Below are 54,461 nucleotides of genomic sequence, written 5' to 3'. Positions count from 1 at the left end.
CAGGGTTATGAAGAAGAAAATTCAACGTTTGCGTCGTGCGGCTAAAAGCCGTGCCAAAATGCATGAACTAGGCGTTAATCGTCTAGTTATTAACAGAACCCCTCGCCACATTTACGCACAAGTAATCAGCGGTGAGAACGGTAATGTGATCGCTAGCGCTTCGACTGTCGAGAAGACAGTTCGCGGTGACGTTAAGTCTACGGGCAATGTCGATGCTGCAAAGCATATCGGTACCTTAGTAGCTGAGCGTGCCTTGGAAGCGGGTGTAAAGCAGGTTGCTTTCGACCGTAGTGGTTTTAAATATCATGGTCGCGTTCAAGCTTTGGCTGATGCGGCTCGTGAGAAAGGCTTACAATTCTAAGGTGTGAAGCATGGCAAAAGATATGAATAACCAAGAAGGTTTAGTTGAGAAATTGGTCAACGTAAACCGCGTTGCCAAGGTGGTTAAAGGTGGTCGTATTTTCGGCTTCACAGCTTTGACTGTTGTTGGTGATGGTAAAGGTAAAGTTGGCTTTGGTCGTGGTAAAGCAAAAGAAGTCCCCGTTGCTATTCAAAAAGCAATGGAGCAGGCTCGTCGTAATATGATTCAAGTTGAATTGAAAGACGGCCATACTTTGCAACACGCAGTAAAAGCAGCGCATGGTGCATCAAAAGTGTACATGCAACCAGCCTCTGAAGGTACTGGTATTATCGCAGGTGGTGCAATGCGTGCGGTATTTGAAGTGCTAGGTATCCAAAATATCTTGGCAAAAAGCATTGGCTCTACAAACCCAATTAATATCGTTCGTGCAACGATTAATGGTTTGAAGCAAATGACTTCTCCAGAAGATATGGCTGCCAAGCGTGGTAAAACTGTAGAAGAGATTTTGGACTAAGACCATGGCAAAGAAAATGATGAAAGTAACGCAGACGCGTTCAAGCATCGGCCGCTTGGAAAGCCATAAGGCTAGCTTGCGTGGCCTAGGTTTGCGTCGTATCGGTCATACTGTAGAAGTTGAAGACACTGTTTCAACTCGCGGTATGGTAAATAAAGTTTACTACATGGTTAGTGTAGAGGAGTAATATCATGCGTTTAAATACATTGATGCCAGCTCCTGGTAGTAAAAAAGATCGCAAACGTGTAGGTCGCGGTATCGGTTCTACTGATGGTAAAACTGCTGGTCGTGGTCACAAAGGTCAGAAATCACGTTCTGGTGGTTTCAATAAGATCGGTTTTGAAGGCGGTCAGATGCCTTTGAAACAACGTTTGCCTAAGTTTGGTTTTAAATCGCGTAAGGCTTTAGTTAGCGCAGAAATTCGTTTAGACGAGCTAGCAAAGGTTGAAGGTGAAGTAGTTGATATGTTGAGCTTGAAAAAAGCCGGACTTATCACAAACAACATCGAGAACGTTAAAATCATGCTATCAGGTAACATCGATCGCGCAGTAACAGTTGCTGGTGGCGTTCGTGTTAGCAAAGGCGCTAAAGCTGCTATTGAAGCAGCTGGTGGAAAGGTTGAAGAATAATGGCATTATCACCACAGCAGTCAGCTAAAAGCGGTGGTTTAGGTGAGCTCAAACAGCGTTTGCTGTTTGTGCTCATGGCTATTATTGTTTTCCGGATTGGCTCTTTTATCCCAGTTCCGGGCGTTGACGGCTCTGTTTTGCAAGCTTTCTTGGAAAATCAGGGTGGAACAATCTTTACGATGTTCAACGTATTCTCGGGAGGTGCGCTTGAGCGTGCTTCCGTATTTGCATTAGGTATTATGCCGTATATTTCGGCCTCTATTATCATGCAAATATTGAGTTATGTTGATCCACGCCTGAAAGAGATCAAGAAGGAAGGCGAAAGCGGCCGCCGTAAGATTAATCAATATACTCGTTACTTGACTGTTGCTTTGGCAACTATTCAAGCAGTCGGTATGTCTACACAGCTACCTGGGTTAATTCCTGGCTTAGTTGCTAACCCCGATTTCTCGTTCTATTTCATCGCGGTAGTAACTTTGGTTACGGGAACTATGTTCTTGATGTGGTTGGGTGAACAAATTACTGAGCGTGGTATTGGTAATGGTATCTCTATCATTATTTTGGTAGGTATCGTTGCAGGTTTCCCTCAAGCGATTGCTCAGGTTTTCTCTGATGCATATGACGGTGACCGTAATATTCTAGGCGTTCTTGTCTTTGGTGTTTTCGCATTAGCGGTAGTTTACTTTATCGTATGGTTTGAGCGCGCTCAGCGTCGTATCACCATTAATTATGCAAAACGTCAGCAAGGCAACAAAGTTTTTGCAGCGCAAAGTAGTTTCTTGCCAATGAAGCTTAATATGGCAGGTGTTATCCCCGCAATCTTTGCATCGAGCATCGTACTATTCCCGGGTACTTTATTATCCTGGTTTGGTAGCGGCTCGGGTGAAGTTACCTGGTTAACCACCATGGCTCAGAACTTGCAGCCGGGTAAGCCTGTATACATTATGCTGTATGCTGTTGGTATTATCTTCTTTGCATTCTTTTATACTGCATTGACGCAGAACCCAAGAGATACTGCAGACAACTTAAAGAAGTCAGGTGCATTTATTCCAGGTATTCGTCCTGGTCAGCAAACCGCACAATACCTCGACAAAGTCACAACACGTTTGACTTTCTGGGGTGCTCTCTATATGACAGCTGTGTGTTTGATGCCAGAATTCCTGATCCTGATCTTTAATTATCCGTTCTACTTCGGTGGAACTTCACTGCTGATCATTGTTGTTGTTGCCATTGATTTTATGGCTCAGGTGCAAGCCCACCTTATGTCGCAACAATATGATTCAGTACTTAAGAAAGCGAATCTTAAGAAACAGGGCCCGTCGGGTCGTGTTCGTCGCTAAAGCATGTTGGAGTAGCAAATGAAAGTTCGTGCTTCTGTAAAAAAAATGTGCCGTAACTGCAAAGTGATTCGTCGTCACGGCAGTGTTCGCGTTATCTGTACTGACCCGCGCCATAAACAGCGTCAAGGTTAGTCATTTAATTGGTTGATTTTCAGGCGTGATGTGGCTAGAATACGCGGCCTTTCACGCCTGCTTATTTAATTTAGGAGAAATTGTTAAATGGCTCGTATAGCTGGTATTAACATTCCGGTACATAAGCATGCTGATGTCGCCTTGACCGCTATCTATGGTATCGGTCGTCCTCGTGCACAAAAAATTTGTGCTGCTGCAGGAGTTGAAACTACTGCAAAGATCAAAGATTTGAACGATGACCAAATTGAGAATCTACGTAACGAGGTGAGCAAATTTACCGTTGAAGGTGATTTGCGTCGCGAAATCAACATGAATATTAAACGTTTGATGGACTTGGGTTGTTTCCGTGGTATCCGTCATCGTCGTAACCTGCCATTGCGCGGTCAACGTACGAAGACAAATGCCCGTACCCGTAAAGGTCCTCGTAAACCAATCAAGAAATAATGGTTATGGTGGAATAACACATGGCGAAATCACCTCGTACTACCAAGAAGAAAGTTAAAAAGCACGTTGTTGATGGTATGGCGCATATTCACGCGTCGTTTAATAATACCATCGTAACGATCACAGACCGCCAAGGTAATGCTCTTGCATGGGCAACTTCGGGTGGTTCTGGCTTCCGTGGTTCACGTAAATCGACACCATTTGCTGCACAGGTAGCCGCTGATCGCGCTGCTCAAGTAGTAAAAGAAATGGGTATGAAGAACGTTGAAGTTTTTGTTAAAGGTCCTGGACCAGGTCGTGAATCAGCGGTACGTGCATTAAATGCAGCTGGCTTCAAGATCACTAACATTACTGACGTGACACCTATTCCTCACAATGGTTGTCGTCCGCCTAAAAAGCGTCGTGTATAAGAGATTAACGGGAGTTTGAAATGGCTAGATATCTAGGTCCAAAGCTCAAATTGTCGCGTCGTGAAGGTGTCGATTTAGGACACAAGTCTGGCGTACGTGCAATTGAGACTAAATGTAAAATTGAAGTAGCCCCTGGTCAACATGGCGCGCGTCGTAGCCGTCTTTCTGACTATGGTTTACAGTTACGTGAAAAACAGAAAGTACGTCGTATCTATGGCGTTCTTGAGCGTCAATTCCGCAACTACTACAAAGAAGCTGATCGTCTAAAAGGAGCTACAGGTGTTAACTTGTTACAACTTTTAGAATCTCGCTTGGATAATGTTGTTTATCGTATGGGTTATGCTGCTACTCGTGGCGAAGCTCGTCAATTAGTTAGCCACAAAGCTATCTTGATAAACGGCGAAACAGTCAATATTCCTTCTTACACAGTTAAAGCAGAAGATGTTGTTTCTGTTCGTGAGAAATCTCAGAAGCAGGCACGTATTGTTGCTGCTCTGGAATTGGCTGCGCAGCGTGACAAGCCAGAATGGATTGAAGTTGATGGTAAGAAAATGGAAGGTCAGTTTAAGCGTGTTCCAGAGCGCTCTGAGCTAGACGCCAGCATCAATGAAAACCTAATCGTAGAGTTGTACTCTAAGTAATTTTAATCCTTGAGAGGGATCATATGTCAGCGACTGAATTTCTGACTCCGCGCCAAATTAAGGTTGAATCAAGCGAAGGCACAAAAGCCCGAGTAGTACTTGAACCTTTTGAGCGTGGTTTTGGACACACTTTGGGTAACTCACTACGTCGCATCTTGCTATCTTCTATGCCAGGTGCCGCAGTGACAGAAGTAGAAATCGACGGTGTTCTTCATGAGTACTCAGCTATTGAGGGCGTTCAAGAAGACGTTATCGATATCCTTTTGAACTTAAAAGGGTTGGCTGTTCGCCTTGAAGATAAAGAAGTAGCTACTTTAACTCTTCAGAAAAAAGGTGAAGGCGTCGTGACTGCTGCTGACATTGAAGAAGTATCAGGTACTGAAGTGGTCAACAAAGATCACTACATCGCTACCTTAAATAAAGGTGGTGCATTAAATATGCGCATCAAAATTCGCCTAGGACGTGGTTACGAGGCTTCAAATACTCGTAAGCAACCTGAAGGTGAAGATAAAGCGATTGGTGTATTGCAAGTTGATGCTTCTTTCAGCCCAATGAAAAAAGTTTCCTACACAGTCGAATCGGCTCGTGTTGAGCAGCGTACAGATTTGGACAAGCTTGTTCTTGATCTTGAAACCAATGGTACAATTGACCCAGAAGAAGCGATTCGCCGAAGCGCAACGATTCTTCAGGAACAATTAGCAGCATTCGTTGATTTGAAAGATGAAAAGCAAGCTGAGCCAGAAAAAGAAGAGCCAGAAATCGACCCAATTCTATTGCGTCCGGTTGATGACTTGGAGCTGACTGTTCGTTCTGCAAACTGTCTTAAAACTGAGAATATCCATTATATTGGTGACTTGGTACAACGCACCGAAGTTGAGTTACTGAAGACTCCAAACCTTGGTAAGAAGTCGTTAACTGAAATTAAAGACGTTCTTGCTTCACGTGGTTTGTCTTTGGGTATGCGTTTAGAGAATTGGCCACCATCAAGTATTCTTGGTGACTAAATCTCAGTAGTAAGAATTAGGCGCAAGTATGTCTTGCGCCTTTTTATTCATAGCTTGCTATGAATCTATTGGTAATTTTTTGAATTCATTCAGACAGTTACCTGATTATCAGATTAGATTATTCTAATCACAGTTGTGTAAATTATATAAACCTTATTTAACAACGAAATTGTAAGGTTTAGACTTTTACAGAAGCTTTTGTAGTACTACAGCAGGCTACAATTAAATAGAGTGAGGAACTCAATATGCGTCATCAAAAATCAGGTCGTAAATTAAATCGTAACAGTTCACACCGTAAAGCTATGTTCCGTAACATGACATCGTCATTAATCGAGCATGAGCTTATCCGTACTACTTTGCCAAAAGCAAAGGAGTTACGTCGTGTAGCTGAGCCTTTGATTACTCTTGCTAAAACAGACTCAGTGGCAAATCGTCGACTAGCTTTTGCTCGTCTTCGTAACAATGCTATCGTAGCTAAGCTTTTCGCTGAGCTAGGTCCACGTTACCAAGAGCGTCCAGGCGGTTACTTGCGTATTCTTAAGTGTGGCAATCGTCCAGGCGATAACGCACCAATGGCTTACGTTGAATTAGTTGATCGTCCAGTGGTTGAAGACGATGTCGATTTAGACGAAGTAGTTACTGAAGAGTAATCCTTTGTTGTGACATTTAAAAAGCCCGCTCACGCGGGCTTTTTTGTGCTTATAGGAAGTAAGCTTTAAGCCTAGAGCGCCTAATGCCAGCTGCCGAGTATTAAGCCAAACATGGTGAACTGTACAATATGGTAGCCTCCATCAATTAGTAAATGGCGAAGGGTTCTATTGCTAAATTGATAGGTGATTCCAAGTCCAAGAAATACAAGGACTCCGATTAAACCAGAAATCGCCAGTGCATTAACAAGCTCCGGGTTAGGGCCGAGTAAATCTGCAACAATGAAAACGGCTATCACTGAGAATGTAAAGCTAAGGATGAAGACGCTCGGCTTTTGCTTGATCTCTTCAGCTTTTAATTTTATTTCCTCGAGCCACATCTTTCCAAATAGTAACGGGGAGTACCAAAGCCCTCCTATGGCAAAAGATAGCAATGCCGCTACGATAACTGCAAAATAATTAATCTCTGGCATCACTTGCTCCCCGCTTAGTTAGCCTTCATTGGTTCAGCTTAGCATAATAATTATCTATAGGACCTTTCATAATTTAATGTGCAATATATAGCCTTCGAAATATTCTGGTTCATGACAATACCAATCAAGTAATTCAACTTCGTGTTTTTCAATGACTCGCTCGGCAAGATCAAAGAACGGCTGTCTGCCGGGATCAGCAAGTAGAATATGCTTTACTCCGGACCGCTTTGCTCGATTCACGAGGTTGTAATGGATATCTGCCAGATTATCCCAGAAGCAGATATCTGTACCAAATATCAGGTCATAATCGGTTAGCATTTTCTTGGTGAGCTTTTCAAAACTAATGACTTTGGTGTCTACTTCAACTTGATTTAGGGCTGCTTGCAGCTCAAGAAACGGTATGACTTCTTCATCAAGGTCCGTTCCTGTTACTCGACAGCCTGCATGATGAGCACAAAATATGCTGGTAGGCCCCCATCCGCAGCCAAGCTCTAACACTTTTTGTTTACTATGCAGTAGCTGGGTGTGCAAAAAGTAGTCCATCAATAAAAAACTACTATTCCAGGTTTTATGGCCATGAATGGAGGGGGTGTAGTGTTTTTTGAGCTTTTTAACCAGACGGTGTTTATTTTCCAACAATAAAATACCGTAGGCTTGAAAAATATGGTCTTCAGGTAGTTCTTGTAGTTCTGGCATAGTTAAACTGTGTCGATTGCAATATTTGCTAAGTGTAAGCAGTTTATAGTCAATTGTTAAGTTTTGGTGGCGTTAAACTGGTAACAGATTAATGCGCATGATTATTGTATTTCTTCACTTTGGTAATCTTTGTTACACTCAACCTATCATAGATCAAACTATTAACCTATGGGCGCCCATCACGGTCACAGTCATATTAATGATGACGAGTCGCATGGTAGAAATGTAGCAAGCAAAAAGAATCTTCTTTGGGCTTTATCATTAACCGGCACCTTTATGGTGGTTGAGGTAATTGGCGGTATTGTTTCTGGTTCGTTGGCCTTATTAGCTGATGCTGGCCACATGCTGACGGATACCGCTGCTTTGTTACTCGCCTATTCGGCACTCTATTTCGCCAGTAAGCCTGCGGATAGCAAGCGGACTTTTGGTTATGGACGCTTGCAGGTATTAGCGGCTTATACTAACGGTATTTTTCTAATTATGCTTACCGGCTGGATTGTCTGGGAAGCCATTCATCGCTTTATTGAACCCAATCCGATTGAAAGCATCAGTATGTTTACGGTGGCGGTGATTGGTCTTCTTGTGAATTTACTAGTGTTTAAAATATTGCACAGCGCAGGCGAGTCCAACATTAATATCCGCAGTGCCCTGCTGCATGTGTTGGGTGATTTGCTCGGCTCGGTGGGGGCAATCATTGCGGCAGTAATTATCTGGATATGGGGGTTGCTGTGGATTGACCCTTTACTGTCTATTTTTGTCTCACTGCTCATTTTGCGTAGTGCTTACTATGTTATCAAGGATGCATCGCATATCTTACTGGAAGGCGCACCGCTTAGTATCAGCATGAATATTATACGGAAGGATTTAATGAGTATTCAAGGCGTAGAGGATGTTCATCATATGCATGCCTGGAGTCTTAGCGAAGAAGAAAAAATGATGACTTTCCATGCATTAATTAATCGCGGTGCAAATAGCGATCATTTGTTAGAGCAAATGCTTGAGCTGTTAGAACAAAAGCATGGTGTTGGGCACGCGACGATTCAGATTGAAGTGAATAATTGTCAGTTTGGAGATGAGGCTTGTAGGGGAGACTAGGCTTACTGCTTTTGTGCTTCTAATAAGAAGCCTCGCTGGTTTTCGATGCCTTCCAAGCGTCTTGCCAGTTTGTGCTGTAACTCCTGTAGGCTTTTAGACTGTGGCGCGGTCTCTTTGACCATCTTTTCGGCATCCATGGTGTACTTAGCCAGAGTGCTGGTGAGTTCTTTTAATTGTTGGCTGGTAAAAAACATGCCCTTTTGGAACAAACTGCGCTTAATTCGGTTAAATAAATCAATTTCCTGACGGTTGTGCTCATAAAATAGCTCAATCCCGAGTTTTTTTACCCAACTTCCAATAGTCTGGTCTTTATTTTCTGAATAGACAATAATAGTAGCGCGATCAGACATGCTACTTTTGATTTTACGTAGCGATGGGTAACCTAGAGCATTGTTGAGTGCAACGACTACGATCCGGATCTGTGGACGATTAAGACGAATATAGTTCAATGCGTCTTTGTAGTCCGTGACATAGTGGTAGTCGTGACCGGCAGCCGTTAACTGTTGCGCAGTATTTGATAGTATTTCGCGGCTGTCATCAACGAGAAGAATCGCGCTCATAAATTAATTAATCTAGGTAAAGGAAAGTTAAGGTAACTGTTTGATTTATTTTATCATTGATTTTTGATGGGTATATTTATTTTTACAAAAAAAGACCAAATTGTGAGAGGAAACAGGTTTGCCTGATAAGTTGTTAATTTTGCTGACAAGCTGTGTCTTGTTATTGATGGTGGAAGGTTGTGCATCTTTCAAGCCCAATAATGTTAATGATGCATGTAGCGTCTTAGAGGATGAAGACTGGTATGAAGCCGCTCTGGACTCTCAGGAACGCTGGGGAACACCCATCCATGTTCAACTTGCCATTATGCATCAGGAGTCGAAGTTTCAGGCGAATATTCGCCCTGCCAGAAAGTGGTATCTAGGTTTTATTCCGGGCTTCAGGCCATCTAATGCCTATGGTTATGCGCAAGCACTTGAAGGCACCTGGGATGCTTATCGCGACTCGACCGGTAATCATGGTGCGAAGCGGGATAATTTTGATGATGCGATTGATTTTATCGGTTGGTACACCTACCACAGCCATAAAAATGTGGGGGTTTCAAAATGGGATGCTCGAGCACAATACCTTGCCTACCACGAAGGCTGGGGCGGCTTTAAGCGCAAAACGTATAATTCCAAAGGGTGGCTACTTAAGGTGGCGGATAAGGTTAAAGCCCAGTCGTTGAATTATGCTGCTCAATATAAAAAATGCCAAGCCGAACTGGAGTCAAATCGAGGTTGGTTTTAAACATAGCTGTTATAACCATTAATTATCTATTTTGTAAGACATTTAAGTATCGTATAGGTTAAAATAGCGCCACTTTCTAAATGCCGAATGGCATTAAATTTGATTAATAAAATTGAGGTTTGACACATGTTGGGCAACACCACGCCATTAAAAGAGTTTGATCCTGAACTTTTCGCATCGATGGAAGCTGAAAAAAAGCGCCAAGAAGAACACATTGAGTTGATTGCGTCTGAAAACTATACCAGTCAGCGCGTGATGGAAGCCCAGGGTTCTGTGTTAACCAACAAGTATGCCGAAGGTTATCCAGACAAGCGCTATTATGGTGGTTGTGAGTATGTGGATGTTGCTGAAAAGCTAGCTATTGAGCGCCTGAAAGAATTGTTTGGCGCTGATTACGCCAATGTGCAGCCTCACTCTGGCTCGCAAGCTAACGCGGCCGTTTATATGGCTTTAGTCAAACCAGGCGATACCATTTTAGGTATGAGCTTGTCGGACGGTGGGCACTTAACCCATGGTTCAAAAGTTAATTTTTCAGGCAAAATTTACCATTCGATTGAATACGGCGTTGATGAAAACGGCTACATTGATTATGCGCAAGTCGAAGCTTTGGCGCTTGAGCATAAACCTAAAATGATCGTGGCTGGCTTCTCGGCTTATTCACGCGTGGTTGATTGGGCCAAGTTCCGTGAAATCGCTGATAAAGTGGGTGCTTTCCTGTTTGTGGATATGGCGCACGTTGCAGGTCTAATTGCTGCGGGTGAATATCCTAATCCGGTTCCTTACGCGGATGTTGTCACTTCAACGACCCACAAAACATTGGCGGGTCCTCGTGGCGGTATTATTATTGCTCGTTCAAATCCTGATCTTGAGAAGAAGTTAAACTCAGCAGTGTTCCCCGGTGGTCAGGGCGGACCTTTGATGCACGTTATTGCAGCAAAAGCAGTGGCCTTCAAAGAAGCCTTGAGCGATGAGTTCAAAGCCATCCAAAAGCAGGTTAAAGTGAATGCCCAGGCAATGACTAAAGTGTTAATGGAGCGTGGCTATAAAATCGTTTCCGGTGGCACCGACAACCACTTATTCCTGATTGATTTAATCGATAAAGAGATTACTGGTAAAGACGCTGAAGCAGCGCTTGGTCAGGCCAATATCACAGTAAACAAAAACACCGTACCGAATGAGCCGCGCTCACCTTTTGTGACCAGCGGTTTGCGTATGGGTACGCCAGCGATCACCACGCGTGGATTTAAGGAAGCTGAGGCGACTGAGCTTGCAGGCTGGATTTGTGATATTCTTGACGACATTGCGAATGAGCAGACGATTGCCGATGTGAAAGCAAAGGCCCTTGAAATGGCTGGTCGCTTTCCAGTGTATCGCAGTTAATTGACAAGAACGCTATTGGCAACATAAGGAGTTGTTATGCATTGCCCGTTTTGCGCCCATCCAGATACGAAAGTTATCGACTCGCGTTTAGTGGCTGACGGTAGTCAGGTTCGCCGTCGCAGAGAATGTCTTGCTTGTGGCGAGCGGTACACAACATTCGAAAGTGCCGAACTGGTGATGCCCAAGGTCATTAAAACCGATGGTACACGTGAGCCCTTTAACGAAGCCAAGCTTAGAACCGGCTTAGCTAAAGCGGTGGAAAAACGTCCGGTTAGCGTTGAAGATTTGGAAGCGGCTATCAATAAAATTCTGTCGCAGATTCGCGCTCTTGGCGAGCGCGAAGTTCAGTCTACGGTGGTAGGCGAGCTGATCATTGAGGCGCTGCGCGGTTTGGATGAAGTGGCTTATGTACGATTTGCATCAGTTTATCGTCGATTCAAGGATGTTAATGCATTCCGCGAAGAAATTGATAAATTGCAAAGTGACAGTAAAGAGTGACGCTAACGGGTTACCGTCACTAAACTTTCTTTTCTAAGGGTAATTCATACCTGATATGTCTTTTACAGCGCAAGATTCCAGCTACATGGCACGGGCCATTCAATTGGCACGTAAAGGCTGGTTTACGACTCGAACCAATCCGCGAGTGGGTTGTGTTTTGGTAAAAGATAAGCAGATCATTGGTGAAGGCTGGCATGAAAAGCCAGGCTTTGTCCATGCTGAAATTAATGCGCTCAATCTTGCTACCGAGTCTGCAAAAGGTGCTACCGCCTATGTGACGCTAGAGCCTTGTGCTCATCATGGCAAAACAGGTCCTTGCGCCGAGGCATTAGTTAAGGCTGGGGTCGTGCGAGTGGTGGCGGCCATGTTGGATCCGAATCCGCTGGTTGCGGGCAAAGGCATGCAGATTCTGGTCGATGCTGGAATCAAGGTTGAGCATGGTCTGATGCAAAGCGAAGCGGAAGCGTTAAATCCAGGCTTTATCAAACGCATGACGAAAGGTTTGCCTAGAGTCGTTGCTAAAATTGCCATGAGTCTTGACGGGCGAACCGCAATGGCCAGCGGTGAAAGCCAATGGATTACTGGTTCGGCTGCACGTAGCAATGTCCAGCGTATGCGAGCTGAGTCTGGAGCCATTATTACCGGTTCCGGTACGGTGGTGATTGATAATCCTTCTATGGACGTTCGCGAGCAGGCATACACCTCTAATCCTCACTTTATTCAGTCCATCAGGGTTATCATAGATTCACAAAACCTTGTTGAACCCGATGCGAAGATTTTCAATCATGAAAGTGCTTGCTGGTTGGTCAGTGGTCACTTATCCGCAAAAGACTACCCAGCCAATGTTGAGCAAAAGTTAGTTCCATTGTTGCAGGCTGGTGACAATGTTAGCCATCATAAAATTGATTTAACGGCTCTGTTGCAAGAGTTAGCGAAGACTGGTGTCAATGATGCGTTAGTCGAAGCCGGTAGCGGTCTTGTAGGTGCTTTTGTTGAGCAAGGTTTGCTTGATGAACTGGTGGTGTTTGTGGCGCCAAAGCTGATGGGCAGTTCGGCAAGACCATTGATGACGCTGCCAATAGATACCATGCAAAGTAATATTCAGCTCAAACTGGTCGATTCGCGCAGTGTCGGGGATGACCTGAAATTAACGTATCAAGTGATTAAATAGGCGCTGCAAGCAGTTTTATAAAACTGTTTATCAAAAGTGCTCGTATAGTAAAGGGTAAAAAATGTTTACTGGAATTATTGAAGCAACAGGTTATATCGCAGCCATTGAGCCGAAAGGAGAGGATGCACGTTACCGTTTTCAAACCGGCAAGCTGGATTTGTCCGATGTTGAATTGGGTGACAGCATTGCCTGTAATGGCGTTTGCCTGACAGTGATTGAACAATATGACGATGGCTTTGCTGCCGACGTGTCGGTAGAAACCATTAAGGTGACTTGTTTTAAACATTATAAAGAGCATCAACCAATTAATTTTGAAAAGGCGATGCTACCAACTACCCGATTCGGTGGTCATATGGTCAGTGGCCATGTGGATGGCATTGGCGAAGTTTTGGCCATAGAAGACGCTGGCCGCTCGATACAATATACGATTAGAGCCCCGCGTGACGTGTTACACTATATCGCCATTAAAGGCTCGATTACGGTTGATGGTACCAGCTTGACCGTCAATCAAATAAAAGAGGATTGTTTTTTCCTCAATCTGGTCCCACATACACTGCTAGAAACCATTGCAGACAGTTATCAAGTGGGCACCAAGGTCAATTTGGAAATTGACCTCATTGCTCGTTATTTAGAGCGCTTGATGCAGACTGGAGCTGTTAAACCTCAATAAATGTGTGAGAACTATGCAATTAAATAGCATCGAAGAAATTATTGAAGATATCCGTCAAGGCAAAATGGTCATTCTGATGGATGATGAAGATCGCGAGAATGAAGGTGATCTAGTGATGGCGGCCACTCAGGTGCGCCCAGAAGATATTAACTTTATGGCACGTTATGGCCGTGGACTCATCTGTTTGCCGATGACGCGCGAGCGTTGCGAGCAATTGAATCTGCCGTTGATGTCGCAACAAAATGGTGCTCGCTTTAGCACTAATTTCACCGTGTCTATCGAAGCATCAGAAGGCGTGTCGACCGGTATTTCAGCGGCAGATCGCGCGCGTACCGTACAAATGGCGGTAGCGCCGAATGCAAAGCCTTCGGATATTGTACAGCCTGGTCATATTTTCCCGATTATGGCGAAACCCGGTGGTGTCTTAAATCGTGCCGGTCACACTGAGGCGAGTTGTGATTTAGCGCGTTTGGCAGGTTTTGAACCAGCTGCCGTGATCGTTGAGATTCTAAATGAAGACGGCACCATGGCGCGTCGTCCTGACCTGGAAAAGTTTGCTCAGGAGCATGGTTTGAAAATGGGAACCATTGCTGACTTGATCGAATACCGCTCGACCAAAGAGAAAACCGTTGAGAAAGTCAGCGAGTGTCATTGGCCAACCGAGCATGGTGAGTTCCGTTTGCACACCTACCGCGACACCATTGATGGTCAGGTGCACTTTGCTTTGGTGAAAGGCAATCCAAAGAATGATACATCGACGTTAGTACGTGTTCACTTAACCGATAGCTTAGGGGATTTATTGGAAGCGCAACGTGGCAGAAAGCCAGGCTGGGGCTTAAGTAAAGCGATTGAGCGCATCGGTAAAGAAGGCGAGGGCGTTGTGGTGGTGCTGGCCAATAAAGAATCCAGCGAAGAAGTCCTCAATCGAATTCGTCGCTTTGAACAGGAAGACAAAGGCGAACCATTAACTCAGGAACAAAAGCGTCAGAAAAAACGTACCGTCGGCATCGGCTCGCAAATTCTGGCTGAGTTGGGCGTGCATAAAATGCGCTTATTAAGTTCAGGCAGCCAATATACTGGCTTAGCAGGTTACGGCCTGGAAATTGTTGAGAATATCGCGCCAGAGCAGTAACTCAGAACCTGTAATAGGATGACCGCTGTTGTCAGTTTCTTTGCGGGAGCTTGGCATAAGATAGCCTTAGCCAACTGTTTCGTATTACAATAGCGACACTAATTAAAACGTGGCTTCTGCCACGTTTTGCATACAGATTTAAGCCAAAATTCAGGTAATCCATACCAATGAGTGATTTCAAGCTAGACTTTTCTGCAACAGAGTATAAAGGTGGTCGCATCGCCATCGTCCATGCGCGTTTCAATTTGCCGATTATTAATCAAATGATTTCGGGTGCTCAGGAACGCTTGCAAGAACTCAAAGTTCCAGCTGAGAATATTGAGCTGTTTGATGTGGCAGGTGCATATGAATTACCCTACGCAGTACAGCAAGTTGCCAAAACCAGGCAGTTTGATGCAGTGATTGCGGTCGGAGTAGTCATTCGTGGTGACACACCGCATTTTGATTATGTGTGTGCTGAGTCCAGCACTGGCTTGATGCGCACCTCTTTAGACAATGACATTCCAGTCATTTTTGGTATCTTGACGGTCAATAGCGAAGAACAGGCAGAAGAGCGAGCCAATCCTGCTAAAATGAACAAGGGTGGTGAAGCCGCTGCAACTGCTGTTGAAATGATCAATCTAACTCGCGCACTAAAAGAGAAACGCTCATGAGTACAACTTTTAAACCTGCTACCCGTCGTCGTGCAAGAGAATATGCGATGCAGGCAATCTATCAGTGGCAAATGTCCGACAATCCGCTGAATGAAATCGAAGCTCAATATTTGACGACCATGAATCCTAAGAAAGTGGATATCGTTTACTTTCAGGAATTGTTCTCGGGTGTGTTAACGAGCCTGGATGAAATTGACGCTGCGCTGACTCCTGCTTTGGAAAGAGAAATTGAAGGTATCGATCCAATTGAGCGCGCTATTATTCGCTTATCGGCATTTGAATTACAAAAGCGTATTGATGTACCTAAGAAAGTGGTCATCAACGAAGGTATTGAGTTGGCGAAGACTTTTGGAGCAACTGATGGCCATAAATTTGTTAATGGTGTGCTCGACAAAATCAGCAAAACTTTGCGCCCAAACGAATAACCCATTAGTTAGTAAATGACCTCATGAAAGAGTTTGAACTGATCAAGGAATACTTCAGTTTTAGCCAACCGAAATCAGACACGGTGATCGAAGGGATAGGTGATGACTGTGCTGTGCTGTCCATTCCTGATAAACGTCAATTAGTCACTTCCGTCGATACGCTGGTTGACGGCGTTCATTTTTACTCAGACATTGATCCTGCCGACATTGCTTATAAATCTCTAGCCGTAAACGTTAGCGACCTGGCGGCTATGGCTGCTAAGCCTTTGGGCTTTACTCTGGCACTTGCTTTGCCTAACGTAAATGAAGACTGGCTAAAAGCCTTTACTACAGGTCTGAAGCAAGCGAGCGAAGCATTTGAAATCCCGTTAATCGGTGGTGACACTACACAGGGGCCATTAACAATAACGATCAATGTGTTGGGAACAGTTAAATCAGATAAAGCTTTATTACGAAAGTCGGCACAACTTGATGATGATATCTGGGTCACCGGATATCTCGGCGATGCGGCAGCGGCTTTAGGTTTGCATGATAAAGCATTAGCTCAGCAGCTTAATGATGCAGAAGGCTACTTATGGCAACGCTTACTACGACCAAGCCCTCCTATAACTTTTGCTAAAAAGCTAGCCAAGTTGGCGCATGCTGCTATTGATGTCTCTGATGGCCTGTTGGCTGACTTAAGTCATATCCTTGAGCAAAGCCATTGCTCAGCAAAAATTAAAGTATCGTCATTGCCCGTATCCGAACAATTGATTCAGTGCGTTGGCATCGAAGCCGCTCGTGAGTTTGCGTTGAATGGCGGTGATGATTATGAATTATGCTTTACAGCCAAGCCCGGCATGCGCAACAAGATCCTCAATCTGGCAGAAGACTTTAAAGTCAATGTTCATCGAATTGGCACTATTGTGGATGAAGCTAAGGGTGAGCTCCAGCTAGTACTGAATGGTAAGCCTTATCAATCAAAGCGCCAAGGTTGGCAACACTTTTCTGAATAAACCAATACAAGAATCTATCGACTATGTCATTGAGCCAAACCGTATTTAAAAATCCTATCCACTTCTTGGCCTTTGGCTTTGGTTCAGGTTTGCTACCCAAAGCACCCGGTACCTGGGGAACTCTGGTTGCCATTCCACTTTGGTACGGCTTGTCATTGTTAAGCCTTCCCTGGTACATCGCAGCAACGGTGCTGTTAAGCATTATTGGTATTGGTATTTGTCATTACAGTGCCAAAAAACTGGGTGTTCACGATCATCCAGGCATTGTATGGGATGAATTTTGCGGATACTTTGTCACCATGATTGCAGCGCCAACAGGCTGGGTTTGGCCCATTATTGGTTTCATCCTGTTTCGCATTTTCGACATCATCAAACCCTGGCCAATTAAATGGCTCGACAAAAAAGTGCACGGTGGTTTTGGAATTATGATTGATGATTTGTTGGCAGGTGCCTTTGCGTGGGTGATGTTGCAGGGGATAGTGTTGATCGTATTATGATACTGGGGCAGAGGAAGTATGTAGGGTGCGTCGAGACGCAGATCCTGCCCTAAGGGTACCCTACGAAAGAACGCAAAATCCTACAAACTGTTAATAATATCGTCGGCAGTTAAACCAATTCTTTTCAATAATTCTTTGGTGTCGCCATGTTCAACGAATCTATCGGGGATACCTAAGTTTTTGACTTTGATTTGAATACTGTTATTAAGCAGGAATTCGTTGATGGCTGATCCAGCACCGCCCATGATAGCGTTTTCTTCAATGGTTATGAATTGGTCATGGGTTTCGGCTAACTGTCTGATTAATTCTTCATCTAATGGTTTGACGAAACGCATATCGGCAACAGTTGCGTGGATTTGTTCTGCAGCTTCCATCGCGATATTAACCATTGAGCCAAAGGCTAGGATTGCTACCTTTTCACCGCGACGTTTGATACTGCCTTTACCAACTGGGAATGGAGTGAAGGTTTGTTCCGGTTCAATGCCGTTGCCAACACCGCGCGGATAACGCACTGCTGCTGGGCCTTCGTACAAATAACCCGTGTATAAACACTGGCGGCATTCGTTTTCATCACTAGGTGTCATGATGACCATGTTTGGAATGCAGCGTAGGTAGCTTAGATCAAAGGCACCGTTATGGGTAGCGCCATCACCACCGACTAATCCGCCGCGATCTATGGCAAATAATACATCAAGGTTTTGTAAAGCAACATCGTGGATCAGTTGGTCATAACCGCGTTGTAAAAATGTCGAGTAAATCGCGCAAACTGGTTTTAACCCTTCACAAGCTAAGCCAGCAGACACAGTTACTGCGTGTTGTTCAGCAATACCCACATCATAATAGCGCTCAGGAAATTCACGTGAGAATCGAATCAGATCGGAACCTTCGCGCATCGCAGGAGTGATACCCGCAACACGCTCATCCTTAGCGGCTATATCACATAAGAAATCACCGAAGATATTAGAGTAGGTTTTGGGCTTTTTACCCTTAGGCAGACTGCTATCTTTAGGATCAAAAATCGGCACGCCATGATAGGCAATGGGATCATTTTCCGCTGGCTCATAACCCTTGCCTTTGCGGGTGACTATATGCAGAAACTGAGGGCCTTTCAGCTCTTTAATATTATTCAGTGTGTTTAACAGGGTTGGCAGATCATGGCCATCAATCGGACCATTATAGTTAAAACCTAGCTCTTCAAACAAAGTGCCAGGCAAGACCATACCCTTCATGTGTTCTTCGGCACGGCTGACAAAGTCAGACAGTGGCTTAATGTTATGTAGAGCCTTTTTACCCGTTTCGCGAACACGCTGGTAAAAACGACCAGCCAATAACTTGGCAAGATATTTATTCATGCCACCGACGTTCTCTGAAATTGACATCTCATTGTCATTCAGAATAACCAGAATGTTGGCATCGGTATCCGCTGCATGATTCATGGCTTCAAACGCCATACCGCCAGTCAATGCACCATCACCAATGACGGCCACGCAATGTCGGTCTTCGCCTTGTTGTTTGGCTGCTAGTGCCATACCCAAGGCCGCGCTGATGGAGGTGCTGGAGTGGCCTACCGCAAAAGTATCGTACTCGGATTCGGTGCGCACCGGGAATGGGTGCAGGCCATCAGTCTGTCTGATGGTCTGTAGCTGATCGCGACGCCCGGTCAGTACTTTATGTGGATAGGCTTGATGGCCTACATCCCACACAATGCGGTCATCCGGTGTGTTAAACATATAGTGCAATGCTACGGTGAGCTCTACCGTGCCCAAACCAGCCGCAAAGTGACCACCACATTGACTGATGGTGTCTATGAGGTACTGGCGCAACTCATCCGCTACATCAGTCAGCTGAGACTTCTCTAACTGTCTGAGGTCATTGGGTGAGTCAATGTGCATTAATATAGGGTATTTTTCAGAGCTCATAGGGTTTTTGCGGCAATTAAGCGTTACGATTGACTATATAATTCGCCAACTCGGCGAGGGAGTCGGTATTGTACGGCAACTTAGCTAGTGCTTGTAGGGATAAATCCAATAAATCGGCTAATTTTTGCTTCGAACCATCGAGGCCAAGCAAGGCTGGATAGGTGTTCTTATCCTTGGCGAGATCAGAGCCCTGTGGCTTGCCCAGAGTGGTGGTGTCGGACTCAATATCCAGAATATCGTCTTTAACCTGAAAGGCCAGCCCAATTGCATCGGCATATTGCTCAAGCGACTGTTGCTCCTGTTCATTCAGCTTGCCGGCGCACAAGGCGCCCAGTAGCACGCTGGCTTTGATTAATGCTCCGGTTTTCATGCGATGCATTTGTTCGAGTGTAGCTAAATCTATGACCTTAGAGGTTGATTCCAGGTCAATCGCCTGGCCACCGCCCATACCCAATGAACCACTGGCGTGAGCCAGTAATTGGAGCATCTGTAATTGTTGGGGCTGGGCTTTATTCGAAAACGAATGGCTGGCTAGCTCTTCAAAGGCCTGAGTATGCAGGGCATCACCAGCCAGAATCGCAGTCGCTTCGCCAAATTGAATATGACAGGTGGGTTTGCCGCGGCGTAAATCATCATCATCCATCGCCGGCAAATCGTCATGCACCAGCGAATAACAATGAATCAGCTCTACCGCCAGAGCGGGGCAGTCCAAATCGGATAGTTCAGCACCTAGAGCCTGACCGGTCATATAGACCAGTGTCGGACGAATACGTTTGCCGCCGTTAAGGGCACCGTAGCGCATGGCCTGATGTAAACTTTGTGGGTTGCTGTCATCACTCGGTAGACGCGTGTTTAATATCGTATAAATCCGGTCTTGCCAGTGTTCAAGTTGTTGGTGAGTAGTCATTGAGGATAGAGCTTATTCGTCGGCGACTTCGAAAGCCTGTTCCTGATTATCCATCAGAATGGTAACCTTTTGCTCCGCTTCTGCGAGTAGCTGTTGGCACTGACGGGATAATTTCACCCCTTTTTCAAATACTTTCAAAGCTTGCTCAAGCGGCAGTTCGCCACCTTCAAGTTGCTCAACAATAGATTCCAGCTCTTGTAACTGGTTTTCAAAATTAACGCTGGTCGATTTTTTTGCGGGCGTGTTCTTTGCAGGCATAAGTATTGATCGGGGTTTGGATGTGGAAATTAGACTTATTGTCCTATATTGGTCACGAAAAGAAAAGGATGCAAAAAGGAAAGCGTCGGCCTGACGGCTTGATGAGTTGCTGTTTTGAGTAAAAAGTGATGCTTGGTGAGTCTCAAGTGTCGCATTAGCTTGTAAATATCGCTAAAATCCCCACCTATCCTAGACATTTACTTAATTTGCGCACTTTAGCGCCTAATGGCAGATTCATGAGTTCAGCGACTGACAATACTACAGATAATGTTACGGCTAATGCTACGAGCGGTGCGGAAAAAGTCACTCCGACCAACTTTATTCGTAATAAGATTAATGAAGATATCGCCAATAATAAAAATGAAGGGCGAGTGCATACCCGTTTCCCGCCAGAGCCGAATGGTTATCTGCATGTGGGCCATGCTAAATCCATTTGCCTGAACTTTGGTATCGCGCGCGACTATGACGCACCCTGTAATTTGCGGTTCGACGATACTAACCCTGAAAAAGAAAGTGAAGAATTTGCCAAAGCGATTCAGGAAGACGTGCACTGGCTGGGTTTTGAATGGCAAGGCGAGGCGCGCCATGCTTCGGACTATTTTGATCAGTTGTATGCTTTTGCCGAAGAATTGATTGAAAAGGGCAAAGCTTATGTGGATGAGCAGCCGGCAGACAAGATTGCCGAAAATCGCGGTAATTTCCAGACACCAGGTACAGAAAGCCCATACCGCAATCGTCCAGCAGAAGAAAGCTTAGCTCAGTTTCGTCGCATGAAAGCAGGCGATTTTGCCGATGGACAAATGGTGTTGCGTGCCAAGATTGATATGTCACATCCGAATATGTTGATGCGTGATCCGGTGTTGTATCGCATCAAGCGTTTCCATCATATTCGTACCGGCGATAAATGGTGCATTTATCCAATGTACGATTTTACTCACTGTATTTCTGATGCGCTGGAAGGCATTACTCATTCTTTGTGTACACTTGAGTTTGAAGTGAATCGTCCGCTGTATGACTGGGTGTTGGATAACATCACAATTGACTGTCATCCACAGCAAATCGAGTTTTCGCGTTTGAACCTTGCGTACACCATTACTTCCAAGCGTAAGTTGACTCAACTGGTTGAAGAAAAGCGCGTAGACGGCTGGGATGACCCGCGTATGCCTACGATTTCCGGTATGCGTCGTCGTGGCTATACACCTGCCTCAATTCGTAACTTCTGCGATGCAATTGGCATCAGTAAGGTCAACAGTGTGACTGATATGATTTTGCTGGAAGACAATGTTCGAGATGACCTGGATAAGTCTACTCAACGTCGCATGGCGGTATTGGATCCGATTAAGGTCGTTATCACCAATTACCCAGAAGATAAAGAAGAGATTCTTACCGGCAATAATCATCCTAAGTTTGAAGAAATGGGCACGCGAGAGCTCCCCTTTAGTCGCGAAGTGTATATTGACCGTGCGGATTATCGCGAAAGTGCTAATAAAAAATATAAGCGTCTGGTTAAAGATGGCGAAGTCCGCTTGCGCAATGCTTATGTTATTAAAGCCAACGAAGCGATTCTGGATGATAATGGCGAGATGAAAGAACTTCATTGTACTTATGATCCGGATACTTTAGGTAAGAACCCAGAAGGACGTAAGGTGCGTGGCGTGATTCATTGGGTTTCCGCTAAACATGGTAGACCTGCTACCATTCGACTATATGATCGCCTGTTCAATGTGCCTAATCCTGGCGCGATGGATAATTTTGTGGATGCATTGAATCCAGAGTCTTTTGCTGTGATTACGGCGATGGTTGAGCCGAGTTTGGCGCAGGCCAATCCAGAAGATCGTTTCCAGTTTGAGCGAGAAGGGTATTTTACTGCGGATCGTTATGAGTATTCAGAGGATAACCTGGTCTTCAACCGCACCGTAACTCTGCGTGACTCCTGGTCGGATAAAGAAGCTAATTCTTAACTCAATTTGCAATAATAAAAGCCCATAAATAAAAAGGCCAATCTTTCGATTGGCCTTAACTCTTTTAGGGGGACTAGGTCTGAGGGTTCTGAGTTCTAAGATCTAGGTCTAAAAGCTTGTCTAAAATGTAACATTTCCATGAACTAACAATGACAACTTATCTGTTAAGTTTGTCACCGATTTTTATGAAAAGTTCAAAGTTTTTATCAAAAGATGCAGGAACTATCAATAATTACTGTTAATCTAATGGTAACCGATTGATTTTTACAGGATTTAAAAATGAAAACCTTACTAAAATGGAGCCTGAGGCTAGTGATAGCGGTGGTTGCCCTGTTTATTGTGGCAGCTGTGGCTTTAATGATTTTTTTCAACAGTGATCAACTGAAAACCACTCTCACCAAGCAGGTCAATGAGAGAACCGGTGCTGAATTGGTGATTGAACGGGATTTAAGCTTATCGTTTTTCCCGTGGCTGGCGATTGAAACGGGCGATATCAGCTTGTCGCAACCTCCCGGATTTGCACAGAAGGATCCAGCTCTGACGATTGGCGCTGTGTCTGCCAGCATTAAATTGATGCCTTTATTCAGTGGTGATATTGAAGTTGGCGCGGTAACTGTCAGCGACGCCACTTTGAATATGACTAGCGGGCCACAAGGTAAATCAAACCTGCAGGCTTTCACTGAAGCGTTACAAAAAGCAGAGACTAAAGATACCGCTAAGGAAACCTCTGAGACGGGAGATTTAGATTTGAGTCTGCAAAAGCTGGAGCTCAATAACTTTACCTTCAACCAATTTGACGCCAATGATAAACAGAGCCAAAGCATCACTTTAGATCAGTTTATTATCGAAGACTTCCGTCCTGGAGAGTTCAGGCCAGTTAATGCTAGCGGTAAAATTTCATCTGAAGTGAATAAAACGGTAATTAAATGGGCACTGGAAGGCGATTTGAAAGTCAGTTCAGACTTCAAGCAGATTAATGTGCAAAAGCTGGATGCCAGCGTCGACAATGTTTCGAGTGCCATTCAGACTGTCGGATTGAGCGGAACCTTATCAGTCGTTATGGGCGGCAAGAGTACTCTGATTGAGCATCAGGGAGCAGTGACGCTTGATGATCAATCAGTGACGCTTAAAGCCTCGGCAGGTTTGGGGGATACTAATGACATTAAGGTTAGTATCAAAGCTGACAGCCTGACACTTGATCAGTTGATGGCAACCAGCGGCAAAAAAGAAACAACTTCACAAGCAGAAGCTGACTTATCGCCAGTTGCTGACTTCCTGAAAAAGTCTCGTATTCAAGGTGATCTGGCTATTGGTAGTTTGAATCTGAAAAACACCAAGTTTACTCAGGTTGCTGCCAATGTGTTTAATAAAGGTGCTACTTTACACTTGGACCCTTTTAAGGCCCAGGCCTTTCAGGGCGAGCTGGCGACAACTGCCAGCGTCAATTTTGCCAGCAAGCCATTGTCTTTGGCAATCCAGCCTGATTTGAAGAACATTCAGATTGGTGATTTGCTCGCGGCTTTCTTTGGCTTTGAGCGTCTTTCAGGGCTTGGAGCGCTTGATCTGGATATGAAGACCAAGGGCGCAGATGCTAAGCAAATGTTGCAGAACCTTAACGGCACTGGCCATATCAACTTATCAGATGGCGCCTTGATGGGCATTGATATCGAAAAGCTGATTGCCTCAGGCTTAAGCCTGCAATCTCTTAACCAAGAGAATTACAGTGGTAAAACCGTTTTTGCCGGTTTGAAAGGTGATTTAAAAGCCAATGATGGTGTCATTGCTCTGTCAAACTTTGCCATTAACTCACCAGTGTTTGATTTACTTGGCAAGGCAACTACCGATGCCAATAAAGAGAGTATTGGTGGTAGTTTCCAATTAGTCCTAAAAGGTGCCTTAAAAGAGCAGGTAGAGGCGAAGTACCCTAAGTTAGCAGGTAAGAAGCTACCCTTTGAATTAAAAGGCACCTGGGCTGAGCCAAAAGCTAATATCGATTATGAAGCAATCCTCAAAGCTGAATATCAGGGAAAAATTGATGAGAAAAAACAGGAGTTAGAGGATGAAGCCAAAGATAAGGTCGAAGATAAATTAAAAGACCTACTGCGACGCAAGAAAGAAGATGAGCAGTAGTCTTTGTCGCAACAAGAATAATAGTTAGTCTGTAAACGCCCTCCTTTGAGGGCGTTTGTATATAAATAATTGAAGACCGACTAAACCCTTTGTCAGCTAGTGGCATCCAATAGGTGTATCAACAAATAATGAGGGTTAACAATGAAAACATTGATTTACACAAGTGCCATAGTGGCTTTGTCAGTTTTTGGCTCGGCTAGTCAGGCAGAAGAAACCAAAAGCTTTTCACAAACTTATGATTTCAGTGCTACCGGCTCTGTCTCCGTTGAAAATATTAACGGCAGCATTGAGATTAGCGGCTGGGATAAAGATGAAATTGCTTTGGAATACGTCATAACAGCTGATAATGAAAAAGATCTGAAACGCATTGAGGTCATTGTTGACCACAGCGAGAAGAACTTTGACGTTGAAGTAGACTATAAAAGCTCGGGTATGTTCAGTTGGGGCGGTGGTTCTGGCGAAGTGGACTTTGTACTAAAAGTGCCTCATAAAGCTCAATTGAACTCGATTGATTCTGTGAATGGCGCGATAACCATTGCCAACATTTACAGCGATATCCAAGCCGATACCGTTAATGGTCGAATTACCGTGGAAGGTGCTTCAGGTGATGTTTCTGTGGATACGGTTAATGGAAAAATCATTATCCGCATGGCTCGATTAGGTTCTTCGCAAAGAATTAAAGCGGATAGCGTTAATGGTGATATAGCAGTCTATGCTCCATCCGATGCTTCTTTTAAGTTGACTTCTGAAACCTTAAATGGCGATCTGAGCAATGATTTTGGTATTGAAGTAGACGAAGGTGAGTATGTAGGTGCCGAGATGAATGGTAACTACAATGGCGGTGGAGCCAGCTTGTCATTTGATACAGTTAATGGCGATATTGAGATTTTAAAGAACTGAAATTCTTTGAATTAAAGAGTTAAACACCCCTTTAATATCCTGTGGGACTCTTTTAGATACTTTTTTAAAACCTCTTTGTAACCTATCGGGCGGATTCTTAACTGATTCCGCCCTTTTTTATGCTTTAAGGAGCAGTACCGCATCAGCCCCGATGAGCTGTAATTGCAAATCCCAGTGATCGGCTATCCACTGAAAGGTGTTATCGGAATAGAAACAGACGTGAGTCTGATCATTCTTGTAATGCCAGCGAGCAAAAGCCTCTTGACTGATCCAGCGTTTGGTCATGATGCCGAGCACACCTTGCGGCTTGAGCATAGACACTAGCTGCGGAATAACTTCACAAGGTTGATGTAAATGCTCAAAGACTTCGGTGCTGGTAATAAAGTCATACTGGCGCGACAGTAAGTCTGCTTGGTTGGCATAAAAAGGATCATAGTTATCCATGCTAAAGCCAAGCTCTGCCATCATCACCGAAATGGTGGGGCCTGGCCCACAGCCAAAATCTAGCCCCTGTGCGTTATCAGGCAGGTTTTCTGACAGAGGTGTCAGCAAACGATCAAGAAATTGACGATAGCCCTGGTCATCTGGCGAGTTCTGATGGAGGTCGTATAGCGATTTCTCGGCTTCAGCTGAAAGCAATTGATGCTTCGGCACAAAGACCAGATCGCACACCTGACATTGCAGATAATCACGCTGTTTGTCAGTGTGAAAGTACAAAGTTTGGTGCTTCGAGCAAAGAGGGCAAGTCATCGGCAATCTTTTACGTTAAAATAGCGAAAACACGAAAAGTATTATTTTAATGGCATTAGTATCACTACAACAAGTTGAAGTCAGTTATGGTGGCCCGGCTTTATTGAATAAAGTCGATTTCACGATGGAACCTGGCGAGCGGGTTTGTCTTATTGGCCGTAACGGCGTTGGAAAATCGACCCTTCTCAAAGTCATCAACCGCGAAATTATCCCTGATGATGGTGATATTCGCTTTGTGCAGGGCATCAAAGTCGCCAAGCTCACGCAAGAAGTGCCCTCTGGCACCAGTGGCAGTGTCTTTGACGTTGTGGCGGAAGGTCTGGGCGAAGCAGGGGCACTCATTCGAGAATTTCATCATTTAATCCAATCTACTGACGACGCATCAATGCAGAAGTTGGCGCGTGTGCAGGAAAAAATCGAAGAAATTAATGGTTGGGCGATGGATCAGAAAGTCGAAACCGTGATTAATCGATTGAGTCTCGATGCCGAAAAATCGTTCGATGAATTGTCCGGCGGTATGAAAAGACGAGTGCTTTTGGCTAAGGCTCTGGTGGAACAGCCGGATATCTTATTGCTGGATGAGCCAACCAACCATCTGGATGTTGAGTCTATCGAATGGCTGGAAAATTTCCTGAAAGCCTACGAAGGTAGTTTGTTATTTATTACCCACGATCGTCGATTCCTCAAGAATCTGGCGACTCGAATTGTCGAAGTGGACCGAGGCAAATTAACCTCATGGCCTGGCGACTATGAAAATTTTCTGCGTCGAAAGGCAGAGCAGTTGGCTGCGGAAGAAAAACAAAATCAGGATTTCGATAAAAAGCTTGCTCAAGAAGAAGTCTGGATCCGTCAGGGCATCAAAGCACGTCGTACTCGTAATGAGGGACGTGTTCGAAGACTTGAAGCTGCCAGACAAGAGCGTGCGGAGCGTCGTAATTTGATTGGCAATGTCAAGTTGCAGGCTCAGGACGTGGAAGCGTCGGGCAAGAAGGTTATCGAGGCTAAAAACATTCATCATGGCTATGAAGGGCGAACCTTAGTCGATGATTTTTCGACCCTGATTATGCGCGGCGATCGGATAGGTATTATCGGTCCGAACGGTGTCGGTAAAACGACTCTTATTAACATCCTGTTGGGTGAATTAAAGCCAGACCAGGGCGAAGTAAAATTAGGCACCAAATTAGAGATAGCCTATTTCGACCAACATCGCGCCCAGTTAGATGAGAAGCAATCAGCGATGGATAATGTGTCCGGTGGCAAAGATTTGATGACCATTAATGGTCAGCCACGTCATGTCATCAGTTACTTGCAGGATTTTCTGTTTACTCCTGAGCGGGCACGTGCACCCATTACCGCTTTGTCGGGTGGTGAACGAAACCGTTTATTATTGGCCAAAATCATGGCTAAGCCATCTAACTTACTGATTCTGGATGAGCCAACCAATGATCTTGATATTGAAACCCTCGAATTACTGGAGGAGATGCTGGATAACTATCCAGGCACATTGATGTTGGTCTCACACGATCGTGATTTTCTGAATAATGTGGTGACTAGCACAATCGCTTTTGAAGGGCATGGTATTGTTAAAGAGTACGTGGGCGGTTATGACGACTGGTTACGACAAAAACCGTCTGATGCTGGGAGCACTTCGAGCAGCAAGCTGGCTCAAGAAAAGCAAAAAGACCCTGAACCGAAAGCTAAAGCATCAAGCAAGAATCAAAAAAAACTTAAAAAACTGAGTTATAAAGATCAACTGGAGCTGGATAAGTTACCCGAAATGCTGGCAGAGCTTGAGAAAAAAATCGACGCAGTGCATGAGCAAATGAGCGCTCCTGAGTTCTATCAGCAGGATGGTGAGAAAATTGCAGATACTAAACAAGAGTTAGAAGAGCTTGAAGCAGAGTTGGAACAAAAGTTCGAGCGCTGGGAATCATTGGAAGCGATGAGAAACAGTCTGTAAAAATGATGTTAATTGAGGTGGTGTATGTCACAAGATGATTTTGATTTATTTAAAAAAGAGTTGTCCGACGTTCAGCGCCTTAAAAATGATCGGGTTAATTTGCATAAAGCCAATGAAGGACCAAGCATTGCACAACAAGCAAGACGCGAAGCGGCTTTAGGTCGCAAGCCTAATGTCGATCCCAATTATCTGACCACGGATTTCGTTGAGCCGGTGCTGCCGAATGATTGGTTGGAATACAAAAAAGACGGTGTGCAAGAAGGTGTCTATAAAAAATTACGCCTTGGAAAATATACGATTGATGCACATATCGATTTGCATCGACGCAGTGTTAATGAAGCGCGCGAAGATGTGTTTTATTTTCTTAGCGGTAGTTTTAAGCGGGGAAAACGCGCTGTATTAATTACTCACGGCAAAGGCGAGCGCAGTCATCCTCAGGCGGTTTTAAAAAGTCATGTTAATCATTGGCTGAAACAACATGGTGCTGTGCTAGCCTTTCATTCGGCACAGAAGCAACACGGCGGTTTAGGTTCGGTTTATGTTTTGCTCAAGAAAAATGATGAAGAAAAGCAAATCAACCGTGAATTATTTAATAAAGGTTTTGGAAAAAGACTGTAATAAAGCTAGAGGCATAATTACAGCAAGGCGAGGATAATAAAATGGAAAAACATTCTGATAATAAAGGTTTGATCGAACTTGATGGGGAGAATGAAGAACAACAATCGAGCGCAAATAAGGATGCCTGGGAAAGAACCAGAGAGTTAATCCTATTGCAAGTCAAATTAGGTATAGACGCTATTCGCGACTTCATCTTAATGCCGGTAGCTCTTTTTTGTTATATTCTAGACTTTGGTGAACGCGACAAAGACCAGCCAACCTATTGGGATCGATTAATGGCCTGGGGACGTCGTAGCGATCATCATATCAACCTATTCAAACATCGTCGTTCTTATAAAAAAGGCTATATGACGATAGACGATGCGATGAGCATTGTCGAAGAAACAATCCGCAAGGAAGTGAAGAATGGGGACTATTCTGAGCAAGTGGTTAATAAGGTTAAAGACAAATTTAAGAACCGATTTAATCATTAAAACAGGTTATACAGAGAGAAGGATTTAGTATGTCCGCTAATACAATGCAGACGGCAGTTGCTATGCTTGCGTTATGCTTTAGCCCCTTATCTATAGCAGCCGGTGAAGCTCCCTTTGCTGAGCAGGAATTAGAAGAACCTGATACCTTTGTAACCATTACCGTTGAAAATGATTTGTTCGCTGGTCGCGATGGCGGCTATACCAATGGCTTCGGTGTCAGTTGGGGCAGCGGTCCTTATAAGACACTGGATGGAACCAAAAGTCCAGAGTGGCTGCAGGCAATGGGTAAAACCTTCGTTGTTCATGATGATAAAGAGCACTTTTATGGTGCCAGTTATAGTATTTTTCAGGGCATACAGACTCCATCCGATATTACCAACCCCAATGTTCAGCCAGATGATTTACCCTATGCGGGTATTCTCGGCTGGCGTGGAACCGTGCATTCCTGGACTGAAAGTCGTGCCGAACAATTTAGCCTATTGCTAGGAGTTGTGGGCCCCGCATCGCTTGCGGAGCAATCTCAGAAGACGGTGCATAAAATTACCGGTTCTGATAAACCTATGGGATGGGACTATCAACTACACAATGAACCGGTCTTTGCGTTACAGGCGCGCCGTAGTTGGCGCTATGAAATCAGAAATGGTGATGGGCATGGCATTGACTTTATCGGCATGCTTGAAGCAAGTGGTGGAAATTTTTCTTCATACGTTGCGGGAACTTACATGGTGCGTTGGGGCTTAAATCTCGAACGTAGTCACGCTGCCATTAGTGTATTGCCAGGACGCGGAATCAATCCGCTGGCCGGCACCAACTCTGAAGAATATTATGTCTTTTTCGGTGTCCAACCTCGCTATGTGTTTAATGATGTTTTTGTTAATGGTAATACTTTTCGTAACAGCCCGTCGGTCACTTTAAAAAATGAACAGCTGATCTATTCCACTGGTTTTGTCTGGAACTGGAAAAATTGGGGGCTGTTGTTTTCGTTGGCAGAAACCACCAGTACTTTTGAAGAGCGAAAAGGTAACGCCAAGTTTGGCTCGGTCAGTATCAGTTATCGGTTGTAGTGTTAGTCTTCATGAGGTGAAGGGTAGTCAATGTTGGTTATCCAGAACCGTTTGTCACCATCGGGTAGTCGTAACTTAACCTCATCATCAATCTGTTTTTTTAGCAGTGCACGTGCCATCGGTGAGTCAATACTGATGTAATGAGGTTTATGATCAAATTCGTCCGAGCCAACCAGCCGGTAAGTTATTTCTTGGCCATTCTCATCTTCTAAAGAAACTTGTGCACCAAAGAAGACTTTATCTTTCTCTTGCGGACTATGCTCAATAACTCTGAGATCCGCTGTGCGTTTTTGTAAGTAACGCACGCGCCGATCAATTTCACGCAGCTGTTTCTTTCTATAAATGTACTCAGCATTTTCGCTACGGTCGCCTTCTGCTGCTGCGGCATTGATGGCTCGAGTGACTTCTGGTCGTAACGTTTTCCACAAATAGGCAAGCTCATTGCGTAGGCGCACCGCACCTGCGGCGGTGATTAAGTTGGATCGTTGCATGGCTAGTCCGGTTGGTCTTCTTCTTTGTTTTTAGTGGCGTCTTTTAATTGTTGATCAAGGTTATCAACACGTTTCTGCATTTCCTCTTCAACTTGTTTTGCTTTATCGAGTTGCTGCTCTTTATAGTCTGACAATAGTTTATCGGACTCATTTTCTTCGTTCGAGCAAGCGGTTAGCGTTAAGATGATCAGGATCAACGCAAGCCATTTATACATCGTGATACTCCTATAAATTCTCAAGTGCTTAATGATAGCGCAGATAATGGTGACAAGTCCCGAGGGTAAGACCAATTATGCCCAATTAGGGGAATTTGAACTTTTACATTATAATTCGCTAATATAACTATCCAAAGACGTGCTTGATGATGCTGCATTTTAACCAACAGATTATGACGCCACTCAGTTGGGGTAGGGGTATTGCGCTATTGCTCCAGGTGCTTTACCTGTTTTGGCTGCAGCAGCTGCCTTCCTCAGTTGTCTGGGTCATTCTATCTGTGCAAGCAGTCATATTGTTGCATACCCTAGTAATCAGTCGCGCAACCGTCAGCCAGCTGGGTATTTTTATTGCCTTGTTACTTGATGCGCTTTTACTTATAGCATACGTCTATCTCACAGGTGGCATTGCCAACCCTCTGATTTCACTGTTGCTGTTACCGGTCGCTACCGCTTCTTTAATGCTCAAGCCGCGCTACGCATTAAGCTTGTTATTAATTGCTATCGCAGGCTATAGCCTACTGTTAAGTCTGGTGTCTGAACACCAGACCCATCATAGCTTCACATCTCACCTGATTGGCATGTGGCTGGTATTTATTGCCAGTGCACTGTTGCTGTATTACCTGGTCAGTCGCCTGGTACGGGCAACTCGCAATCAGCAGCTGAAACTGGAACACCAGAAGCAGCGTCAGCTTAGAGATGACTATTTGCTCGCGCTTGGTGTTTCCGCAGCAGATGCGGCCCATCAATTGAATACTCCCTTATCCAGCATGGCGGTGATGATTGATGATATGCCTGAATCGGATGATAAAAGCTTAATGGAGCAACAAATCAGTCGTTGCCAGAAGATTACCCAGAATATTCAGCAGCAGTTTGAACAGTTAAAACTACGCCAATATCAAACTATCTCGGTGCATGACCTGTTAAGTCAGATTGCTGCCAGTTTTCGATTACTGCATCCGGAGGTCAGGTTGGAGCTGGATACAAACTCACATTCTGAATCCGCCTGCAACAGCAACCAGTATCAGCTGAACAGCCACCTTGGCTTTATTAGTGCCTTACTCAATATCATGGATAATGCTGCCAAGGCTTCGCAGCTCAATCATAAGGCGCATATCAAGTTGGCCTGTGAGATTAGTAACAACAATAGTCATAAGTCATACCTTACTCTACGAATTTTTGATTTTGGTGAAGGCCTGGCTGAGCATCAGCTAGAGAGTTATGGGTTCGTGCCCAATCTTGATTCACGGCAGGGGATGGGGACCGGAAGTTTGATATCCAGTGCCAGTATTGAATTGTTGGAGGGGGCGATTCAGATTAGCAATCATGAGCAGGGTGCCTTGGTCACGGTTTCTTTGCCGGTTCGCAAACAAAACGCAGCAACAGTTGAGGGGTAGGGTATGACCAAGAACTTGCTTCTGATCGAAGATGATGCGGTTTTTGCTCAGGTATTGCAGAACTCGTTACAAAAGCGAGTAATAAGCTGCACCCATGTCAGTACTATTGAGCAGGCTTCAGATCCTGAACTGCAAAATAATTTCGATTTTATAGTGCTGGATTTATTTTTGGATGGAGAGTCAGGGTTAAGCATTCTATCGCAATTGCGTCAGCGTTATCCGAAAGCCAACATCCTGGTTCTGACCGGTTATGCGAGCATAGCAACCACCGTGCAGGCCATTAAACTGGGTGCCGATAATTATCTACCCAAACCTGCCAATGCTACTCAGATACTGAATGCCCTTACTCAAGAGTCAGTTGAGTTATTTGAATCAGCCCAGCAGTACTGTGCAGCCCAAAAGGAAAGTGATAACGATATCGAAGCACAAAATGTCCTATCCGTTGAACGCTTGCAGTGGGAGCACATTCAGACAGTTTTAGCCCAGAATCAGGGTAATATTTCCGCTACGGCAAGGGCATTAGGGATGCATAGAAGGACGTTACAGAGGAAATTATCAAAAAAACCTAAAAACAAATAAGAATGGTGTTGATAACTATTCTCATTTAGATCTATAATGCGCGCGTTGTTCACTTACAAACAAAACACAGGGTATGACAATGCAACCTCGTTTCTCTATCAGCGCATTAACTGTTGCTATCACAGTAGCGCTTACAGCATCTCAAACAACGCTAGCTGACGACCTTAAAAAAGGCGATCAAGTCGAAACCATTCAAATCATTGGCGATAGCCAGGCCGCGCAAAAAGTGCCGGGTTCTGCGCATGTGGTTTCAGAAACTGAGCTAGAAGAATTCAAATATACCGACGTCAACCGTGCCTTACAGCAGGTGCCTGGCGTCTATATCCAACTGGAAGATGGCTTGGGTTTGCGTCCGAACATCGGTATTCGTGGCACGGGAACCGGTCGTTCTGGTCGAGTAACGCTAATGGAAGATGGTGTTTTAATCGCACCAGCGCCTTATTCAGCCTCATCAGCTTATTATTTCCCAACCTTTGACCGCATTACTGGCATCGAAGTTTTGAAAGGCCCTGCGGCCATTAAGCACGGCCCTTTCACCGTTGGTGGTGCAGTAAACTTGATTTCGCGTCAAATTCCAGTGGATGCAGAAGGCCAATTGAAACTCGAGATTGGTGAGAATAATGAGCGTCGTGGTTATGTCTATTATGGTGATAGTAGCGATAACTTCGGTTACTTACTTGAAGCCAATCAGCACGTTACCGATGGCTTTAAAACGATTGACCGTCACGGTGATGAAACAGGCTTCGACAAAGATGATTATGTTGCTAAGTTCCGTTTTAACTCAGATTACTCAGCTGACGTTTACCAGCAACTAGACATCAAAATTCAGCACTCGACTGAAGATTCAGACCAGTCTTACCTTGGTTTGACTGATGCTGATTTTGCTGCTGATCCTTATCGCATGTATGGCGTTTCAGCGCTGGATAATTTTGACGGCGAGCACGACCAATATGTAATGAGCTACTATGCAGACTTAACGGATAGCTTTGACTTGCGTATCACAGCATATCGCAATGAAACTGCTCGTAACTGGTACAAAACCGGTGCTTTCATTATGGATGACCCATTGAATCCAGGCACTAGTACACGTTACAGCTGGTCAAGCATTATTAATGAGATTAACTCTGGTGGCAGCAACGCAGCTTACTTCCAGTCGATTCTTGATGGTGCTGATGCGCCTAATGATCGTATTCAAATTACGGATAATAATCGTAACTACTTAAGCGAAGGTATTCAGGCCAGTTTCGAGTGGGATTTCACCGTTGGTGAAACACAGCATGACCTTCAGTTAGGTTTACGTGTGCATGAAGATGAAGAAGATCGCTTCCAGCGTCACAGCTACTTCATTCAGGAAAACGGTACATTAGTATTGGATCAAGCAGATGCGTGGGGCACAGCAGGTAACCGTGTCTCTTCAGCAGAAGCAAATTCTTACTACCTGATCGACACCATTACTTATGGCGATTGGATATTCACACCAGGTGTTCGCTACGAAGATATCGACCTGAAACGCGAAGACTGGGCCAATGCAACAGACCGCAGTGCAGCACCAAGTGTACGCACAAATAGTGCCTCAGAAGTACTGCCTGGCTTTGGTGCCTTGTGGTTATTAAGTGATAACACCAGTTTATTATTTGGTGTGAATAAAGGTTTTGCACCTCCAGGAAACAGCCCTACAGACAAACCAGAAGAAAGCTGGAATTATGAAATGGGCGTGCGTTTTGCTGGCGAAAGCTACAACAGCGAATTGATCGCCTTTTACAGTGATTATGACAACCTGTTAGGCGAATGTACCCTTTCAAACAGTGGTTGTAGCATTGATGAACTGGGTGATCGCTTTAACGGTGGCGAAGCTGAGGTTAAAGGTCTTGAGCTGCGTGTCGTGGGCAAGTTTGCCGAAAACTGGTTAGGCAGCTTCAGCTACACCTACACCGACACTGAATTTGCTTCGACTTTTGACAGTAACGTCTGGGGCCCAGTGGAAAACGGTCAGCCGATTCCATACATCCCTGAAAATCAGATGCAGTTATCGGTCGGCTATGACAACTCAGTGTGGAATGTTTTCACTAACCTGAACTATGTCGACGGCACTTGTACTAAACCAGCCTGTGGCGCCTTCCAGCAAACCGATGATCGCTTCATCGTTGATTTGGCGTCTGAGTTTGATATCAACGACAGCACCAGCATCTACGCTACTATTGATAATCTTTTCGATGATGACTCGATAGTTGCACGCGAGCCTTACGGTGCACGTCCTGATAAACCAAGAACGGCACGGGTTGGTGTGAAGTTTAACTTCTAAGTAAATTGTCCTAGCTATAGGAAGTTATTATAACAATAACGATGTTAGTCTCTCCCTGGGCTCGTTGACTTGAGTCAAATTGAGCCAATATGATACAAGCCCGCTTCGGCGGGCTTTTTTTATTCTCAGGTTTTTTAAGCCCTGCTTTTTTAAGTAAGAAGCAAACTGGGTTATGATAGTCGGGTGATGATAACTATCAATGGCATCTATAATGGCACTATCAAAACCGCAACAGCGTAAACCAATTCATTACCGGCATATTCAATGCAACGGCTACCTTCGAGACGATGGCTTGTGGGATATTGAAGCGCACCTGACTGATGATAAAGGTTATCCGTTTCCTACCTTGCAGCGTGGGGTTCTGCAACCTGGTGAATTGGTGCATGAGTTGTGGTTAAGATTAACTCTGGATAATCAGTTGGTAATTCAGGATGTTGAAGCCGCTATGGCGATAACCCCTTTTTCTATCTGTTCACAGATTGAAGATAATTATAAGCGCTTGATTGGTTTGCAAATTGGCCGCGGCTGGACGCAGAAAGCAAAAGAATTGGTGGGGGGTATAGAGGGGTGCTCGCACCTGTTAGAATTATTGAGGCCGATGGCGACCACTGCTATACAAACCATTTACCCCTATATTAACTTTTCTGAAGATGGCCGCTTCCCCATCAGCGATAATGTGCTGAATTCGTGTCATAGTTTTTCCGATAGGAATGAGATTATTAATGAGTTCTGGCCTGAAAAGTATCAAGGTCAACAACTTGACGTTCAAGAGGTTAACGATGAGTAGTATCGACTGGATAACAAAGTACATCGAAATCTTTGATCGTATTGAGGCGCATATGATTGAGCTGGAAATATGGTCAGAGTCACATCCAGGACATCATAAGTTGCAGAGCAGCATGCCATTTTGTGTGGATACGTTGCAGTTTGAAGAGTGGCTGCAGTTTGTGTTTCTGCCAAAAATGCGTGAGTATGTAGAAGAAGAGCGCCTGCCTCCGGGGCCGGCACAAATAACACCCATCGCAGAAGAGACTTATAAAGACCAGCCAGAATTGAGGTCTTTAATTGAACTGTTAAGAAAATTTGATGAAATATCACATTTAAGCCATCTGCATTAACCAGAAGGTGAATCATGATCAAAGATAAGAAGATTGTCCACTTTAAAAGTGAGCTGTTACAGATTGAAAAAGAATTGGTCGAAGCCTTAGGGCTGGCTGAAGAAGTCGGCGAAAAAGTGGAACTCGATCAGGCCCGTTTTGGGCGTGTGTCACGGGGCAGTGCGCTGATGGATCAGGCCATGTCAGAAGCAGGTGTAGAGCGTGACAAGAAAAGGTTGGTAGCGGTTAGAAAAGCGCTAAAGCGTATTGACGAGAATCAGTATGGATTTTGCCTTGAGTGTGATGAACCGATTAGTGAAAAACGCTTAGAAGTGGCTCCTGAAACTGAGCTGTGTCTCGATTGTCAATCGTTTAAAGAAGAACACTCGCGTAATGATGAGTGAGTGTCAGACTATTTAAAAAATTCTTCCGCAGAAATTTTGCTATCATCAACCGGGTGTGGTGACCAGAAAAACCCCATTAATACTTTTCCTTTAACAAAAGTAACCCCCTCTTTTTTTAATTTCTTGAGTTGATCTGAGTAGTAGGGACTATCTGGGTTGAACGCGATTCGTCCATCAGAGCCTATGACACGAAACCAGGGAAGTTGTAAATCTGCAGGCGCCCGCCCCAGAGCCTTGCTGACATGCCTTGCGTGACGTGGGAAACCCGCTAATTTGGCAATTCGGCCATAACTACTGACTTTGCCATAAGGAATTTGTTTAACCCAATGATACACCTGTTGCCGGAAGTGCTGCATCCGATCCCGGGTTACTGCTGCGTTATTGTGGTGGCTACTTGCTTTAGAATTATTCGACATATCAATAAGTTGATCTCGATCAGAGCTTGAGCTTCATATCACAAAAGTGGTTTGATTATATCGTTTTTCAGGCATATAGTGGGATTTATTAGCTTAGATCTAATCTCAAACGGGAAGGGGAGGAAGCAATGGTAACGCTAATGGAATTAATTTTTGGTAGTGACAGAATGCCAGTTGATGATAGACCATTGCAGGAAATTGGGATTCATTTTAGTTTGCATCATGAGCAGTTGCGTAGAGTGATGGAGCTGTATCTGGAGGCTATGCAAAACGGTCTCCGCGAAAATGTGCGTTACGGAGGGCTGGATGCATTAATGGACGCATTAGCTCGTAACAAGAGTGAAGAGTTTCTGAAGTATCCTCACCAAATCATCGAGTCAAATACGATTGATAACGGCAACTATATTCTTGGACATCTGTTAAAAGAAAAGGATGTCAGCCGAGATTTGGCAACTGAAGTTTCGCGTCGATCGGGTATTGAGCAAGATACTTTGGAAATACTGTTACCTATTACCGCAACTATGATGATGGGGCGGTTGGGGTTATATCTTGATGATGTAGAAGAAGCAAAAAAGCGTGAGACGTTGCTGGATATTTTGCAGATTGAAGAGGGGACCAGTTTGCGGGAAATGATTCTGCAAAAACAGAGGCAACTCTATGGTGAATGAGCAGTGCTTATAGACTTAAACCCATCAAGAGCTTATTTAGATTTTTTATTGTAATCAGAGTCCCAATTTTAGGACAAATATAACCCCTTAATATTCTTATTCTTATTTCAAGAATCAGTAATGCTTCCTGATTTTTAAATAGCTCATGTTGCAAAAGTGGAACAGCAAAAATCCCACTAACATTCTGTTTTTCCTTACTTTCCATAACATGAACAATTAGCTGTACCATATCTGCAACGGATATTGTTAATAATCCATTCTATAAACTTAAACCGACTGAATCTTTGCCTTATTTTTTAGATGCTTAGCATTTTTGGCACACTCCTTGCTTATATTTATGTTGTCTGGCCTGGAATCGACACTGTCGACTACTGGAAGGTCGGTATTCATAGGATCAAAAAGGAGGTTTGCTATGAACATTAAACGATGGGCGCTTGCCTGTTCGATGGCGCTATTTACTGCAACAAGTGCGTATGCATTAGACCCTGCAGATAGCGTTGAATTGGACGGTAATGCGGTCAAGGACACAGCTCTAGATGATTGGCAAAATATAAACTTAGGTGTGAGCTCTGCAGCGGTGGCTACCGGTGTGGTCAGTGACTTACCACCCGCAACTATTTTCTGGAAAGGTGGATCAAAGGACACTGAGGATGTGACTCAGTGGTGGTATAAGGATGGTTCAGTTCCAGATAAAGATGATTTAAGAAATGGTTATGCAGCTGCATATTTCTTGCCCAAGATTGGAGGCGGAAATGATCTGGTCTTTTATTTTGGAGCAGAGCGTTATGCCAATAATGGTGATGCCATTATGGGCTTCTGGTTTTTCCAGGATGTCGTAGGTCCTGATGGTAATAACCGCTTCACCGGTCAACATCAAGAAAATGATTTATTTATTGTAATGGAGTATCCACAAGGCTCAAATGCGCAACCTTTTGTGCAAGTCATGCGCTGGGTGGATAGTGGCGGTGACGTTGATGATAATTTAAGTTTACTTTATTCATCAGGTGATGCCGGCTCCAAATGTAATACGGCTACTGACGCTGGGGTAGCCTGTGCGATTACCAATGACAACCAAGAACTGGCAGGAGTAGCGAATGGTTTATGGCCTTATGAAAATAAATCAGGTATTCCTGATGCATACCCTCATGAATCAATTTTTGAAGGACGGTTGAATGTGACTCAAGCATTGTTGAATGCAGGTATCAGTGAAGTACCCTGCTTTAGTAGTTTCCTGATCGAAACCCGCTCTTCAAGATCTGAAACTGCACAATTGAAAGACTTCTTAGGAGGTCAATTCCCATTGTGTAGTATTGAGGTAGCAAAAACCTGTAGCGCTTCAGCCTTAACAGCCGATAACAAGTTTACGATTGATTATACAATCAGCTTGACCAATACCGGTGTTGGAAGCATCGGTGCTGGCGAAATCATTACTATTGATGATCAGCCTAGCGATGGTGCTGCATTCCAATTAACCCCTGCGGTTAGCAGCTTAACCGGTGGTGCTGATGGTTGGGCACCAAACGAAATACTGCAGGTGTCAGGACAGTATGTTTCTGATGTCAATGGCGGTATGAATACTGTCGATGCGTCAGTCACTTTCGGCAGTTCAAGCATTACGGCTGATCAATATACTATTGGTTGTGATTCGCTATCACTTTCTCCAGCGATCTCAATTAATAAACTATGCGATTTGTCGTTGACACAAACTGGCAACTTGGTTGCTGTGCAAAAGGACTATTCAGTGGATGTCTGTAACACAGGTGATACACCTCTAGATGTCATTTTAACTGATAACAAGGATTTGGCGTTGAATGAAAGCTTCTCGCTGGACTTCCCTAAAACCTGTCTGATTGACGTTGATTGTGGCGCGGGATACACCTGTAATGCTGGTGGTTTCTGTGAAGATGGAGATGGCTTCTTAGAAGGTAACTTCGGAGGAAGTGTCTGTGAAACTCGAACAGGAACTTATCTACCATCTGAACTACCTGTGGGTAGCGATGGTAACTTGACTAACCAAGCCTCGGTCACCGCAACATCCCCTGTTGCAGCCCCAGGCGATATCGGCTCTGCATCGAATCCGATTCAGGATTCCGATTCAGCAACCTGTGACTTGTGCCCTCTACCTCAACCAGAGGAGTAGGATTCCAGGCGCAGCACAACGGGGGCTTCGGCCCCCGTTTCCTTGCTGCAAAGGTTAGCTTTATTTATTTCTACCGCCACCTTTATTGCCGCCTTTACCCCCTCCGGTAGTGGTATCTGTGCTACTGCTATCAAGCGAAATTTGGATCATGGCTATTGCAGTTAGCTGCCCATCACTAATGGTGTAGCTGAAGCTATCAGTATCTTTAAAAGGCTTACCAGGAATGTAAGTTAAGCTGTTATCAGGATTTAAAATAACATCACCTTTCGAACCCTGCTCTACTCCAATGATGGTAAGACTATCGCCATCAGGGTCATAGTCATTACTTAATGGAGAAAAGGTAATGCTGCTTTTTCCAGGTAACACTACTGTATCGTTTACAGCAACCGGAGCAGTGTTACTGACAACTGTCTGCTCTTCGACGGTAACCGAAGCGTTATGCTGATCATTTTGTAGCGTCTGACCATGAGAAACTTTACTGGTAACTGCATAGTCGCCAGCAGGGGCATTAGCATCAATCGCAAGCGACAAGCTGACTTCCTGGCTCGCACCTGGTGCAAGAGTTATATTCGAATAATTAAAGTTACCATTAATATAACTATCCATGGTCGACGTCAGGTTAAAGTTCGAAGAACTACAATCAGAACTATCACGATTTGTAACCTTGTAAACTATTTCAAAGTTGCTGCCAGCATTGGTCGCAATAGAAGTGTTGCTGAGTGGTTCAATAGACGGAACCTGATTTTGACAAATAGCAGGTGCCTGTCCGTAATTAACCTGAATAACTGCACTGCTCCCATCGCTTGCAGCTAGAGTTATACTGACATCATTGGCAGAGTCGTGATAAGTCTGCCCTGGTTGCAGGGTGATATCCGTCCAGCTCAAAGTCTCAGGTGTGGTATCTAATAGATAACTGTCATTAGGAGCATTATCCGTTCCTTCACGTAAACGAACACCCGTTAAAAACTGTGGGTAACTATCTGCAAGATGCGCATCAAAGCCAATCGCCTGACGATACTCTAAGTAGTACCATTCGTTCTGACCGCTGGCCTTAGTCTGTTTAAAAATTTTCGCAAGCTTGGTATTGTTGTCGTTAGCTTCTACTGGCGAAAGAACCACTTCACTGCTTTGGGTGATGGTTGCAGCTTTGGTATTCATCCAGCCTAATTGTTCTTTCTGAAAGGCATTAAAGTGATTCGTTTCACGAGCATTACCCATGCCACTGATAAAGTCACCATAATCACCAACTACACAACCAGAGTCTGCCGTAACTTGTGTATCACAGTCTTTGCTGTGGGCATGATAGAGGCCAAGGTTGTGTCCCAACTCATGGTGGACAACATCAGACTCAAAACGTTTTATCCATGAAAGTGGGCCTTGAACATTGGCTTTACCTGACCAGGTACAATTGGGATGTGTTGGAATAACATACATGACATGATCATAATTCGCTGGCTCATAGCCACGCTGACGAATGATTGCATCAGCAGCATTGCTGATAGCATAGGTATCACAGGTACTGACATCCACATCAACAGTAACAGGCTCAAGTGCCTGACCTGATAAACCAAACTGCTGGTAAGAGTTTTCCAGGAAGTATTGATGAGCTGTATTAAATAACGAATCGTATAGTTGTGCTGAAGTAAAACGCACAATTGGATTAATGGCAAAGTTAATTTCTGCCACCAAGACCTGATGAGTTCCGGTTACTGAAGCAGCTTCGATGGTGGCTCCAACGGATGAAGTCGTTGAGTCATCAAGCAATAAACTGATCGAGTCAGCAGTAGCTTTTAATTTACCTTTATCATTTAGCTGACCATGAACTCTAACTTTTTGGTTGGACGCCAGCCAATCTGGTACTTTATCAAACACAACTTCAGTCGCTTTACCCTGGCTATTAACCAAACGGTAAGATAGTTCACTTCGCTTGTTGACGAAGTCATCTTCAATATTAATCGTTATGGTTCCTTCCACGACATTATCCTTTGCATAGCTCCCTGCACAAAATAAAGACACAAAGATGCCCGCAGACGCTAACGCGCCTTTTAAAAGATAATTCATGTTTAACCTCTTAAGGTAGATTGGATAGGATGATTCACGGAGCCAATCATAGGTAAGTCAGGTGTAAAAAGATATGACAGAACCAAACAATTGATTGAATTTTGTACAAAGTGAGAGCTGGGCTAAAAGGGGCTTGTGACGGTTATGACATTTTTCCCAAATTTGTTACATGGGGATGTTGTGCTTATTTAACAGGCGGTAAAGGCTTGTTCTTGAGATGCCTAAGTTTTTGGCTGCAAGAGTGTGATTATAGCCAGACTTTTCAATAGACAGAATGAGGCTTTCCTTCTCAGCTTTGTCTTTGGCTTCTTTTAAACTGACAATGTTCTGATGGTTGTTAAATGATAAGTCCATGTGTTTTTCAGTAATTAAATTTCCTTCAGACAGAATTACTGCACGACGGATACGATTCATCAGTTCACGAACATTTCCAGGCCAACGATATTGGTTCATGGCATTCAAGCAGCGCTGTGTAAAAGTTTTATGCATATGACCTTCACAAAACTGACTTAAGAAATGATTGGCCAGTTCTGGTATGTCTTGACGACGATGGCGTAAAGCTGGCATATGCAGAGTGAGCACATTAATTCGATGGTAAAGGTCTTCACGAAAGTGACCATCCTCGACGGCTTTTTCAAGATTAACGTTGGTTGCCACGATAATGCGACAGTCAACGGTAATGCTTTTAACACTGCCTAATCGTTCTATTTGATTAAGTTCGAGGAAACGTAGCAAGTTAACTTGTAGGTTAATGGGTAGGTCACCAATTTCGTCAAGAAAAACAGTGCCACCATCAGCGGCTTCAATACGGCCAATTTTTTTGCTGTCAGCATTGGTAAAAGCACCTTTCTCATGACCAAACAATTCTGAATAAAACAAAGTCTCAGGAATGGCTGCGCAATTGATGGCAATAAAAGGACCTTGCTTACGCCTTGAGCGTTGATGGATCTTTCTAGCAGCCAGCTCTTTACCGGTACCACTTTCGCCAGTAATTAAAACGGTGGCGTCTTCCATGGCAATCTTATTGATGGTGCGTTTAATATGCACAGTTGCTTGAGAGCGACCAATAATATCATCGCTATCCTGAGGAACTTGTAGTTGATTAAGCTGTTTATTTTGTAGCTCAGCCATGCCGAATGCATGACCTACAGTTGCCAGAAAATAGTCATAGCGAAGTGGTTCGCGATGATAATCATAAAATAAGTGCGAGAAAAGAAAGTTGGGATGATCTTCTAGCCAGTTTTCGTGAGGAATAATGGCGATCCATTTGGTGGCCATGTTCAACGAAGCCATCTCCTCATATTCGGTAATGACGGGCTCCGGCTCTGCAGACAAAAAAATCACAACCACCTCAAACAGGTGATGCTGAAACAATTTCTTAAATTGACTCTTTTCTTGGGTAAAGAAGATTTGCCAGCCGTTATCTTTCAACTGGTCGATAAGTTCTTGTGCTGACTCGCCTTTTCCAAAAACCAGGATTGAACGACTTTCATGGGGAGAGTGGTCGAGCATTCCTTGCCTCCCAGTCCAAATCAAGTTTAAAAACAATAAAAAGCTAGGGTAATAAATTACACTAAGCTTTGCCGTTATGAAGCTGACATTATACCAATAATTAATTTTCTAAACCTAGAATTTGTTCAGTAAATATAGAGTTTTTGTGATAATTTAATCGCCATAAATATGTCAGTTTGTTTTACTTAATCGGTAAGATAAGTTGAAAAAATTTACAGCTTAATGAGGGGTGGGTTAAAAGAAAAGCATATAAAAAAATGACAAAGGACTTCTTAATGTAAAGAAGTCCTCAAAAAAGAACACATAAACAAGAGATTTAATATAATTCTGTATATTGAACTTAGAAATTAGTACGAAAAGATATTTTATAACATTCTTTTTAAAACATCAGTGTCAGATCCTTTGTCAAACCAACGATGCTTAATCGTTCCTGCTAAGTGTAAAATAATGAGTAATAATAGTGAGTATGCCAATATTTCGTGGACCTCATGCATCAGGTGCGCAGTATCTTCATTATCTGCAACTAAGCCTGGAATCGGGACTCCAAACCACTCGACATCGAAACCTTGATAGTCAGATGACAAGTAACCTACTACAGGAATTGCAATCATCAATATATAAAATAGGGCATGGGTGACCTTGGTTAACCACTTTTCCCATGTTGCAAGTCCAGAAGGTAGTGGCGGATTGTTTGAAAAGAGCCGGACCACGATTCTTATGATGACTAAACCTAGTATGGTTATGCCGAAGGATTTATGCCAAGGATAGATTTCATATTTTATTTCGCTTTCTTGAGGCAGTCCAGCCATATACCAGCCTACGCCGATCATCACGATTAGCATGAGCGCAATTAGCCAGTGCAATATACGAAGAGTCAGAGAGTATTTTTGTTGCATAACGTTTCCCCCATTGTGTTATGAAGTGACAATATAAGATGCTAGCTAGGGGAATGGCAAGCGTAAGCAGGAATAAACGACGAGCTGGAGAAGTCAGTGAGTCCAAATTGATGTAACTTGCAGGTTGGTAACAGCCTTTCTTATCACCAACCTACAATAATGTTAACGGCATAATTATTTTTTGCTAGCGATCGGCTGACCCATAATAGTAGTGCTGTATGGCTTCATGCCTTGTGCCCATTCAAGGGTGTTTTTAGGGAATAGTAAAACAATAGTGGAACCTAATTTAAAGCGGCCCATTTCTTCGCCTTTCTTTAAAATCACTTCACCTTTACCATAGTCCCAGCTTTTGACTTCTTTGCGTGTGGGCGGGGTAACGGTGCCATGCCAAACAGTTTCAATACTACCGACAATAGTGGCGCCAACCAAAACCATGGCCATTGGCCCAAGTTCCGTATCAAACATGGCAACCACGCGCTCATTGCGTGCAAAAAGATTCGGTACCTTGCGAGCGGTTAGTGGATTAACACTAAATAAATTTCCCGGCACGTGAATCATTTTAGTTAGTTCGCCATCAATTGGCATGTGCAGACGATGGTAGTCTTTCGGGGCAAGATAGACGGTTGCAAACTCACCCTCTTGAAAGGGTTTAGCTAATTCGGCATCGCCACCGAGTAATGTTTTAGCGGAATAAGTATGGCCTTTTGCCTGAAAAATATAACCGTTGTCGATTTTACCTAATTGGCTAACAGCGCCATCGGCTGGATGAACAATTGATTTGTCGTCAGTGTCAATCGGTCGAACGTCAGACTTCAAAGAGCGAGTAAAAAAATCGTTAAAGGTTTTATAGTCTTCAGGATTTTCGCGCTCGGCAATGCTCATATCAATGCCGTATTTCTTGATAAACCATTTGATGAAAGCATTTTTTATTTTAGTGTTCTCGCTTTGGGCAATTTTCCCCATCAGCAAAGAAATCCCATGTTGCGGGATAAGGTATTGAGCTAAAACTTTTAATGTGTCGGACATGAGTTTAATAATTCCGTGGAAATTGGCGATATTGTAGCCTAAATATAATCGTTAGACTATGAGCGGCTTAGAGCTGCCGCTTCTGGTAAAAGTTAGTCCAGGCTATATATAGGGTTGATCAAAGTGTTGGATTAAGTGCTGGTAATTCTTTATTCGGCTGGCGGCAATGGTGCCATCTTTGGCGGCAGCAAGCACAGCACAGCTCGGTTCGTTCAGGTGTTTACAGTCGCGGAATTTGCATTGCTCACCAATCGTTGAGATTTCGATAAAGCCCTGCTTGATGTCGTGATCTTCAAGGTGCCATAAGCCAAATTCGCGGACACCAGGAGAGTCTACCAGATAGGTTTCTGCATCGAGACGATAGAGCCTTGAGGCGGTGGTGGTGTGGATGCCAAGACCTGAAGTACCTGAAACTTCACCGGTGGCAATTTCCATGTTGGGAAACAGGTAACCGATTAAGGTCGATTTGCCGACGCCAGACTGTCCCGCTAATAATAACTGTTTGCCGGTTAAATCTTTGACCAGTTGCTCAACACCTTCGCCGGTGTTAGCGCTGATATAGTAAATGGGGTAGCCCAAATCCTGATACAGCTGCAGACGACTTTTGATGGACTCTTTTTCTTCATCACTCACCGTGTCCCATTTATTCATGATGATCCACACCGGCAGTTCGCTTGATTGTGCTGCAACCAGATAACGATCAAGCAATACTTCTGAAAAAGCAGGTTCCGGTGCTAATAATAGTGCTATCAAATCAATGTTGGCTGCCACCGGCTTAACGCCGTGATGGGGAGTGGGGCGTTTCAGCAGTGAGCGTCGTGGCTCAAGTTCAACCAGAACACCTGTCGGTAGTTCTTTTTGACGTCGAAACCAGGCACGGTCACCAACTACTGGTACTTCATTGGACTTACGCAAGAAGCAGCGAATGGTCTCGAAATTCTCATCAGCAATATCAACTTGCTGACCGAAGCGACTGATGACAATACCCTGCTCGGGATCGAGCAAGCTTTCTTCGTCAATATTACGGTCAACCTTTTCTTTTATATAGGTAGCTTGCTTGTCTGGTTTTTTACGCCAGCGTTTTGCAGATTTCTTTTCAGGTTTAGACAAGACAAGTTACCTTTTTTAAGTAATCTAACTAAAAGTTTAAAGTGATAGTCCGTGACGAATTAATCGTCTAAGAAGTTCGGACCGAAAGTGCCGTTGTTTTCCAGGGCATCAATGTGCGCTGCGCAAATAAGGTCATTCATACAGACGCTGTTACCGGCATCATGCGTAGTGTAACGAACCAGGCAGTGACCATAGCTTACTTCAAGATCCGGATGATGCGCTTGTTTATTCGCGATCCAGGCAACAGCATTGACAAATGCCATGGTGTGATAATAGTTTTTGAATTTAAATTTGCGATAAATTGCGCCGGTTTTGTCATCAAATTGCCAGTTGCTTAATTGCTCACTCATCAACTGTTGGCGTTTATCATCATCAATTGGATTTTTTGCTTCATCGTCGTGAACACATTGCTGTTGTGCAAGTTGCATAGTATCTCCTGTTAAATGGTTCAAACTGTAGAGTAAACAAGCCTGATTTATCTAGAGAAATAAACAATAGCACTTGTTTACGCGCTTCCATACCAGCGCAAAAACTGCGACTATAATAACTGAAAACTTCAGTAGTATGGAGCTTAACTGGATATAATGACTATTATTGTAACCATTAGGCGTAATGATTAGGAGCTGGTTTTGACAAAAAATGATGATAATTTGATTTGGGTTGACCTGGAAATGACTGGACTTGACCCAGAAACGGATGTAGTAATCGAAATTGCCACCATCGTCACCGATAAGGATCTCAACATTCTTGAGGAGGGTCCTGTTATCGCGATTCATCAGCATAACGAAGTGCTCGACAATATGAATGAGTGGTGTGTGGTGCAGCATGGCAAATCGGGGCTCACCGAGCGAGTCCGTCAAAGTACCATTGATGAAGAACAAGCCAGTGAACTGACTTTGGAATTTTTAAAGCAGTGGGTCGATGAAGGAAAGTCGCCAATGTGTGGTAATAGCATCTGTCAGGATCGACGCTTCATGGTTAAGCATATGCCAAAGCTGGAAGCCTTCTTTCATTATCGTCATATCGATGTCAGCACCCTGAAAGAGTTGGCTCGTCGTTGGAAACCTTCAATCCTCAATGGATTAAGCAAGGGCGGGGCTCATTTGGCGTTAGACGATATTCGCGAGTCGATCGAAGAGTGCCGTTATTATCGTGAGCATTTTATCGACCTAAATTAGAGTTAACTGGCTAAGGATAGTTTATGCATCCCGTATTTACAGCAGACAGTATTAAAGTGATAGAGCAGGCGGCTGCTAAAGCGCAAGGCTTTGCTCTGTTTGAGTTGATGCAAAGAGCGGGACGAGCAGCTTACGACTGTCTGGAAAGAGAGTGGCCTTTGGCGCATCGCATTGTGGTGGTTACCGGCTCTGGCAATAATGCAGGTGACGGCCTGGTGTTGGCTCGACTGGCCACCGAAGCCGGAATGCAGGTGACGCTGGTGCCAATCAAACCATTGAATGAATTAAGCGGTGATGCCGCAATGGCCTGGAAACAGCTTGAGTCATTTAACTTAACGCAACGCCAACCAGACTCCATGATATTTGAGCAAGCGGACGTGATTGTTGATGCTTTGCTCGGAACGGGTTTCAAGGGGCAGTTGCGTGATAATTATGCTGAAGTCATCGAGCAGATCAACCAGAGCGGAATGCCTGTGTTAGCCCTGGATTTGCCGAGCGGTGTTTATGCCGATTCTGGCTCGTGCGCTGAGCCTCATATTATAGCCGACCATACGGTGAGTTTTATTTTTTACAAAGTGTGCCAGGTCATCAACGAAGGTCTGGCTGCGCAGGGTGAGTTGCACTTGGTGACTCTGAGCGTCAGTCAGTCGCACTTTTACCAGCAACAGCCGGTAGCCTGGAAACAATCTTATTCCGATGTGATGGATGAAATCCCTCAACGCAGCGCCACAGCTTATAAACATGCTTGTGGTCACCTGTTATGTGTGGGCAGTGATTTCACCATGGGCGGAGCCATTATGTTGGCAACAGAAACGGCATTGCGCAGTGGCGCTGGATTGGTGACTACCTTCTTGCATCCTGATAACCGAAGTGCGGCGCTGGGCTTTTGTCCGGAAGCCATGTGGCATGGCGTGGCGTTTGAAGAGTTGAGTTTCAATAGCCTGATCGACGCCAGCCCCAAGCAGTTTGATGCCCTGGTGCTGGGGCCTGGCCTTGGCCGTAGCGAATGGGGACGGCAGGTATTTGAGCAGTCTTTTGCATTTGCTATACAACAAAAGATGCCTTGCCTGATTGATGGTGATGGCCTGTATTGGCTTCAGCTGTCTCTTGAACAAGATCCTGAGTTAAAATTGCGACAGCCATTAATTGTTACGCCACACGTTGGCGAGGCCGCTCGCCTGTTAAGCTGGGATACAGCCAAAGTCAGCGAGGATAGAATTAATGCGGCTCAAGTAATCGCAGCGCGCTATAACTGCATCTGCTTGCTAAAAGGCGCAGGAACGATTTTAGCCGATGGACAACAGGTAGTAATTGCCGGCGGTGCTCACCCAGCGATGGCAACCGCAGGTTTAGGTGATGTATTAAGTGGATTGATTGGCTCATTGCTGGTACAAGGCATGTCGCCCTGGGATGCTACGCGAGTCGCAACATCCATTCACTTTACTGCAGGCGTTGAAACAGCCGGGGATAGAGTACGTGGCATGTTGGCCTCAGAATTAATTGAAAGCATTCATTATTGGGTTAATCGTTAAGTTTTTATAGCCGGAGTTCAGGTTTAAATTGATGCAGAACATTAGAGTAGATTTATCAGATGAATCGCAAACGGTATTGATGGGGCAGAAACTGGCTGCCTGTATCAAGGCACCGATGACCATTTATTTTAAAGGTGAACTGGGCGCTGGCAAGACAACCCTGGTGCGCGGTATTTTACGTGGTTTGGGTTATCAGGGCGCGACCAAGAGTCCGACCTATACCCTGGTTGAACCTTATGAGCTTTTGGACGTCACAATTTATCATTTTGATTTGTACCGTTTGTCCGATCCTGAAGAACTGGAATTTATCGGTATTCGAGAGTATCAACAGCCAGATTCGTTTATGCTGATTGAGTGGCCCGATAAGGGCAAAGGCATGATTCCTAAGCCGGATTTAGTGATTGAACTGGATTATAACAATGAAGGTCGAAGGGTTAATCTTTCGTCTGAACACACAGAGTTAATGCAAAAACTGGCAAAAAGCTGTGATTTTATGCCAAAATCGGGTTAGTGCACGGGAAGTTGCATACCAACTGACATTAGAGAAATGACATAAAGACAATATGATGAAAAAGTGGCTGACAGTTTTAGCAAGCGTGTTTATGCTCGCGCAGAGTATATCGGTTGCTGAGGCGTCGATTATAAAAAGTATGCGTTTCTGGCAATCGCCGGAATCAACCCGTGTTGTCCTAGATCTGTCCTCCCCTGTTACCCATGAAGTCAGTATTCTTAAAAATCCTGACCGTATTGTGGTTGATATTCCCGGTGCGAATGTCAACGTCGATCTCAATCAATTGGATATACAAAGCGATTTAGTCAAACGTGTGCGACAAAGTACACCGCCCAGAGAAGGTGTTTTACGTTTGGTGCTGGATCTTAACAAAGAGGCTGAGCCGAAAAGCTTCTCTTTAAAACCCTACCAGGAATATGGTGACCGCTTGGTGATTGACCTGTTCGATGAAAATCGTCAGGAAGTTAAACCGCCTGCCTCCAGTCGCGGTAGTGATCGTGACATAGTGATTGCGGTGGATGCCGGTCATGGTGGTGAAGACCCCGGAGCCTTGGGTGGGCGAGGTACTAAGGAAAAAGATATTGTATTGGCTTTATCCAAAGAGTTAGTTGCTGAGCTTAATAAAACGAAAGGGATTAAAGCCTTTTTGACCCGAACAGGCGATTATTACTTACCTCATCGTAAGCGGACTGATTTAGCGAGATTGCAGCGAGCTGACTTGTTCGTGTCGGTGCATGCTGATGGCTTCAAAAGCCCTAAAGCAAAAGGTGCATCGGTCTGGGTTTTGAATTTGCATGGTGCTAAATCAGAAGTGGCGCGTTGGATGCAAATGCAGGAAGAAAAATCGGAACTGCTCGGTGGTGTTGATAGCTCTGTGGTCTTATCCAATTACGATAATTCGGTTAGATCCGTGTTACTCGATTTGCAGATGGAAAACTCGATTACCGAAAGTACCAAAGTGGCTAAAATTGTACACGGTGCTATGAGTAAAGTGGTGCCGAAGATGCATAAAAAACACGTTGAAGAAAACTCTCTGCTGGTGTTAAAAAACCCGGACATCCCATCGATTCTGGTTGAGCTAGGATTTATTACCAACCCTGAAGAAGAGGCGCTGATGAAAACAGCCTCTTATCGCAAAAAATTAGCCAGAGGCGTTGGTGACGGTATCGTAAATTATTTTAAGAAACATGCTCCTGATGGTACTTTATTTGCCTCGCTTTATCGTCAAAATATTTATCACGTGCAACGCGGAGATAGTCTGATCAAGGTAGCAAGACGCTTTAATGTATCAGTACGGGATTTGAAAACTGTAAATAAACTATCCACTAACGTGGTAAAGATTGGTCAGAAACTCGTTATCCCGACTGCTGAATAGTTCGTGTCTCAGCACATGTTTTTATTTAATTACATCGAATCCATTTAATGTCTATTCATAAGCTCTCACCATTAGTTGCTAACCAGATTGCTGCGGGCGAGGTCGTTGAGCGGCCAGCGTCAGTTGTTAAAGAGCTGCTGGAAAATGCGATAGATGCCAAGGCTGATCGTATTCAAATTGATATCGAGCGAGGTGGCACACGTTTAATTCGGGTAACCGATAACGGTGAAGGCATCAGTCGTGATGAGTTGGAGCTTGCTTTAGCTCGCCATGCGACCAGTAAGATTGAGCATTCCGATGATCTGAAAGCTATTTATACTTTAGGGTTTCGGGGCGAGGCATTGGCCAGTATCAGCTCGGTTGCTAAACTAAAGCTAAGCTCAAGACCGCAGGCTCAGGACATGGGTTGGTCGGCAATTGCCGAAGGTCTGGATATGCAAGTTAAATTGCAACCGCAATCGTTACCTGCAGGCACCATCGTTGAAGTGCGTGATCTGTTTTTTAATACCCCCGCGCGTCAAAAGTTTTTACGCGCCGAGCGTACCGAGTTCGTGCATATTGAAGAAACTGTCAAACGAATCGCACTTGGTTCGCCTCATGTTGCGATTACCTTAAGACACAACAGTAAGGTGGTGAAGCGAGTTCCCGCAGCCCATAATTCTGAGCAACATCAACAGCGCATTGGCTCGATCCTTGGAGCTTCTTTTTTGCGCGAAGCCATCAAGCTCGACAGCTCTATCGATTCCACGCGTCTTTACGGTTGGTTATCGCCAGTGGATTGGCATCAAAGCTCAAGCTTAGGCCAGTATGTTTTTGTCAATGGTCGTGCCGTGCGCGATCGCACCTTAAATCATGCCATTCGTCAGGCTTATCATGATCGCTTACCGACCGGGCGTATGCCAGCTTACGTTTTATACCTTGAGTTGGAAGCCTCGCAAGTGGATGTGAATGTGCACCCGACCAAGCACGAAGTTCGTTTTTCCAATGGTCGCCAGGTTCATGACTTTATGAGTCGCGCAGTTGAAGAGGCCCTGCTGGAACAAGGCGAAATGCTTGAGCACAGTCAGCACGCTATAGGTGATAATGAAGAACTGGTTTATATGCGGCCGTCACACTCAGTCGCTCAGCCTACCACTAAAGATGATCCTTATTTCACACCGCGCCATCAGGCTGGCGCTTTTGCCGATCAAGTGTCTGATAGCAGTGCAGCTTCCTATTTCTCTCAACAAAACCACTGGCCGGAAAGTCGGCCACTGGAAAAACGTCAATGGCCTCAGAAGTCTAAAATTAAATCCCAGCTCGCTAAGGGTGATTTCTGGTTATTGCATGATCGCTTACTGCTGCAACAAACAGACGAGGGTATCAAGGCTCTCGATTTAAAAGCTTACTTTTGTGAACATATTAGCGAGAGCCTGGACAGTGAGTGGCAACAAGGTGAAGTGAAACAACGTCTGATGCTGTTTCCGCTCAGGTTAGGTATTCCAGCTGACAATATCAGTGATGATTTTATTAGCAATTGGCGACAGGCTGGTTTTGAAATGACATTGACTGGCCCGAAAACGCTGGTGGTAAGAAAAGTCCCCAGCTGTATTTCGCATATCGATTTGCAACAGTGTTTGCAGGAAATTATTTATCAAGCAGTCAGCAAGAATTTATCGGTGGCCGATTGGCAAAAACAATTAAGAGAAAGTTTGCATCAGTATTGGGCACCGGACAGTCAGACTCATTGGCTTGAGGAATTAGCTCATTTACCCTGGACCGACTCAAGCTTTTGTAAACACTATACCGCTGAGCAGCTATTAGAATTGTTAGTGAGTCCTCATTAACTGTATTAATCGGCTACACTATTAAGTAAGGTGACTCAATGCAATCCGCTGGTGAATCAGGACAAAAAACACTAGCCCTCTTTTTAATGGGGCCTACCGCATCAGGCAAAACTGATTTGGCGATTGAATTGGTTGAGCAGCTTGATGCTGAAATCATCAGTGTTGATTCAGCCATGGTCTATAAAGGCATGGACATAGGTTCAGCTAAACCTTCGGCACAAGAACTGGCACGCGCCCCCCACCGTTTGATCGATATTTGTGATCCTGCAGACCCTTATTCGGCAGCACGATTTCGCGATGATGCCCTACGCGAGATGAACGACATTTCAAGCCAGGGAAAAGTCCCACTTTTGGTTGGCGGCACTATGCTGTACTACAAAACTTTGTTGGAAGGGATGCATAATCTACCAGACTCGGATCCGACAGTACGCGCTCGCTTACAGGAGAGGTTGGACAATGAAGGCTTAGCTAAGCTTCATCACGAGTTAGCCGAGGTTGATCCCGTTTCAGCCAAGCGCATTCATGAAAACGATCCACAGCGAACTTTGCGTGCGCTGGAAGTGTTTGCCATTACCGGAAAGCCGCTCAGCCAACTACATGCTGAGCAAGAAGACCATGATTTTCCTTATCGAACCCTGCAAATCGCTCTAGCACCACAGGATCGCGCCTACTTGCATCAACGCATCGAAAATCGTTTTTATCAAATGATGGAACAAGGATTTTTGCAGGAAGTCGAGTCGCTTTACGAGCGAGGAGACCTGAATCCTGAGCTGCCATCCATTAAGTCAGTTGGCTATCGTCAGATGTGGCAATACCTGGAAGGTGAGTTGTCCTTAGAGGAAGCGATTGAGCGAGGAATTATCGCAACCCGCCAATTAGCCAAGCGTCAGTTTACCTGGTTGAGAAGCTGGAAAGAGCTGCATTGGGTCGAGTCAAGACAGCCTATAGACACGCTATATAGAGCAACTGTCCAATTGTTAAATTCTATGTAATGTGACGCTATCCTATTGATATATCTCGATCTGGCTGATTAATTGATGTACACTTTTAGCGAGCTTGAATTTTTAAAAGCTTGATTCATCCGATTTGATTTGTAGATATATAAATGAGTTATTGAACAAGGCCTGAGCCAGAAGCGGCCACAATAATGAAAACACATAAAACATACAGGAGAGAGCTATGTCAAAAGGGCAATCACTACAAGACCCTTTCTTGAACGCATTACGTCGTGAGAAAGTGCCTGTCTCAATTTACCTGGTTAACGGCATTAAACTTCAAGGACAAATTGAATCATTCGATCAATTTGTCATTTTGTTGAAAAATACTGTCAGCCAAATGGTTTATAAGCACGCAGTTTCAACTGTTGTTCCGATTCGCAATGTTCGTGGCCACTATGGTCAAAACGGCGATAACGGCAATGGCGGTCCTGATAACGATCACAACATGGGTCCTCAAGGCGGCGGTGTAGGGCCGGGTCCTATGACTGGTGGTGGTTACGGTAGCGGACCAATGGGCGGGATGTAGTTTTTAAATCTCACCACAGCTAGTCTTTGTAATACAAAAGCCATCTGCCGATAGCAATCGGTAGGTGGCTTTGTTGTCTTAATTTCTTTATTATTAGGGCTATTGACCCTAGTTCATTAAACCTTTCTTTTTTTATCACAGCGAACAGGTTCGCAGGTTGAGGTGGTTTC

60 protein-coding genes and 1 pseudogene are annotated in these 54,461 nt (G+C 44.4%); 44 read left to right on the top strand and 17 right to left on the bottom strand.

Annotated features, from left to right (window positions below; genetic code table 11):
* The first annotated feature begins 7 nt into the window (after nt 1-7).
* The 11 genes from rplR to rplQ all read left to right on the top strand — a co-directional run bounded on the left by rplR (nt 8) and on the right by rplQ (nt 6,125).
* Nucleotides 8-361: a 50S ribosomal protein L18 gene (rplR, locus tag ACN0VI_RS12675; protein ID WP_012800387.1), complete on the top strand. Its 354-nt coding sequence runs from the start codon at nt 8-10 to the stop codon at nt 359-361.
* 10 nt (nt 362-371) lie between these two features.
* Nucleotides 372-875 carry a 30S ribosomal protein S5 gene (rpsE, locus tag ACN0VI_RS12670; RefSeq protein WP_012800388.1) on the top strand — a complete coding sequence of 168 codons (504 nt, stop codon included), beginning with the start codon at nt 372-374 and terminating at the stop codon, nt 873-875.
* A gap of 4 nt (nt 876-879) precedes the next feature.
* Nucleotides 880-1,062: a 50S ribosomal protein L30 gene (gene rpmD, locus ACN0VI_RS12665; protein ID WP_331892562.1), complete on the top strand. Its 183-nt coding sequence runs from the start codon at nt 880-882 to the stop codon at nt 1,060-1,062.
* A 4-nt stretch (nt 1,063-1,066) separates the two neighbouring features.
* Complete coding sequence (gene rplO / locus ACN0VI_RS12660) at nt 1,067-1,504, top strand: 50S ribosomal protein L15 (protein ID WP_331892560.1); 438 nt, start codon at nt 1,067-1,069, stop codon at nt 1,502-1,504.
* A complete protein-coding gene (gene secY / locus ACN0VI_RS12655) occupies nt 1,504-2,844 on the top strand; it encodes a preprotein translocase subunit SecY (protein ID WP_331892559.1) in 1,341 nt (446 codons plus the stop codon). The genes rplO and secY overlap by 1 nt, the downstream gene beginning before the upstream one ends.
* A gap of 18 nt (nt 2,845-2,862) precedes the next feature.
* Complete coding sequence (gene rpmJ / locus ACN0VI_RS12650; RefSeq protein ID WP_012800392.1) at nt 2,863-2,976, top strand: 50S ribosomal protein L36; 114 nt, start codon at nt 2,863-2,865, stop codon at nt 2,974-2,976.
* Between the two features lie 87 nt (nt 2,977-3,063).
* A complete protein-coding gene (rpsM, locus tag ACN0VI_RS12645; RefSeq protein ID WP_012800393.1) occupies nt 3,064-3,420 on the top strand; it encodes a 30S ribosomal protein S13 in 357 nt (118 codons plus the stop codon).
* A 20-nt stretch (nt 3,421-3,440) separates the two neighbouring features.
* Nucleotides 3,441-3,830: a 30S ribosomal protein S11 gene (gene rpsK, locus ACN0VI_RS12640; RefSeq protein ID WP_012800394.1), complete on the top strand. Its 390-nt coding sequence runs from the start codon at nt 3,441-3,443 to the stop codon at nt 3,828-3,830.
* Nucleotides 3,831-3,850: 20 nt separating this feature from the next.
* Nucleotides 3,851-4,471, top strand: coding sequence for a 30S ribosomal protein S4 (rpsD, locus tag ACN0VI_RS12635; RefSeq protein WP_012800395.1), 621 nt, complete (start codon nt 3,851-3,853; stop codon nt 4,469-4,471).
* A 23-nt stretch (nt 4,472-4,494) separates the two neighbouring features.
* Complete coding sequence (locus ACN0VI_RS12630; protein WP_012800396.1) at nt 4,495-5,475, top strand: DNA-directed RNA polymerase subunit alpha; 981 nt, start codon at nt 4,495-4,497, stop codon at nt 5,473-5,475.
* A 245-nt stretch (nt 5,476-5,720) separates the two neighbouring features.
* On the top strand, nt 5,721-6,125 hold the full coding sequence (gene rplQ, locus ACN0VI_RS12625) for a 50S ribosomal protein L17 (RefSeq protein WP_331892555.1): 405 nt from the start codon (nt 5,721-5,723) through the stop codon (nt 6,123-6,125).
* An 80-nt stretch (nt 6,126-6,205) separates the two neighbouring features.
* Here rplQ and ACN0VI_RS12620 read toward each other — a convergent pair whose 3' ends face one another.
* The gene (locus ACN0VI_RS12620; RefSeq protein ID WP_417447042.1) at nt 6,206-6,595 is read right to left on the bottom strand and encodes a DUF1761 domain-containing protein; all 390 of its coding nucleotides are present in this window, start codon (nt 6,593-6,595) and stop codon (nt 6,206-6,208) included.
* A 66-nt stretch (nt 6,596-6,661) separates the two neighbouring features.
* A complete protein-coding gene (locus tag ACN0VI_RS12615; protein ID WP_331892551.1) occupies nt 6,662-7,291 on the bottom strand; it encodes a class I SAM-dependent methyltransferase in 630 nt (209 codons plus the stop codon).
* A 168-nt stretch (nt 7,292-7,459) separates the two neighbouring features.
* On the opposite strand from ACN0VI_RS12615, the gene ACN0VI_RS12610 reads away from it, so the two are divergent.
* Nucleotides 7,460-8,386 carry a cation diffusion facilitator family transporter gene (locus ACN0VI_RS12610; RefSeq protein WP_331892550.1) on the top strand — a complete coding sequence of 309 codons (927 nt, stop codon included), beginning with the start codon at nt 7,460-7,462 and terminating at the stop codon, nt 8,384-8,386.
* 2 nt (nt 8,387-8,388) lie between these two features.
* Here the strand turns inward: ACN0VI_RS12610 and ACN0VI_RS12605 are convergent, their stop codons facing one another.
* Complete coding sequence (locus ACN0VI_RS12605) at nt 8,389-8,946, bottom strand: response regulator (RefSeq protein ID WP_331892549.1); 558 nt, start codon at nt 8,944-8,946, stop codon at nt 8,389-8,391.
* A 118-nt stretch (nt 8,947-9,064) separates the two neighbouring features.
* On the opposite strand from ACN0VI_RS12605, the gene ACN0VI_RS12600 reads away from it, so the two are divergent.
* The 10 genes from ACN0VI_RS12600 (at nt 9,065) to ACN0VI_RS12555 (ending at nt 17,094) form a co-directional block, all read left to right on the top strand.
* Nucleotides 9,065-9,673: a hypothetical protein gene (locus ACN0VI_RS12600; protein WP_331892547.1), complete on the top strand. Its 609-nt coding sequence runs from the start codon at nt 9,065-9,067 to the stop codon at nt 9,671-9,673.
* Between the two features lie 126 nt (nt 9,674-9,799).
* Nucleotides 9,800-11,053 (top strand): serine hydroxymethyltransferase, encoded by a 1,254-nt coding sequence (gene glyA / locus ACN0VI_RS12595; protein WP_331892546.1) that lies wholly within the window; start codon nt 9,800-9,802, stop codon nt 11,051-11,053.
* Between the two features lie 36 nt (nt 11,054-11,089).
* Nucleotides 11,090-11,551: a transcriptional regulator NrdR gene (gene nrdR, locus ACN0VI_RS12590; RefSeq protein ID WP_331892545.1), complete on the top strand. Its 462-nt coding sequence runs from the start codon at nt 11,090-11,092 to the stop codon at nt 11,549-11,551.
* Between the two features lie 55 nt (nt 11,552-11,606).
* Nucleotides 11,607-12,722 carry a bifunctional diaminohydroxyphosphoribosylaminopyrimidine deaminase/5-amino-6-(5-phosphoribosylamino)uracil reductase RibD gene (gene ribD, locus ACN0VI_RS12585; protein ID WP_417447041.1) on the top strand — a complete coding sequence of 372 codons (1,116 nt, stop codon included), beginning with the start codon at nt 11,607-11,609 and terminating at the stop codon, nt 12,720-12,722.
* Nucleotides 12,723-12,783: 61 nt separating this feature from the next.
* Nucleotides 12,784-13,392, top strand: coding sequence for a riboflavin synthase (locus ACN0VI_RS12580; protein ID WP_331892542.1), 609 nt, complete (start codon nt 12,784-12,786; stop codon nt 13,390-13,392).
* A 13-nt stretch (nt 13,393-13,405) separates the two neighbouring features.
* Nucleotides 13,406-14,524, top strand: a complete 1,119-nt coding sequence (gene ribBA, locus ACN0VI_RS12575) for a bifunctional 3,4-dihydroxy-2-butanone-4-phosphate synthase/GTP cyclohydrolase II (RefSeq protein WP_331892540.1) — start codon at nt 13,406-13,408, stop codon at nt 14,522-14,524.
* 167 nt (nt 14,525-14,691) lie between these two features.
* Nucleotides 14,692-15,177 (top strand): 6,7-dimethyl-8-ribityllumazine synthase, encoded by a 486-nt coding sequence (gene ribH / locus ACN0VI_RS12570; protein ID WP_417447040.1) that lies wholly within the window; start codon nt 14,692-14,694, stop codon nt 15,175-15,177.
* A complete protein-coding gene (nusB, locus tag ACN0VI_RS12565; protein WP_331892537.1) occupies nt 15,174-15,602 on the top strand; it encodes a transcription antitermination factor NusB in 429 nt (142 codons plus the stop codon). Before ribH ends, nusB begins: the two co-directional genes overlap by 4 nt.
* A 23-nt stretch (nt 15,603-15,625) precedes the next feature.
* Entirely contained in the window at nt 15,626-16,597 is a 972-nt protein-coding gene (gene thiL, locus ACN0VI_RS12560; protein ID WP_331892535.1) for a thiamine-phosphate kinase, read from the top strand.
* 23 nt (nt 16,598-16,620) lie between these two features.
* Nucleotides 16,621-17,094, top strand: coding sequence for a phosphatidylglycerophosphatase A (locus ACN0VI_RS12555; RefSeq protein WP_331892533.1), 474 nt, complete (start codon nt 16,621-16,623; stop codon nt 17,092-17,094).
* 80 nt (nt 17,095-17,174) lie between these two features.
* On the opposite strand, the gene dxs is transcribed toward ACN0VI_RS12555, so the two are convergent.
* Genes dxs through ACN0VI_RS12540 form a run of 3 tightly spaced genes read right to left on the bottom strand, consistent with a single transcriptional unit; the run spans nt 17,175 to nt 20,178 of the window.
* On the bottom strand, nt 17,175-19,013 hold the full coding sequence (gene dxs, locus ACN0VI_RS12550; protein ID WP_331892531.1) for a 1-deoxy-D-xylulose-5-phosphate synthase: 1,839 nt from the start codon (nt 19,011-19,013) through the stop codon (nt 17,175-17,177).
* 16 nt (nt 19,014-19,029) lie between these two features.
* Entirely contained in the window at nt 19,030-19,920 is an 891-nt protein-coding gene (gene ispA, locus ACN0VI_RS12545; protein ID WP_417447039.1) for a (2E,6E)-farnesyl diphosphate synthase, read from the bottom strand.
* Between the two features lie 12 nt (nt 19,921-19,932).
* Nucleotides 19,933-20,178, bottom strand: a complete 246-nt coding sequence (locus ACN0VI_RS12540; protein ID WP_331892528.1) for an exodeoxyribonuclease VII small subunit — start codon at nt 20,176-20,178, stop codon at nt 19,933-19,935.
* 236 nt (nt 20,179-20,414) lie between these two features.
* On the opposite strand from ACN0VI_RS12540, the gene ACN0VI_RS12535 reads away from it, so the two are divergent.
* The 3 genes from ACN0VI_RS12535 (at nt 20,415) to ACN0VI_RS12525 (ending at nt 25,169) form a co-directional block, all read left to right on the top strand.
* Nucleotides 20,415-22,139 (top strand): glutamine--tRNA ligase/YqeY domain fusion protein, encoded by a 1,725-nt coding sequence (locus ACN0VI_RS12535; RefSeq protein WP_417447038.1) that lies wholly within the window; start codon nt 20,415-20,417, stop codon nt 22,137-22,139.
* A 279-nt stretch (nt 22,140-22,418) separates the two neighbouring features.
* A complete protein-coding gene (locus ACN0VI_RS12530) occupies nt 22,419-24,269 on the top strand; it encodes an AsmA family protein (RefSeq protein ID WP_417447037.1) in 1,851 nt (616 codons plus the stop codon).
* Between the two features lie 141 nt (nt 24,270-24,410).
* The gene (locus ACN0VI_RS12525) at nt 24,411-25,169 is read left to right on the top strand and encodes a DUF4097 family beta strand repeat-containing protein (RefSeq protein ID WP_417447036.1); all 759 of its coding nucleotides are present in this window, start codon (nt 24,411-24,413) and stop codon (nt 25,167-25,169) included.
* Nucleotides 25,170-25,286: 117 nt separating this feature from the next.
* Here the strand turns inward: ACN0VI_RS12525 and ACN0VI_RS12520 are convergent, their stop codons facing one another.
* The gene (locus ACN0VI_RS12520) at nt 25,287-25,919 is read right to left on the bottom strand and encodes a class I SAM-dependent methyltransferase (protein ID WP_417447035.1); all 633 of its coding nucleotides are present in this window, start codon (nt 25,917-25,919) and stop codon (nt 25,287-25,289) included.
* A 49-nt stretch (nt 25,920-25,968) separates the two neighbouring features.
* Here ACN0VI_RS12520 and ACN0VI_RS12515 point away from each other — a divergent pair, with 49 nt between their 5' ends.
* The 4 genes from ACN0VI_RS12515 to ACN0VI_RS12500 are packed head-to-tail and all read left to right on the top strand — an operon-like array spanning nt 25,969 to nt 30,034.
* Nucleotides 25,969-27,879 carry an ATP-binding cassette domain-containing protein gene (locus ACN0VI_RS12515; protein WP_331892272.1) on the top strand — a complete coding sequence of 637 codons (1,911 nt, stop codon included), beginning with the start codon at nt 25,969-25,971 and terminating at the stop codon, nt 27,877-27,879.
* A 24-nt stretch (nt 27,880-27,903) separates the two neighbouring features.
* The gene (gene smrA / locus ACN0VI_RS12510) at nt 27,904-28,497 is read left to right on the top strand and encodes a DNA endonuclease SmrA (protein ID WP_331892273.1); all 594 of its coding nucleotides are present in this window, start codon (nt 27,904-27,906) and stop codon (nt 28,495-28,497) included.
* 41 nt (nt 28,498-28,538) lie between these two features.
* Nucleotides 28,539-28,970 (top strand): hypothetical protein, encoded by a 432-nt coding sequence (locus ACN0VI_RS12505; RefSeq protein ID WP_331892274.1) that lies wholly within the window; start codon nt 28,539-28,541, stop codon nt 28,968-28,970.
* A gap of 29 nt (nt 28,971-28,999) precedes the next feature.
* Entirely contained in the window at nt 29,000-30,034 is a 1,035-nt protein-coding gene (locus ACN0VI_RS12500) for a lipid A deacylase LpxR family protein (RefSeq protein WP_331892275.1), read from the top strand.
* Between the two features lie 2 nt (nt 30,035-30,036).
* Here ACN0VI_RS12500 and greB read toward each other — a convergent pair whose 3' ends face one another.
* Together greB and ACN0VI_RS12490 are read right to left on the bottom strand one after the other, a co-directional pair.
* Nucleotides 30,037-30,525 carry a transcription elongation factor GreB gene (gene greB, locus ACN0VI_RS12495; RefSeq protein WP_417447034.1) on the bottom strand — a complete coding sequence of 163 codons (489 nt, stop codon included), beginning with the start codon at nt 30,523-30,525 and terminating at the stop codon, nt 30,037-30,039.
* 2 nt (nt 30,526-30,527) lie between these two features.
* Nucleotides 30,528-30,740 carry a hypothetical protein gene (locus tag ACN0VI_RS12490; protein ID WP_331892277.1) on the bottom strand — a complete coding sequence of 71 codons (213 nt, stop codon included), beginning with the start codon at nt 30,738-30,740 and terminating at the stop codon, nt 30,528-30,530.
* 146 nt (nt 30,741-30,886) lie between these two features.
* Here ACN0VI_RS12490 and ACN0VI_RS12485 point away from each other — a divergent pair, with 146 nt between their 5' ends.
* From ACN0VI_RS12485 to ACN0VI_RS12460, 6 genes are all read left to right on the top strand, one after another.
* A complete protein-coding gene (locus ACN0VI_RS12485) occupies nt 30,887-32,134 on the top strand; it encodes an ATP-binding protein (protein WP_417447033.1) in 1,248 nt (415 codons plus the stop codon).
* Between the two features lie 3 nt (nt 32,135-32,137).
* Nucleotides 32,138-32,713 (top strand): response regulator, encoded by a 576-nt coding sequence (locus ACN0VI_RS12480; RefSeq protein ID WP_331892280.1) that lies wholly within the window; start codon nt 32,138-32,140, stop codon nt 32,711-32,713.
* A gap of 79 nt (nt 32,714-32,792) precedes the next feature.
* Nucleotides 32,793-35,015 (top strand): TonB-dependent receptor family protein, encoded by a 2,223-nt coding sequence (locus ACN0VI_RS12475; RefSeq protein ID WP_417447032.1) that lies wholly within the window; start codon nt 32,793-32,795, stop codon nt 35,013-35,015.
* A gap of 211 nt (nt 35,016-35,226) precedes the next feature.
* Nucleotides 35,227-35,802 carry a DUF2889 domain-containing protein gene (locus ACN0VI_RS12470; RefSeq protein WP_417447031.1) on the top strand — a complete coding sequence of 192 codons (576 nt, stop codon included), beginning with the start codon at nt 35,227-35,229 and terminating at the stop codon, nt 35,800-35,802.
* Nucleotides 35,795-36,133, top strand: a complete 339-nt coding sequence (locus ACN0VI_RS12465) for a YqcC family protein (RefSeq protein ID WP_417447030.1) — start codon at nt 35,795-35,797, stop codon at nt 36,131-36,133. The genes ACN0VI_RS12470 and ACN0VI_RS12465 overlap by 8 nt, the downstream gene beginning before the upstream one ends.
* A 14-nt stretch (nt 36,134-36,147) precedes the next feature.
* A complete protein-coding gene (locus tag ACN0VI_RS12460; protein WP_331892284.1) occupies nt 36,148-36,516 on the top strand; it encodes a TraR/DksA family transcriptional regulator in 369 nt (122 codons plus the stop codon).
* 8 nt (nt 36,517-36,524) lie between these two features.
* On the opposite strand, the gene ACN0VI_RS12455 is transcribed toward ACN0VI_RS12460, so the two are convergent.
* Entirely contained in the window at nt 36,525-36,932 is a 408-nt protein-coding gene (locus ACN0VI_RS12455; RefSeq protein ID WP_417447029.1) for an MGMT family protein, read from the bottom strand.
* Nucleotides 36,933-37,060: 128 nt separating this feature from the next.
* Here ACN0VI_RS12455 and ACN0VI_RS12450 point away from each other — a divergent pair, with 128 nt between their 5' ends.
* Entirely contained in the window at nt 37,061-37,600 is a 540-nt protein-coding gene (locus tag ACN0VI_RS12450; protein ID WP_331892287.1) for a DUF937 domain-containing protein, read from the top strand.
* A gap of 7 nt (nt 37,601-37,607) precedes the next feature.
* On the opposite strand, the gene ACN0VI_RS12445 is transcribed toward ACN0VI_RS12450, so the two are convergent.
* Nucleotides 37,608-37,805 (bottom strand): hypothetical protein, encoded by a 198-nt coding sequence (locus tag ACN0VI_RS12445; protein WP_417447028.1) that lies wholly within the window; start codon nt 37,803-37,805, stop codon nt 37,608-37,610.
* 207 nt (nt 37,806-38,012) lie between these two features.
* Between ACN0VI_RS12445 and ACN0VI_RS12440 the strand changes: the two genes are divergently transcribed.
* Entirely contained in the window at nt 38,013-39,740 is a 1,728-nt protein-coding gene (locus ACN0VI_RS12440) for a hypothetical protein (protein WP_417447027.1), read from the top strand.
* 60 nt (nt 39,741-39,800) lie between these two features.
* On the opposite strand, the gene ACN0VI_RS12435 is transcribed toward ACN0VI_RS12440, so the two are convergent.
* The 6 genes from ACN0VI_RS12435 to ACN0VI_RS12410 all read right to left on the bottom strand — a co-directional run bounded on the left by ACN0VI_RS12435 (nt 39,801) and on the right by ACN0VI_RS12410 (nt 46,773).
* Nucleotides 39,801-41,801 (bottom strand): Ig-like domain-containing protein, encoded by a 2,001-nt coding sequence (locus ACN0VI_RS12435; RefSeq protein ID WP_417447026.1) that lies wholly within the window; start codon nt 41,799-41,801, stop codon nt 39,801-39,803.
* 165 nt (nt 41,802-41,966) lie between these two features.
* Entirely contained in the window at nt 41,967-43,313 is a 1,347-nt protein-coding gene (locus tag ACN0VI_RS12430; protein WP_417447025.1) for a sigma-54 interaction domain-containing protein, read from the bottom strand.
* Between the two features lie 365 nt (nt 43,314-43,678).
* A complete protein-coding gene (locus tag ACN0VI_RS12425; protein WP_417447024.1) occupies nt 43,679-44,209 on the bottom strand; it encodes a cytochrome b in 531 nt (176 codons plus the stop codon).
* Between the two features lie 174 nt (nt 44,210-44,383).
* Nucleotides 44,384-45,235, bottom strand: coding sequence for an archaetidylserine decarboxylase (gene asd / locus ACN0VI_RS12420; RefSeq protein ID WP_417447023.1), 852 nt, complete (start codon nt 45,233-45,235; stop codon nt 44,384-44,386).
* A 102-nt stretch (nt 45,236-45,337) separates the two neighbouring features.
* A complete protein-coding gene (gene rsgA, locus ACN0VI_RS12415) occupies nt 45,338-46,345 on the bottom strand; it encodes a ribosome small subunit-dependent GTPase A (RefSeq protein WP_331891137.1) in 1,008 nt (335 codons plus the stop codon).
* A gap of 59 nt (nt 46,346-46,404) precedes the next feature.
* Nucleotides 46,405-46,773, bottom strand: a complete 369-nt coding sequence (locus tag ACN0VI_RS12410) for a 4a-hydroxytetrahydrobiopterin dehydratase (RefSeq protein ID WP_417447022.1) — start codon at nt 46,771-46,773, stop codon at nt 46,405-46,407.
* 201 nt (nt 46,774-46,974) lie between these two features.
* Between ACN0VI_RS12410 and orn the strand changes: the two genes are divergently transcribed.
* The 7 genes and pseudogenes from orn to hfq all read left to right on the top strand — a co-directional run.
* Nucleotides 46,975-47,523 carry an oligoribonuclease gene (gene orn / locus ACN0VI_RS12405; RefSeq protein ID WP_417447021.1) on the top strand — a complete coding sequence of 183 codons (549 nt, stop codon included), beginning with the start codon at nt 46,975-46,977 and terminating at the stop codon, nt 47,521-47,523.
* Between the two features lie 23 nt (nt 47,524-47,546).
* Nucleotides 47,547-49,055, top strand: coding sequence for an NAD(P)H-hydrate dehydratase (locus tag ACN0VI_RS12400; protein ID WP_417447020.1), 1,509 nt, complete (start codon nt 47,547-47,549; stop codon nt 49,053-49,055).
* A 31-nt stretch (nt 49,056-49,086) separates the two neighbouring features.
* Complete coding sequence (tsaE, locus tag ACN0VI_RS12395) at nt 49,087-49,566, top strand: tRNA (adenosine(37)-N6)-threonylcarbamoyltransferase complex ATPase subunit type 1 TsaE (protein ID WP_331891130.1); 480 nt, start codon at nt 49,087-49,089, stop codon at nt 49,564-49,566.
* 91 nt (nt 49,567-49,657) lie between these two features.
* Nucleotides 49,658-50,941, top strand: a complete 1,284-nt coding sequence (locus ACN0VI_RS12390) for an N-acetylmuramoyl-L-alanine amidase (protein WP_417447019.1) — start codon at nt 49,658-49,660, stop codon at nt 50,939-50,941.
* A 47-nt stretch (nt 50,942-50,988) separates the two neighbouring features.
* Nucleotides 50,989-52,767, top strand: coding sequence for a DNA mismatch repair endonuclease MutL (mutL, locus tag ACN0VI_RS12385; RefSeq protein WP_417447018.1), 1,779 nt, complete (start codon nt 50,989-50,991; stop codon nt 52,765-52,767).
* Nucleotides 52,768-52,805: 38 nt separating this feature from the next.
* Nucleotides 52,806-53,759, top strand: a complete 954-nt coding sequence (miaA, locus tag ACN0VI_RS12380) for a tRNA (adenosine(37)-N6)-dimethylallyltransferase MiaA (protein ID WP_417447017.1) — start codon at nt 52,806-52,808, stop codon at nt 53,757-53,759.
* Nucleotides 53,760-53,946: 187 nt separating this feature from the next.
* A pseudogene (gene hfq / locus ACN0VI_RS12375) lies at nt 53,947-54,153 on the top strand (RNA chaperone Hfq); the annotation flags it as partial.
* Between the last annotated feature and the right edge of the window lie 308 nt (nt 54,154-54,461).

This window comes from Kangiella sp. (genome assembly GCF_048265365.1).
In the GTDB taxonomy this organism is placed as follows: domain Bacteria; phylum Pseudomonadota; class Gammaproteobacteria; order Enterobacterales; family Kangiellaceae; genus Kangiella.
Note: the sequence above shows the minus strand (reverse complement) of the source record. Positions and strands in the feature narration are given on the sequence as shown.

What these genes read in the sequence shown, in the direction of transcription:
- ACN0VI_RS12400 (WP_417447020.1), top strand. Translation starts at nt 47,547, where the DNA reads ATGCATCCCGTATTTACAGCAGACAGTATTAAAGTGATAGAGCAGGCG.
- rplQ (WP_331892555.1), top strand. Translation starts at nt 5,721, where the DNA reads ATGCGTCATCAAAAATCAGGTCGTAAATTAAATCGTAACAGTTCACAC.
- ACN0VI_RS12620 (WP_417447042.1), bottom strand. Translation starts at nt 6,595, where the DNA reads ATGCCAGAGATTAATTATTTTGCAGTTATCGTAGCGGCATTGCTATCT.
- mutL (WP_417447018.1), top strand. Translation starts at nt 50,989, where the DNA reads ATGTCTATTCATAAGCTCTCACCATTAGTTGCTAACCAGATTGCTGCG.
- thiL (WP_331892535.1), top strand. Translation starts at nt 15,626, where the DNA reads ATGAAAGAGTTTGAACTGATCAAGGAATACTTCAGTTTTAGCCAACCG.
- miaA (WP_417447017.1), top strand. Translation starts at nt 52,806, where the DNA reads ATGCAATCCGCTGGTGAATCAGGACAAAAAACACTAGCCCTCTTTTTA.
- nrdR (WP_331892545.1), top strand. Translation starts at nt 11,090, where the DNA reads ATGCATTGCCCGTTTTGCGCCCATCCAGATACGAAAGTTATCGACTCG.
- asd (WP_417447023.1), bottom strand. Translation starts at nt 45,235, where the DNA reads ATGTCCGACACATTAAAAGTTTTAGCTCAATACCTTATCCCGCAACAT.
- ACN0VI_RS12450 (WP_331892287.1), top strand. Translation starts at nt 37,061, where the DNA reads ATGGTAACGCTAATGGAATTAATTTTTGGTAGTGACAGAATGCCAGTT.
- ACN0VI_RS12410 (WP_417447022.1), bottom strand. Translation starts at nt 46,773, where the DNA reads ATGCAACTTGCACAACAGCAATGTGTTCACGACGATGAAGCAAAAAAT.
- ribH (WP_417447040.1), top strand. Translation starts at nt 14,692, where the DNA reads ATGAGTGATTTCAAGCTAGACTTTTCTGCAACAGAGTATAAAGGTGGT.
- rpsM (WP_012800393.1), top strand. Translation starts at nt 3,064, where the DNA reads ATGGCTCGTATAGCTGGTATTAACATTCCGGTACATAAGCATGCTGAT.
- ACN0VI_RS12485 (WP_417447033.1), top strand. Translation starts at nt 30,887, where the DNA reads ATGATGCTGCATTTTAACCAACAGATTATGACGCCACTCAGTTGGGGT.
- ACN0VI_RS12530 (WP_417447037.1), top strand. Translation starts at nt 22,419, where the DNA reads ATGAAAACCTTACTAAAATGGAGCCTGAGGCTAGTGATAGCGGTGGTT.
- ACN0VI_RS12525 (WP_417447036.1), top strand. Translation starts at nt 24,411, where the DNA reads ATGAAAACATTGATTTACACAAGTGCCATAGTGGCTTTGTCAGTTTTT.
- ACN0VI_RS12580 (WP_331892542.1), top strand. Translation starts at nt 12,784, where the DNA reads ATGTTTACTGGAATTATTGAAGCAACAGGTTATATCGCAGCCATTGAG.
- greB (WP_417447034.1), bottom strand. Translation starts at nt 30,525, where the DNA reads ATGCAACGATCCAACTTAATCACCGCCGCAGGTGCGGTGCGCCTACGC.
- ACN0VI_RS12430 (WP_417447025.1), bottom strand. Translation starts at nt 43,313, where the DNA reads ATGCTCGACCACTCTCCCCATGAAAGTCGTTCAATCCTGGTTTTTGGA.
- rpsD (WP_012800395.1), top strand. Translation starts at nt 3,851, where the DNA reads ATGGCTAGATATCTAGGTCCAAAGCTCAAATTGTCGCGTCGTGAAGGT.
- ACN0VI_RS12475 (WP_417447032.1), top strand. Translation starts at nt 32,793, where the DNA reads ATGCAACCTCGTTTCTCTATCAGCGCATTAACTGTTGCTATCACAGTA.
- ACN0VI_RS12455 (WP_417447029.1), bottom strand. Translation starts at nt 36,932, where the DNA reads ATGTCGAATAATTCTAAAGCAAGTAGCCACCACAATAACGCAGCAGTA.
- rplO (WP_331892560.1), top strand. Translation starts at nt 1,067, where the DNA reads ATGCGTTTAAATACATTGATGCCAGCTCCTGGTAGTAAAAAAGATCGC.
- ACN0VI_RS12465 (WP_417447030.1), top strand. Translation starts at nt 35,795, where the DNA reads ATGAGTAGTATCGACTGGATAACAAAGTACATCGAAATCTTTGATCGT.
- ACN0VI_RS12435 (WP_417447026.1), bottom strand. Translation starts at nt 41,801, where the DNA reads ATGAATTATCTTTTAAAAGGCGCGTTAGCGTCTGCGGGCATCTTTGTG.
- ribBA (WP_331892540.1), top strand. Translation starts at nt 13,406, where the DNA reads ATGCAATTAAATAGCATCGAAGAAATTATTGAAGATATCCGTCAAGGC.
- ACN0VI_RS12610 (WP_331892550.1), top strand. Translation starts at nt 7,460, where the DNA reads ATGGGCGCCCATCACGGTCACAGTCATATTAATGATGACGAGTCGCAT.
- rpsK (WP_012800394.1), top strand. Translation starts at nt 3,441, where the DNA reads ATGGCGAAATCACCTCGTACTACCAAGAAGAAAGTTAAAAAGCACGTT.
- ACN0VI_RS12480 (WP_331892280.1), top strand. Translation starts at nt 32,138, where the DNA reads ATGACCAAGAACTTGCTTCTGATCGAAGATGATGCGGTTTTTGCTCAG.
- ACN0VI_RS12460 (WP_331892284.1), top strand. Translation starts at nt 36,148, where the DNA reads ATGATCAAAGATAAGAAGATTGTCCACTTTAAAAGTGAGCTGTTACAG.
- rplR (WP_012800387.1), top strand. Translation starts at nt 8, where the DNA reads ATGAAGAAGAAAATTCAACGTTTGCGTCGTGCGGCTAAAAGCCGTGCC.
- ACN0VI_RS12535 (WP_417447038.1), top strand. Translation starts at nt 20,415, where the DNA reads ATGAGTTCAGCGACTGACAATACTACAGATAATGTTACGGCTAATGCT.
- glyA (WP_331892546.1), top strand. Translation starts at nt 9,800, where the DNA reads ATGTTGGGCAACACCACGCCATTAAAAGAGTTTGATCCTGAACTTTTC.
- ACN0VI_RS12540 (WP_331892528.1), bottom strand. Translation starts at nt 20,178, where the DNA reads ATGCCTGCAAAGAACACGCCCGCAAAAAAATCGACCAGCGTTAATTTT.
- ACN0VI_RS12630 (WP_012800396.1), top strand. Translation starts at nt 4,495, where the DNA reads ATGTCAGCGACTGAATTTCTGACTCCGCGCCAAATTAAGGTTGAATCA.
- tsaE (WP_331891130.1), top strand. Translation starts at nt 49,087, where the DNA reads ATGCAGAACATTAGAGTAGATTTATCAGATGAATCGCAAACGGTATTG.
- rpmJ (WP_012800392.1), top strand. Translation starts at nt 2,863, where the DNA reads ATGAAAGTTCGTGCTTCTGTAAAAAAAATGTGCCGTAACTGCAAAGTG.
- ACN0VI_RS12390 (WP_417447019.1), top strand. Translation starts at nt 49,658, where the DNA reads ATGCTCGCGCAGAGTATATCGGTTGCTGAGGCGTCGATTATAAAAAGT.
- rpsE (WP_012800388.1), top strand. Translation starts at nt 372, where the DNA reads ATGGCAAAAGATATGAATAACCAAGAAGGTTTAGTTGAGAAATTGGTC.
- secY (WP_331892559.1), top strand. Translation starts at nt 1,504, where the DNA reads ATGGCATTATCACCACAGCAGTCAGCTAAAAGCGGTGGTTTAGGTGAG.
- ispA (WP_417447039.1), bottom strand. Translation starts at nt 19,920, where the DNA reads ATGACTACTCACCAACAACTTGAACACTGGCAAGACCGGATTTATACG.
- smrA (WP_331892273.1), top strand. Translation starts at nt 27,904, where the DNA reads ATGTCACAAGATGATTTTGATTTATTTAAAAAAGAGTTGTCCGACGTT.
- ACN0VI_RS12515 (WP_331892272.1), top strand. Translation starts at nt 25,969, where the DNA reads ATGGCATTAGTATCACTACAACAAGTTGAAGTCAGTTATGGTGGCCCG.
- ACN0VI_RS12425 (WP_417447024.1), bottom strand. Translation starts at nt 44,209, where the DNA reads ATGCAACAAAAATACTCTCTGACTCTTCGTATATTGCACTGGCTAATT.
- ACN0VI_RS12490 (WP_331892277.1), bottom strand. Translation starts at nt 30,740, where the DNA reads ATGTATAAATGGCTTGCGTTGATCCTGATCATCTTAACGCTAACCGCT.
- ACN0VI_RS12440 (WP_417447027.1), top strand. Translation starts at nt 38,013, where the DNA reads ATGAACATTAAACGATGGGCGCTTGCCTGTTCGATGGCGCTATTTACT.
- dxs (WP_331892531.1), bottom strand. Translation starts at nt 19,013, where the DNA reads ATGAGCTCTGAAAAATACCCTATATTAATGCACATTGACTCACCCAAT.
- ACN0VI_RS12520 (WP_417447035.1), bottom strand. Translation starts at nt 25,919, where the DNA reads ATGACTTGCCCTCTTTGCTCGAAGCACCAAACTTTGTACTTTCACACT.
- ACN0VI_RS12445 (WP_417447028.1), bottom strand. Translation starts at nt 37,805, where the DNA reads ATGGAAAGTAAGGAAAAACAGAATGTTAGTGGGATTTTTGCTGTTCCA.
- ACN0VI_RS12505 (WP_331892274.1), top strand. Translation starts at nt 28,539, where the DNA reads ATGGAAAAACATTCTGATAATAAAGGTTTGATCGAACTTGATGGGGAG.
- nusB (WP_331892537.1), top strand. Translation starts at nt 15,174, where the DNA reads ATGAGTACAACTTTTAAACCTGCTACCCGTCGTCGTGCAAGAGAATAT.
- ACN0VI_RS12615 (WP_331892551.1), bottom strand. Translation starts at nt 7,291, where the DNA reads ATGCCAGAACTACAAGAACTACCTGAAGACCATATTTTTCAAGCCTAC.
- ACN0VI_RS12470 (WP_417447031.1), top strand. Translation starts at nt 35,227, where the DNA reads ATGGCACTATCAAAACCGCAACAGCGTAAACCAATTCATTACCGGCAT.
- rpmD (WP_331892562.1), top strand. Translation starts at nt 880, where the DNA reads ATGGCAAAGAAAATGATGAAAGTAACGCAGACGCGTTCAAGCATCGGC.
- ACN0VI_RS12605 (WP_331892549.1), bottom strand. Translation starts at nt 8,946, where the DNA reads ATGAGCGCGATTCTTCTCGTTGATGACAGCCGCGAAATACTATCAAAT.
- ribD (WP_417447041.1), top strand. Translation starts at nt 11,607, where the DNA reads ATGTCTTTTACAGCGCAAGATTCCAGCTACATGGCACGGGCCATTCAA.
- ACN0VI_RS12500 (WP_331892275.1), top strand. Translation starts at nt 29,000, where the DNA reads ATGTCCGCTAATACAATGCAGACGGCAGTTGCTATGCTTGCGTTATGC.
- ACN0VI_RS12555 (WP_331892533.1), top strand. Translation starts at nt 16,621, where the DNA reads ATGTCATTGAGCCAAACCGTATTTAAAAATCCTATCCACTTCTTGGCC.